The following is a 52,196-nucleotide window of genomic DNA, read 5'->3' as shown; positions in this document are numbered from 1 at the left end:
GTCGTTGTACCAAGTACCGGAGACCTCTTCAGTTATCGATCACCGCCACGCCGTGACTTCAACCGGCCAACCCCGAGTTACGAAACACGCCTTAGTGCGCCTCCGGCGGGGGTGCTCCGGCCCCAGGATGGCTGGGGCTTCGCCGGCGGGTCGTTGTCCGTGGGGGTTAGGCCATCCCGCCTGCCATCGACCCGGGGAAGCCGAGCGGGCCACCGGCCCGGCCCGCCAGCGTCCGTACGGGCGCCAAGGTCCGCTTGACGTGGCGGGCCGGGCGGCGGCCCGCTCCCCGGAGGGCGGGTCGATGGCCGACAGGATGGCGAGAAAGCAGCTTTCAGGCGCTGCTCCGGCCGCCTATCAAGGCGTCAGTGGTTACGGGCAGAAGTTTCGGGGACGCGATGTTAGAGTTCCCCATCCGTCCAATATCGACTGAAGGAGAACAATGCGTAAGGCTCTCAAAGGAGTGCTGGTCGGAGGGGCCGTAGTAACCTTGGCTCTCGTCGGTATGGAAATGCCGGCGTCCGCCAGCAGCCACACCATCAGTAGGTCGTGGGGCTACGCCACCGTCAACTCCAACCACAGTAACGCCACCGCTTGTGACACCGCGTCCAACAACCGGGGCGTCCGGGTCGAGTACGTCTACCCCCCGGGTTCTACGGGTGTGCGCGGCGACACCAACGGCGCCAGCAGCGGCTGTGGGTCCGCGCTGGCTCCTGACACGATCTACAAGTTCCGCCTCTGCGAGAGCAACACCGGGGGTGGCGGCGACGACTGCACCGACTGGTTGTGGATCGGTGATCACTAGGGTCGGTCGACACTGATCCGCGCGGTAACGACACGGGGGATGTGAATTGGTTCGGCGAATGCCGTGAGACGATCCGTAACTCGGCGCAAGAATTTCTGAGCCGAGGAGCGAGTCCCTCGTTTCGCGGGCGGTGGGCCCAGCGGCCTACCGCCCGTTTGCGCGGTCGTTGGACAATCGACGCGCACACCCTTATGGGCAGGAAGATCCGGCGAGATTATCCGGGGCAGCCATCGCACGATTCAGGTATGCGCCAAACTGGCGGTGTGGATTACCGCAGCGCGCTGAAGAAGGCGCGCAGGTCGGCAGCGAGCAGGTCGGGCTCTTCCTGGGCGAGGAAGTGACCGCCGACGGTGGGCTCGCGCCAGTGGGTGAGGTTGGCGTAGGTGCGTTCGGCGAACGACCGGGGCAGGCCGGCGTCCTCCACGCTGACCGTGATGCCGGCCGGCACGGCGACCATCGGCAGATGCGGGGCCAGGTGGTCGTCACGGTAGGGCCGGAAGGACGTGCCGATGCAGTTGGTGACCCAGTACAGCATCACGGTGGTCAGCAGCTCGTCGAAGTCGAACCGGCGGGAGATGTCGCCCCCGCAGTCGCTCCAGCGCTGGTACTTCTCGATGATCCATGCGGCCAGTCCGGACGGCGAGTCGCTCAGCGCGGCCGCAAGGGTGTCGGGCCGCGTCTCCTGGAGGAATCCGTAGCCCCAGTCGTCTTGGGCCTTCGCGTCGAGCATGGCGATGAACGCCTCCTCGGCCGGGCTGAGGTCGTCCCTGCGGTCCGCCGGCGGGAACTTGATGTGCTGCGAGAAGACCCCGATGACCCGATCTGCGTGGCGGGCGCCGAGCCACGTCGTCACGCCGGACCCGATGTCGCCGCCGTAGGCGCCGAAGCGGGCGTAGCCCAGACGGGTCATCAGCTCAGCCCAGACGTCCGCGACGGCCGCCTCGGTCGTCGGGCCCTCGGCGAGTGGTCCGGAGAAGGCGAAGCCCGGGAGGCTCGGTATGACGAGGTCGAAGTCTGCGAGCCGGGACACCAGGGGCAGCATCTCCGTGTACGTGCCGGGCCAGCCATGGGTCAGGATCAGCGCCGTGGCGTCGGGCGATGCCGAGCGGACATGAACGAAGTGGACCGGCGTGCCCCGGACCGTGGTGACGAACTGGGGGTACCGATTGAGGGCACGTTCGACCGCACGCCAGTCGAATCCGTCGAGCCAGTACCGCACCAGATCTGCCAGGTACCCAGGGTCGGTGCCGGCGGCCCACGGCTCTCCTGGTGCGGCCGGCGCGAGCCTCGTCCGCGAAAGCCGAGCGCGCAGGTCGTCCAGGACGGCTTCGGGCACATCGATGCGGAAGGGCGTCATCCGATCATGCTCCCATCGCCAGGAGTCACTGGGCAGCCGCCCGAACGGGCAGGCTGCCGCCGCGGTGTGGCCGCACTCGGTCGGCAGCCACGATCCGGGAGACTCGATCACCGCTCTCCGGAGGAGCGTGATTCAGGCCGGAACCGCTGCCAGGTGGCACTATCGTGACCCTCAGGTCCGGCAGGCCGCGCCGTGCGAACCGGTCCTCCAGGGAGGGAAGTTCACGTGCCTTCAGACGTACATCCGGGCTCGGAGGTCTTGATGCCCGCGGCGTTCCTGGGCCACGGCAACCCCATGAACGCCCTCGAGGTCAACCGGTACACCTCGGCGTGGAAAGCGTTCGGCGCCGCGGTGCCGCGTCCCCGCGCGATCCTGGTGGTCAGCGCCCATTGGTACATCAACGCCACGGCCGTCACCGCGATGCCCCGGCCGAGGACCATTCACGACTTCTACGGGTTCCCCCAGGAGTTGTTCGAGGTGCAGTACCCGGCGCCGGGGCTGCCCGAGCTGGCTGAGGAGGTCAGTGACGTCGTCCATCCGACCTGGGTCGGGGCGGACGTCGACAGCTGGGGCATCGACCACGGCACCTGGTCGGTGCTGATGCACGCCTTTCCGGACGCGTCGATTCCCGTCGTCCAGCTCAGCATCAACGCCGACAAGCCGATGGACTACGTACGCGGCGACCGAACCGAGATCACGTAGGTCGTACATGGCTTGGACCGTGGGAACGGGGACGAACTGGCCCACCGTCGCCACCACGTGGACGATCTCCTCCAGAGTGGCCGGCCGGTCCGGCAGATCCCGCACCGGCACCACCTCGTCGGTGATCTCCAGGGGTACGTCGTCGAAGTGTGTGGCCACCCGCTCCCGGTAGCGGACGATTCCCTTGATGGTGCTCACCCCGGCGGCGCCGACCGAGTCGTCGAGGAACACCCGCACCCCGGCGGTACGGATCACGGTCAGCTGCCACACCGGTCCGTCGGGCGTCGTGGTGGCCGGGCCGGCGACCGGCTCGCCGTCGGAGTCCAGCAGATCCAGCCGGTAGGCGAAGCGGTCCTCGGCGCCGGCCGGGTCGACCCGGATGTGGATCGGCAGCGGCGCGCTGTCGGGTGTCCCGCCCAGCCAGTCGATGTAGGTGTCGTACACGTCCCTTGCCAGCGTGAAGGCGACGTCGTCGAGGACCGAGGCGGCGGCGACGAACCAGTCGGGCTGCCAGGACCATGGCTGGCCGCGAGGCGGGCGGCCCTGCTCGGGGCGGATCAGCACCAGGTCGAGTCCGTCCGCCCGGGCCTGCTGGACGGCCGTCGGCAGCAGCCCGCCGCCGATCCCCTCGACCGCCGCGTCCAGCGCCACGGTCCCGGCCACCAGGTCGGGCTCGGTGAGCGGGACCGCCCGCAGCGGACCGCCGAGCAGTGGCCGCGCCGAGAACGACACACCCGGCGCCATGGCCAGCAGCAGCCGCATCGCGCTCCAGTGCACCAGCGGGGTGGCCTTCGGGTCCGCCTCCTCGATCTCGAAGGCGCGCGCGGGCGTGAACGCGTACCCCATCGGCAGCGGCGCGTACGCGATCGACTCTGCGCCGACCACGACGCTCCGCTCGGCACCGGCGATCCGGTGCTCGACCTTCAGGTCGAAGACCAGCGGTTGGGCGGCGTCGACGTCGGTCACCACGACGGCGGACGCCTCCGGCCGCCGGTCGGCGTGCGCCGCGGTGGCGGCCTCGTAGCACCAGCCGGGCAGATAGCTGACGGTCAGTGAATCGGCGCCGTCGAAGCGGACGTGCAGGACGTTGCTCATCGCGTCGAGGCACACGAACACCGGATCTGCCGGTACACCGCCGTAGAGTTCCAACCAGCGGCCCTCGCCCTCGACCGCGGTGTCGAGGGTCAGCCAGACGTCCTCCAACACGGCGCGCAGCGGCCGGGCCGCCTCGTCGGCAGCCTCCAGAAGGGTCGGTGGACCCGGGGCCTGGTTGGCAGCGTATACACGGCGTGTCACGCCGCAGTCACCTGCCGGTCACTCCTGCACTGGAAAGCGGACACCGCGGAATCTGACAGGCCCGATCTCTGGCCGGCCGGACGAGTGCTCGGGCACGATGCCGCCGGAGAGGTGCTGCGTGCCGCCGAGAGTGGCCCTGGTCCCCGTGTGGGAGACCGGGTGCTCGCCTTCGGGCCGGGCGCGTGGGCCCAACGCGCGGTGTTCGACCTGGACAGCGTCGCGGTGGTGCCCCCCGAGGTCGACCTGTCCGAGGTTGCCGCGCTGCCGATGGTCGGCCTCACCGCGCTGCGGACGCTGCGTGAGTCCGGTCCGCTGCCCGGGCGTCCGCGAGCCGGCCACGCAGGCCTGGCCGGCGTTGCCGAGGAAGCCGGCCGCGGCACCGCGGGCCGCGTGCTGCAGGTCGGCGTCGGCGAAGACCACGGGGGTAGCGCCTGCTGTACCCGGACCGGGCAGCCCGCTGGATGGTCGCCGTTCCCCCAGCTCAATAGCGTTTCTGGTGCGCGCAGTTCGTGCGAAGACACGAGGAGAGGCCACCAGAATGGGACAGACCATCGAGCCGGCGGTACGCGTCGAACAACTCACCCGCGTGTACGGCGCCGGCCGCAACCAGGTGACCGCGCTCGCGGGCGTCGAGGTCGGCTTCGACAGGGGAACCTTCACCGCGGTGATGGGGCCTTCGGGCTCCGGCAAGAGCACGCTGCTGCAGATCGCGGCCGGGCTCGACCGCCCCACGAAGGGCCGGGTGGTCATCGGCGGCACCGACCTGTCCGGGCTGTCCGAGACGCGCCTGACCGAGCTGCGTCGTACCCGGATCGGCTTCGTCTTCCAGGCGTTCAACCTGATCGGCGCGCTCACCGTCGAGGAGAACATCGTGCTGCCCCTGCGTCTGGCCGGCGTCCGTCCGGACCGGGCCTGGCTGACCCACGTGGTCGAGCGGGTCGGCCTCGCCGACCGGCTGCACCACCGGCCGGCGGCGCTGTCCGGCGGTCAGCAGCAGCGGGTGGCGATCGCCCGGGCGCTGGCCACCCGTCCCGAGGTGATCTTCTCGGACGAGCCCACCGGGGCCCTCGACTCGCGGACCGCGGGGGAGGTGCTGACGCTGCTGCGCGCGGTCGTGGACGAACACGGGCAGACGGTGGTGATGGTGACCCACGACCCGATCGCCGCGTCGTACGCGGATCGGGTGCTCGTGCTGGCCGACGGCGCGATGGTCGCCGACCTCCCGCAGATCGGCGCCGTTCGTATCGCCGAGCACCTGGCATCGCTGGACGGGCGGGTCCTCCGATGACCGGCCTCGCCGCCCGCCTGCTGCGGCACCGCGCCGGACCCGCCGCCGCGACCCTGGTTGCCCTGATCGTCGGCGTGCTGATCCTGGTGGCGATGGGCACGCTGGTCGAGTCCGGGCTGCGGTTCCGACCGGAGCCGCAGCTCTGGGCGACCGCCGACGCGGTCGTCGCCAACCGCACGATCAGCCACACGTTCCGGGAGTTCGACGGCGACACCACCACGAGCACCGTGACGCTTCCCGAGGGTGGCACGGTGGACGCCGGCCTGGTGGACCGGATCCGCCGGGTGCCGGGCGTCACGGCCGTCACCGGCGACGACGCGGTGCTGATCGGCTCGCCCGCCGCCGTGGGCCACGGCTGGAGGACGTACGCCTTCACCGGTCGTCCGATCGCCGCGGGTGCCCTGCCACGAAACGACGACGAGGTGGTGGTCGACGCCCGGCTCGGCGTGGCGCCCGGCGACCGCATCGACCTGGTCGTCGGTGGGATCAGCCGGTCGTACCGGGTGAGCGGAACCGCGGAGACCGGTTCGGCGGCGGTGTACTTCACCGACGCGCAGGCCGCCCGGTTGTCCGCCCACCCGGGCCGGGTGGACGCGATCGGCGTGCGGATGGCGCCCGGCGCCGACCTCGCCGCGGTGCGCGAGATCGCGTCGGCGGCCGGCGCCATGACGTACGCCGGCAAGGACCGCGGGACCGCCGAGCAGTCGGAGAACCTGGCCGCCCAGAGCTTGCTGGTCAGTGCCGGGTCGGCCTTCGGCGGGTACGTCGTCCTGCTGATCGTGTTCGTGGTGGCCGGCACCATCGGACTGTCCGTCCGGCACCGCCGGCGTGACCTGGCGTTGCTGCGCGCGGTCGCCGCCACCCCTGGACAGGTGCGCCGCATGCTGGTCGCCGAGGCCGCGTTGCTCGCCTTGGCCGGCTCCGCGATCGGCGGCCCGGCCGGCCTGCTGGCGGCCGGCTGGGTGCACGGCGAACTGGTCGGGCGGGGGTTCCTGCCGACCGGCTTCCCGATGGCGGCCGGTCTGTTCGCGGTGCCGGCCGCGATCGGTACGGCGATCCTCGTGGCGGTCCTCGCCGCGCTGCTCGCCGCGCGCCGGGTAACCGCCATCAAGCCGGTCGAGGCGCTCGGCGAGATCGCTGTCGAACCTCGACGCGGCGGCCCGGTACGGCCGATCGCCGGCGTGCTGACGCTGATGGCGGCCGGCAGCTCCGGGGCGTTCGCGCTCGGCGCCGCCGGGTCGGCCGGGGCACTGGCCGGCGCGGTCGGCATGCTCTACCTGTTCGTCATCGCGGTGGCGCTGCTCGCACCGAACATCAACGCGTACGCGGCACGCCTGCTCACCCCCGTGCTGCCGCGGATCTGGCGGGCCGGCGGTTACCTGGCCGCCGCAAATCTGCGGGCCAACGCGCAGGGCATGGCGACCGTGCTGACCGCCCTCGTGCTGTCCGTGGGATTCGGCGGCTCGGTGTGGTTCCTGCAGAACAACCTGGAACGGCAGACCACCATGCAGAGCAGCGCCGGAACCCTCGCCGAGCGGGCGCTCACCGCTCCCGGCGGACTGCCCGCGAACGCGGCGCGGGACATCCGCGAGCTGACCGGGGTGCAGGCGGCCACCGGGGTACGCCGTACCCAGGTCATGGTGCGGGCGCTCGACGGCATCGAGCCGATCACCGCGCAGTCCGTCGACCCGGCGGGCGTCACGTCGACAGTGGATCTCGGCGTACGCAAGGGCAACCTGGCCGACCTGCGCGCCGGCACCGTCGCCCTGTCCGCGACGCAGGCGTCCTCGTCCGGCTTGGACGTCGGCGACAAGGCGGATCTCTGGCTGGGCGACGGCACCCCGGTCACGTTGGACGTCGTCGCCGTCTACGACCGTGGCCTCGGTTTCGGCGACGTCACCCTGGCTGCCGAGACGGTCGCCGGGCACACGGCGGGAAGCACTGTCGACGAGGTCCTGGTCCGGGGCGGGCCGGACGCCGACGCCGCGTTGACCGCGTGGGCAGCCGGGCGGCCCGGCGCCGAGGTTCTCGACGCCGCCACCCGTACGCGCCTGCTCAGCGCCGATCTGGCGCTCGGCGCCTGGTTGAACCGGCTGCTGATCGGCGTGATGGTCGGGTACGCGGCGCTGGCGGCGTCGACGACGATGGTGATGGCGGCGCTGGCCCGCCGCCGGGAACTGGCGTTGCTGCAACTCGTCGGGGTCACCCGCCGTCAGATTCGCGGCATGGTCCAGGCCGAACAGGCCGGGCTGCTCGGCACCGCGGTGCTGATCGGCGCGACGATCGCCGCGCTGACCCTGAGCGCGATCGTCAGGGGTCTGACCGGCAGCCCGATCCCGTACGTCCCGCCGCTCGGGTGGGCGGCGGTGCTCGGCGGTACGGCGCTGCTGGCGTTGGTGAGCACCGTGTGGCCCGTCCGGCGCCTGCTCAGCGCTCGTCCGATCGACAACATCGGTCTGAAGGAGTAGGTGTGGCACCCCGCCCGTCGGCCAGCGCACAGCGCCGGACTCACCAGGCCACCCTTGGCCGGCTGCGGAGCGGATGTGCGACTCGGGGTGGGGGGGGGGGGGGCCCCCCCCCCCCCCCCCCCCCCCCGGCCCGCCGGCCCCCCCCCCCCGCCCCCCCCCCCCGCCGGGGGGGGGCCCCCCCCCCCCCCCCCCCCCCCCCCCCCGCGGCGCCTGGGGCCCGGGGGGGGGGGGCGGGCGGCGCCCCCCGCCCCCCCCCCCCCCCCCCCCCCCACCCGGGTTCAGCTCTGCGTGACCGCCTTGCCGCTGACCTTCAGCTGGTCGATCACCGCGGCGACCTCGGGCAGCCGCTCGCGGTAGACGTTCGCGGCGAGACGCTGGGAGTAGGTCTCGTAGATCGCCCCCAGCTCACCGGCCCGTTCGATGGCGACCGCGTGGATACAGTTGCCCAGGTACTCGTTGGGGGAGCCGGGGCTGTCCGCGCCCGAGCACGACGGTCCGAAGACGGACGCCTGCCCGACGCGGGGGTCGATCTCCGACATGGCGTCGGGGCAGGGGTCGCCGGGGGCCGCCTGCGTGCAGGGGGCGTAGTCGGCCTCGGCGATGGTGTACGCCCGGCTGATGTGGGTGTCCGGCAGCTCCCGTCCCACCGGCGCGCCGGGGTGGCGGTAGTCGCTCGGCAGCAGGTTGCCGCCGAGCAGGTAGGCGCTGAGCGACGCGTCGGAGTCCAGCGCCACCGGGAAACCGAGCTTGGTGTACGCCTGCAACAGCCGGAACGCCTTCGTGACGTCCTTCGCGGCCGAGCGGAGATCCGAGGTCGGATCCGCGAACTTCCGGTTGACCACCTGGTAGTACTCCTTCTGCTTCCCCCACAGCATCCGGTCGGCCAGGTGGCGGGCGATGGTCAGCCGCTCGGGATTGTCCGCCGAGCGGGCGCCCGTCTCGAACGCCGGCAGGTGCACCGACTCGTCGTCGTAGGTCATGTAGTAGACCTCGTCGTAGCAGTATCCGGTGGGCGGGTCGTCCCGGGTGCTCCACGAGCAGACGATGCCGGCGCTCTTCGTGTTGCGCCACGTCCGTACGTCCATCCAGAAGTTGCCCTTGTCGACGCTCATCTGGGCGTGCACTGTCAACTGGAGGTCCGCCCTGGTGGTCTCGAGGCGTGGACCGGTGGTGGTCCGGTGGTTGACGAGTTCCGCGTCGTAGCAGATCCGGAAGTGCGGCTCGAACTGCTCCTTCGTGCCGTGGGCGAGCAGCTGGAACGCGCTCGGCAGGTCGGCGAGCCGCACGTTGGCGGGGATGCGTACGGCCGGCAGCGGGCTGAACGGCGCACACCCGGCCATCGTGCCGTTCCCGTTGTAGGCACGCGGCTGCTGTCCGGTCCAGTACGAGCGGGTGTTGCTCAACCGGGTCGGCGGCATCTGGTCCGGCCCGTACCACGGGTTGTAGCCACCCTTGGTGACCGAGTCGCGCAGCTTGCGCAGCTCGGCGGACTGGGCGTTGACCGCCGTCTTGTAGTTGTCGACAAGGCCGGTGAACAGCGCGTTGCGGTGCCCGTCCGGGGTGGGCCGGCTGAACCGGCTGCCGGCGTCCAGGATCTGCTGGCCGGAGCGGCCGATCCGGGCGGCGAAGGAGTCGTCGCCGGTCATGTCCCCGGCCAGCGCCGGGTTCTCCAGCGCCAGGGCGGTGAAGGGCCGGGTCGACATCGTCCAGACCCCGGCGTGCGGGGTCCTCGTGGTGGCCGGATACGACTGGTCCCAGGTGCGGGCCAGGTAGGACAGGTAGTCGATCGCGCCGTAGGGGGTCTTCTCGTCGAGCACCCGTACCGGATCGACCGTCGACTGCGACCATTCGGCCGGCGTGAGGACGAAGGGCGCCCCCGCGGCCGTGGAGGTCGCGGTGGTGAACAGCCGGCCCTCCGTCTCGTCGTACTGGGCCACGGAGAGGGGACGCCCGGTGCGCGCCTTGTAGCCGACGTAGGTGTTGATGACGAACTCGGTGTCGTTGAGCGCGCTCTTCTTCAGCGCCTCCTGCATGGAGAGGCTGAGCTGGTCGACCTTGGTCTCCAGGCCGTAGATCTGCTGCTTGATCGCGTCGATGTCGCGGATCACGCCGCTCAGGTCGTCCCGCATCCGCAGCAGGACCGACATGATGTCGTCGTAGATCGCCGAGAGCATCGCCTCGACCCGGTCGAACCGCTCGTGCATCTCGGTACGCAGCTCGCCGACCTGCTCGCGCAGCTTGCCGATCTCCTGCATCACAGCTCGTGCTCGCTCGGGCCGGAGCCCATGAACATCGGCAGCAGGGTCATCACGGCGCCGAGCACGTTTCCGGTCAGCACCACTGTGCTCAGCGACCCGATCGCGTCGCTGAGGCTGAGACCGGCCACCGTGGGCAGGTACTTGTTGATGGCGGTGGCGATGCCGACCGCAGCCTTGCCGATCGCCAGCACCTCCTTGCCGGCCTTCTCGTCGGCGAACCCGGCGAGCGTGGCCAGGATGGTCACCGCCGACTCGGCGGCGTCGATCGCCACCTGCCGGCCGGCGGCCTCGGCCAGCGCGGCCGTGTAGTCCTGCGGCGTCGGCTTCGGGCCGGGCCCGATCGGATACTTCAGGTCCGCGGCGACCAGCTTCTTGATGATCTCCGCGTTCTGGTCGGCGACCTTCTCCAGCGCGCCGCGCAGCTCGGTGCGCAGCTCCGCGAGGTATGCCTGCTCGTTGCCCAGGTGCTCCAGGATCGCCTCGGTGTTGACGTAGGAGGCGAGCAGCGGATCGGCGAGCAGCTGTTCGGTGGTCGCGGTGGAGCGCAGGTTGAGCTGCGCGCCGATCTCTCCGTCCCAGGCCGCCGCGAGGTCGGCGTCCTGCGCCGCCGCCCGGGTGAGCTGGCCCCATGCGCGTTCCTGCTGCGCGTAGAGCGCATCCATCCACCGGTAGTTCTGGTACGCGCTGGTCACCGCGTCCTCGACCTCGGCCGAGGCGGTGATGGTGCCGCCGACTGTGGCGTCCAGCAGCCCTTTGACCATCGGCGCTCCGATGCTGACACCGGGCACGCCGGAGAGCGCATCGATCAGTTTGATCATCGCGGCGTACGTGGTGCGGGCGGTGGTGTCGGAGATGCCCGCCGCGTTCACCGCCTGCCGCGTGGCGACCAGATGCCGCACCACGTCGTCGCGGGACGCGCCGGGGTTACGTCCCCGCCAGTCGAGCAGCTCCGCGGTGACCACCAGGTTCTTCAGGCCCGCCACGCCGCCGTTGTGCGCCCGCAGGTATGCGGCGAACACCCCGTCGTGGAACTTCGCCGCCTCGTAGTCCACCGTCTCCGCCGCCACCGCCGGCGTCGGGGACACGACCACCACCGCCGCCACGACCGCGGCGATCAACGCTCTCCATCGCCCTCGACGGCGGGGAGTCCACACCATCACACCCACTGGGATTCCTCCGGATCACTCCACGCCACCGGGCGGTGGACGCACAGCGCAGCCTGTGGCCGCGTGCGTCCCGCCGGCCAGGGGTGGATGTCCCGCGCCTGCCGGACGCCGCCCGTCCGCCGTCCGGTGGGTGCCGCCGTCCCGCCTCGCCCGGGACCGGCGCCCCTGGTGGACCGGGACGGCGTGCCGGTTGACTGCCCGGACGCCGTGGCCGGTTCGGCGAGGTCCGGGGACCCCCGCGTCCGGTGCGTCAACTCGGTTGTGCGCCGCGGCCCGGCCTGGCAGCCTGGCCGCCTCGGTCTGACGAGAGGCGGCCATGACGCGCACATTCCTGCAGCCGGATGACGTGCACTGCCTGGTGTCGGAACAGTTCGGCTCCGATCGGCGGCTCGCTGCCCTGGACCGCCTCACAGGCGGCACCAAGAAGGGCGTCTACCGGCTCCGGCTGGACGACCGGACAACCGTGATGCTGTACGTGTGGTCCACGGACGAGAACTACTGGCCACCGTCACCGGCCGTCCCGGACGACCCGTTCACCGATGCGTCGGGCGCGGATCTCTTCGCCGTCGGTCACGCGGCGCTCACCGCAGCAGGAGTGCGCGTCCCGCATCTGCTGATGATCGACCGGAACGGCCGTCACCTCGACGCCGACATCGCGCTCGTCGAGGACGCCGGCACGCTGCGGCTGGAGGCGTTGCTGGAGCACGACCCGGCCGCCGCCGCCACGCCGCTGTCCGCGCTCGGTGACGCCCTGCGCCGCATGCACACCGCCTTCGGTCCGCGCTACGGCAAGGTCGCGGCCGTCGCCCGAGGTGAGGCGGCCCCGGCTCGACGCGCGGAGGACGTGATCGTCGACCGCGCGCTCGGCCACCTCGACGCGGCCGCGGCCCGCGACGCCCGGCTGGCCGATGCCCATCACCGGGTCGCCGCCCACGTACGCCACCTCAGGAGCGTGGTCACCGCACGCAAGGAGTACGGGCTGGTGCACGGTGAACTCGGCCCGGATCACGTGCTCGTCACACCGGCTGGTGAGGCCGTCATGATCGATTTCGAGGGACTGGCGTATTTCGATGTCGAATGGGATCATGCCTGGCCGCAGATGCGCTTCGGCGAGACATATTCGGCGCTGCGGCCGGTCGATCTCGATCCCCACCGGCTGGAGCTGTACCGGTACGCGCAGACGTTGTCCTTGATCGAAGGGCCACTGCGGGTCGCGGACACCGACTTTCCGGACCGGAAGTGGATGCTGGACCTGGCCGAGTGGAACATCGCCAAGGCGCTCGCCGCGATCTGACGGCGGCCCGGCACCACGGGACCCGGGACGCACCGCCCGGTCATCGGTGCGCGAGGGCGGCTCAGTCGGCCGGACCGACGTGTGCCGCGAGCAGGCGCCACCCCTCGTCCTCGTCGAGGATCCATGTGCGCGTGTAGCGGACCCGGGCGAGGAACGGCTCGCCGGCAAGGGTGCCTTCCAGCGTGCCGAGGAACCATGTCACCCCGGTGCCGCCGACCACGAGCGCCGCCAGATTCTCCTCGTGCACTCGGACCATCGTCTGCTGGCCGGACCGGTGCGCGTGCAGGTCGTCCTGCTTGGAGTAGAGACGGCCGTCAGGCCCGGTGAACACGAGGCGGTCGTCGATCAACCGATCCAACGCCGCGACGTCGGAGGACAGCTGGGCGCGTTGAAGACGCCGTTCAGCGGCGCGTAACGCCTCGACCCTGGTGCTGTCCGCGTCGCCGTTCCCAACGGGAAAACCATCGTCCTTCACTGTAAGTAAGTTAACAGCGATCTCCGGGAATCGGTATCGGGCAGATGACCGGCTGTGCAGGTCATCGGGGATGGCTAGTTTCGCCCAGTGCCCAACATGATTACTGCGGCGTCCGCAGGGACCTGGACGCTCGGCGACCTGACCGTCAATCGGATCGGATTCGGCGCGATGCGCCTGACCGGCAAGGGCGGTGCGGCGAGCGACCGCGAACGTGTCATCGGCGTGCTGCGCCGGGCGGTCGAACTCGGGGTCAACCACATCGACACGGCGGCGTTCTATTTCTCGCCGCTGCGATCGGCCAACGAGATCATCAACACGGCGCTCTCGCCGTACGCCGAAGAACTGGTCATCACCACGAAGGTCGGGCCGGGCCGCGACCCCTCCGGGGAGTGGCTGCCGCTGGCCCGGCCCGACCAACTGCGCGGACAGGTCGAGGAGAACCTGCGCCAGCTCGGCCGTGACCACCTCGATGTCGTCAACCTGCGCCAGCACGGGTTGGAGTCGGTCGCGGAGCACTTCGGCGCGCTGGCCGACCTGCGCGACGCCGGCCTCATCCGGCATCTCGGCCTGTCGAACATCCGCCCGCAGCACCTCGCGCAGGCACAGGCGATCGCCCCGGTGGTCTGCGTGCAGAACCCGTACGGCGTCGACACCCGGCGCGTGCACGACCAGTTCGTGCGCACCTGCGGGGAGCAGGGCGTCGCCTTCGTGCCGTTCTTCGCGATCGCCGGCGACGGACGGGAGGCCGGCGGCGTGGCCACAAACGAGGCGGTGGTGGCCGTCGCCCGGGCCCACGGGGCGACGCCGGCGCAGGTGCGGATCGCCTGGACCCTCAGCCGCGGGCCCCACATGCTGGCCATCCCCGGCACGGGCGACCCCGACCATCTGGTCGAGAACCTGGCCGCCGGGGCGCTGCGCCTGTCGCCGGGGGAACTGGCCGGCCTCGACTAGCGGCACCCGGCCAGGAGTCCACGCCCTTCGACGGAAGGTCTCACCCTGTGCGGGCAGCGGTCACGTCCCACTCCACTCCTCCGCCGCGCGGCTCCTGGCTGGTGGCCCGAGGTCTCGTCCCCGAGCGCGGCCCTCGGCGCGTCCTGGCCGTCGCGACCTTCGTCAACATGGTCGGAATCGGCGTCTTCATGACGAGCGCCGTGCTCTTCTTCACCCGCGCCGTCGGGCTTCCCCTCGCGCAGGTGGCCCTGGGGATGGGCATCGCGGCGCTCGTCGGGATGCTCGCCGGGATCCCGACGGGGCATCTCGCCGATCGGCGGGGCCCGCGCGAGATCTACCTGCTGACGCTTGTCGTCCGGGCCGCCACCACGGCCGCCCTCGTCTTCGTCCACACGTTCTGGCCGTTCGTCGTCCTGGTCTGCCTCAACCAGCTCGCCCAGTCAGCCGGCGGGGCGTCACGCGGCCCGCTGGTGCGCGGCTTCGGCGGCGCGAACCTGACCCAGTTCCGCGCCTACCTCCGTTCGGTCGCCAACCTCGCCGGAGCCTGCGGTGCCCTCGTCGCCGGCGCCGCGGTGCAACTGGACACCCGCGCCGCCTACCTGACCCTGGTCGTCGGCAACGCCGTCAGCTTCGTGGCGTGCGCCGCCGTCATCACCCGGCTGCCCTCACTGCCGCCCATCGCGGTACCCCACATGACCGGACGCTGGATCGCACTGAAGGACAAGCCGTACATGGCCGTCACCGTGCTCGACGCGGTCATGGGAATTCAGGGCCAGGTGCTGGTCTTCGCGCTGCCGGTGTGGATCATCTCGCGTACCGACGCGCCGCGCTGGTTCGTCGGGGCGGCCGTGCTCGTCAACACCGCTCTCGTGGCGGCGCTCCAGGTCAGGGCGAGCAGGGGGATCGACACCGGTCCGGCGGCCGGGCGGGCCATCCGTCGCTCCGGGTTGGCGTTCCTGGTGGGGATGGCCCTGATCGCCGCCACGTCGACGATGCCCGGATGGCTCGCCGTGGCATTGATGACGCTGGGAGTCGCCGCGCACACGGTGGGCGAGCTGTGGCACACGGCGGGCTCGCTCGAGTTGCAGTTCCTCCTCGCGCCCGCACACGCGCAGGGGCAGTACACGGGAGTCGCCGGGCTCGGCGCGGGGCTGGCCAACGTCGCTGCCCCATCCGTCCTGGGCCTGCTCTGCATCGCCTGGGGCGCCCCCGGTTGGCTGCTGATGGGCGCCGTCTTCGTCGCGGTCGGTCTGGTCGCCCCGGCGGTCGTCCGATGGGGTGAACGGACGCGTCCGGACCCGGTCGTGGCCGGCTAGCCCGGCGGCTTCGGCGCTGCGTCGCGGTCCGTCTCGCGCCACTGCCCACCATCGGTCGGGGCCAGGATGGCGGCGCTGACCTCGTGCACGAAGTCCCGGACGTCGTCGGCCCGGCCGGGGTCGGTGTCCTGGCCGGAGTCGTACCACCAGTCGCGGGCCCAGACGGCGAGGTCGGCCCAGCGGGGGCAGGCGGTGGCGGTCTGGTCGGCGGCCTGCCGTTTGGACAGTTGCCGGCCGTTGCGCAGACGTTGGTAGGCGCGGCAGAGGGTGAGTACCGCGTACGCCTGGGCTCCGGGCGTGGTCATCTGGGTCACCCAGGTGGGCCAGTCGCGGACGTGGTCCAGCAGGGCGGAGCGGACGCGGTCGGGTTCGACGGCGGGCAGCAGTTCGTCGGCAGGGGGTCCCAGCAGCGTACGGCCGTAGTCGTGTACGGCGGCCCAGGTCACGACGCGGTGGGTGGTGGCGGGTAGCAGGTGCAGCGACTCCCCGGGGCTGATCCGGGCGATCAGGTGGTCCCGGCCGCCGACGTCGCGGACCGCGTTCAGTGACACGTACTCCACCTCGATCCGGCCCGCCCACTGCGGGTGCCGCCGGTCGAGATCGGCGTGCAGCCCGGCGAGTACGCCGAGGAGCTTCTCGTCCGGGTCGCTCGCGAGTACCGCGAGCAGGTCGAGGTCGCTGCGGTCGGCGGCGAAGTCCCCTGCCACGAGCGAGCCGTGCAGGTAGAGGCCGCGCAGCCGGTCGGCAAGCGCACGGCACCACGCCTGGCGGAGGTCGGCCAGAACCATGTCGGGTGGGACCACCAGGCGATCCTGTGCCACGGGCCGCCGGCGCCGCCACCGAGTAAACCGATCCGGCACGCTTTGCCGCGCGGATCATCCGCGGGCCGCGCCTACACGCTCGGCGAATTGCGGTGCCGCTCCGCGATGCCCGCCCCGGCCTGACGCTGTGCATCGTGCCGGTGCTGGTCGGCGCCGGCCCGGCGGACCGCAGCCGAATCCTCGTCCGACGGGCGCCTCGTCCGGTCGCGCCGGGCGACGAAGACGACGAGTGCCAGCATTGCCACCACGACGACCGCGAGCGACACCAGCATCGTTCTCATGCCGTCGACGCTACGGCATACGCGCCGGCTTCGGCGTGCTGGCGGTCGGGGGGCTGCCCCCTCCGCCGCCGGATGGCAAGCTCAGGTGTCGTGATCGATGATGTCACGAAGAGCCGCCCGCGCCGGCGGCTCAGGTCGGCACGTCACGCGCCGGTCGGAAAGGGTGGTGGGGACGCGGTGCGGAACCCGGATCTCGCGGAGGCCCGCCGGTGAGGGCGGTCATCGTCGCGGCCGCTGTCGCCTTCGTCATCTCCCTTTTCGGCACGCCGGTGGCGGTGCGCGTCTTCAGCGCGCTGAGGGCAGGTCAGCCGATCCGGTCCATCGGGCTGGCCAGCAACCAGAACAAGGTGGGCACGCCCACGATGGGCGGCGTCGTCTTCATCGTGGCGACGGTCCTCGCGTACGTCGCCGGGCATCTCGCCCTGACCACCCTGCCCGAACGGCAGATCGCGCAGGAGGGGCCGACCATGACGGCCCTGGTGCTGCTCGGGTTGTTCGTCTTCTGCGGCGCGGTCGGCTTCTTCGACGACTTCCTCAAGGTGCGCCGGCGCAACTCCGACGGGCTGTCCGCAAAGGGCAAGCTGCTCGGGCAGGCCCTCATCGGCGGCGGGTTCGGGGTGGCCGCGCTGTACGTGCCGAGCACGAACGGCCAGACCGTGGCCAGTGAGCACATCTCGCTCATCCGCGACATCAGCTGGCTGGACGTCGGCAAGGTCGGCGCGGTCCTGGTCTTCGTCTTCGTGATCACGGCGATGTCCAACGGTGTGAACCTCACCGACGGCCTCGACGGCCTGGCCACCGGCGCGTCGATCCTGGTGCTCGGCGCGTACTCGCTGGTCGGCTTCTGGCAGTACCGGCACTGGTGCGCCGACGACGGGTACGCCCGCGTGAACGAGTACTGCTACCAGGTCCGCGATCCCCTGGAGATCGCCATGATCGCGGCGGCGGCGGCCGGTGCCTGCGTGGGCTTCCTGTGGTGGAACACGTCCCCGGCGCGGATCTTCATGGGGGACGTGGGCGCGCTCGGGCTGGGTGGCCTGATCGGCGGGCTCGCGGTGGTGACCCGCACCACGCTGCTCTCCATCCTGATCGGCGGGCTCTTCGTCCTCATCACCACGACTTGGGTGATCCAGATCGTCTCGTACCGGACCACCGGCCGACGTGTCTTCCGGATGGTGCCGTTGCACCACCACTTCGAGCTGGCCGGATGGAGCGAGTCCACCATCGTGGTGCGGTTCTGGATCGTGGCCGGCGTCTGCGTCGCGGCCGGCCTGGGCCTGTTCTACTCGGACTTCCTGGCGGCCGTGGGATAGCGGCGGAGCGACAGGAGACGCCGGCTCAGGCGGACCACTGCGCGGTGTCGCCGTCGCGGAGGTGGTCCAACTCCGCGAGGTACATCGCCTGGAGGCGGTCGTGGTGCCGGACCAGCAACCTGACCTCCTCGGCGCTGTAGCCCTCGACGAGCCGTTCCGCCCGCTCGGCGAAACGCTCGTACGGCCGCTCCAGGTCGGCGACTCGCTCCGGGCGCACCGTGACGACGACTCGCCGCCGGTCCGCCGGGTCGCGCTCGGCGGTCACGTAGCCGGCCCGCTGGAGCCGGCGGAGCATGCTGGTGACCGCCCCGGTGGTGAGGTTGGTCCGTTCGGCGATCTGCCCCGCCGTGGCGGATGCGACGTCGGCCAGGTAGTCGAGGCATTCCAGGTCGCTCACGGTGAGGCCCAACCGCTCCGCGACGGCGTACCGGAACACCATGGACAGCCGCGACGTCTCCCGCCCGGCGCGCATCAGGTCGGCGATCGCGGAGGCGCGGGCCGGATCGTGGGACATGCGGGCAATCATGCCTCCGGCACGGTGACCCGGTGCAGCCGAGGTAACACGCGGGTCAGCACCCAGTGCGGTGCGGCAGCGCCGCCGGTGAGGCGGTGCATCAGCTTGCCGGCGGTGTCGACGGCGCGGAAGGCGTACGGCACCATCTCGTCCTGGTATCCGGCGATCGCCTCCTCCACGGGTGTGCCGTTGGTCCGGGCGTCCACCAGCCGCCGTCCGAGCAGGGCGGCGTCGCGGAGCGCGGTGTTGCCGCCGTGCGCGCCGAACGGCGGCATGACGTGCACGGCGTCGCCCGTCATCGTCGCCCGGGGGACCGCCCACCGGACCGGTCGCCGGCCGGTGGCGAAGAGGTTGAGCACCGTGGCGTCCAGTTCGGCCGTGTCGACCAGCCTCCGGGCGAGCGGGTGGAAGTCCGCGCTCATCCGGGCCGCCAGCTCCCACAGCGCCCGCAGATCCCCGCGTACGCCGGCGGGCAGTTGCTCCCGCCGGAGCAGCAGCGCCCACATGACGTAGTCGTCGCCGGTGGGGGCGTAGCTGCCCGGTGCCAGGCGCGCGAACGCCTCCCGTGGGCTCTCGCCGAACCGCATGGAGGTGAAGAAGAAGGCGTTGCCCGGCCGGTCGGCGATGGCCAGGACGCCGCTGGTGCGCAGCGCGTCCGGGATGACGCTCGCGCCGTCGCGCCACAGCGGTGACCGGCCGTAGATGCCCGCCATCGGGGTCTCCGCCGGGTCGGCGTCCGGCATGAGCTGCGCGCGTAGCGCCGAGCCGACGCCGTCCGCGCCCACCACGACCGTCGCCGCGACGGCGCTGCCGTCGGAGAACCGCAGCCGCGGCGCGGCCGGGTCGCCGCTGTCCACCGCGACGGCTGCCTTGCCGTAGTGGATGCGGCCGTCCAGCCCGGACTGCAGGATCGACCGCAGGGTGAGCCGGTCCACCTGACGGGTCTCGTGCGGGTCGTCCTTGAAGGTGACGGTGAAGGCGTCCCGCAGCCGTCTGTCGGTGAAGCGCAGCTGCCCGCCGGGCTCGTCGCCGGTGGTCAGCGCCAGCCGGTACAGCGGGCGGGGCAGGCTTTCGCGCAGCGCCGCCAGCCCGTACCGGTCGAGGATGATCCGGTAGCCCTGCCGCCGGACGAAGGGGCCCGGGTCGCGCTCGTAGACGTGCACGTCGATGCCGGCACGCGTCAGGTACTGGGCGAGGCACAGGCCGGAGAGGCCGGCTCCGGCGATCGCCACGGAGAAGTCGGTCGATCTGCTCATCCAATTACCTTAATCATTAAGATAATTTGGGCAAGCTTTCCGGCAGCCACTGTGCACAGTCACCCTGGCTAGATACTCGTCCTAGTTGTATATTCAGTTCATGGGATCGGCTTCGCGCCCCGCACTGCGGGAACCCTCGTACTTCGTCCTTGCTGCTCTGCTCGGTGGCCCGCTCCACGGATACGCCGTGATCAAGCGGGTGACCGAGTTGTCCGACGGTCGGGTGATCCTCGCCGCCGGCTCGCTGTACTCGGTGATCGACCGGCTGCTCGGCGAAGGACTCGTCGCCGCCGACGGTGAGGAGATCGTCAACGGGCGTGCCCGCCGCTACTACCGGCTCACCGACGAGGGCCACCGCGTGCTCGCCGAGGAAGCCGACCGGCTCGCCCGGGCCGCCCGGGTGGTCATGGACCGCCTGCCGCGCGGGATCTCGCCGCACGCAGGCGCCCGTCAACCTTCTACCGCGAGGATCAGACCAGCATGAGTGTTCTGGAGAAGCGTTACCGCATGCTGCTGCGGGCCTATCCGGCCGGCTACCGCCGCGAACGCGCCGACGAACTGATCGACACGTTGATCGGCGACGAGCCGACCACCCGTCGCTGGCCCAGCATCAGGCAGGCGGCCTCGCTGATTCGGGGCGGGCTGCGGGTGCACGGTGGCAGCACCGCGGCCCGGCCCACCGCCGTGCTGTTCTGGCAGGGCATCCACCTGGGAGCCATGGCGGTGCTGGCGCTGGGTGTGCTCATCGGCCTGGACGACATCGTCGAGGCGTTCCAGTACGGCGGACTGTCCGACCCCCTGAACGTCCTGCGGAACCATGGCGTGCACGCGCTCATGGTGAGCGCGGCGCTGGTGGCGCTCGCCGCGGGCCGCACCCGTACCGCCGCCGTCCTTTCGGTGGCCGCCGTGGTGGTGCCGACCGTGATCTCCCCGAATCTGTTCCTCAACGGCCTGCCGCAGTGGTGGGCGCCGGTTGTCGCCGCGCCCCTGATCATTCTGGGCCTGCGGCGTCCGGCGGACGTGCCGGCGGCGCCCCGGGGTAACGCCGTGCTGGTCACCGCCGGCATCCTGGCCCTGCACCTGATCCCGGCGGAGGGCTTGCGCCTGGTCGACCCGGTCGCGCGGCTCGTCGCCGCCGGCATGGTGGTCGCCGGGGTGGCCGCCTTCCTGTGGGTGGGGACGGCCGACCAGCGGCTGCTGCTCGCCGTCGTCCCCACGCTCCTGCTGGGCACGCTCCACCAGCTCGACAACTCCGGGCTGACGGAGGAACTGCTGCGCCGGCCCGACGCCCTGCCGTCCCTGGTCGTCGCGGTCCTCATGGCGGTCGTCGCGGTCGTCTCGACCCGACTGCGGCAGCGCACCCGCGCCTGACCGGCGGACGGGCGGTCCGGTCCCCGGCCGGACCGCCCGCGCGGGAGACGACGGAACAGCTCGCCACCCCTCCTCCTGCCAGGGGAGAAGTCCCTCGGCGTCGACGTAGCCGCCGGTCGGTCCGTCGGGCAGGGCGGTCAGCCAGTCGCCGACCCGCGTACGGCCCGGCGGTCAGGTCGCTCCATGCGCATTGTCGCTGGCGGCGGGGGCAGTCGGCGGGGAATGATTCGGAGTACCCGCGGGCTGTCCGGCTGCAGCCCACGGCGCAGCAGAAGGGCGGTCGACGTCGATGACTCCGACGCAGCTACGGGCCTACGTCGCTGTCGTCCGGCTGGGATCGGTCAAGCAGGCCGCCGCGCAACTGGAGGTCTCCGAGCCGGCGGTCTCGCTGCTGATCGGCCAGCTACGCAGGGAGTTCGGAGATCAGCTGTTCACGCGGACGGCGGCGGGGCTGGCCTTCACCCCCGGCGGGCTGCGGCTCGCCAGCCGCGCGGCCGAGATGCTGGGCCTGCAGGACCGCACGGTCCTGGAGGTCAGTTCGGCGGCGCACGGCCGCCGGATGCTGCGGGTTGCCGCGTCCAGCGAGTTCGCCGAGTTCGCCGCGCCGAGACTGATCGAGCTGTTCGCCAGACGCGCCGCCGACCTCGACATCGAGCTGAGCGTCTGTGACCCCGGCTCCTTCGAGTCGCTGCTGCTGACCCGGGCCGCGGACATCGCGATGGGGCCGCTGCCGCCGGTGGCCGATCCGGCGGTCTCCTGCCGTCCCATGATGAACTACCGGCTCGTGACGGTCGTCGGCCCGGATCATCCGCTGGCCGGTGTGTCGGCGTCACCGGGGCAGTTGCGTGACCAGACGTGGCTGCTCGGGCCGTCGGCCACCAACGCCCTGGGCGCTGTCCCGGCGATGCTGCGCCGGCTCGGTGTGCCCGAGGAGCGGCAGCAGATCTTCCAGAGCCACGCGGCAGCGCTGGGTGAGGCCCAGCGTGGCCGGGGGATCGCACCTGCGCTGTCGTTCACCGTCGCGCCGGACGTCCGCGGCGGCCAGCTCGTGGCGTTGTCCGGGCCGCACGCCACGGCCGAGGCGACGTGGCATTCGCTGGTACTCGTCACCCCCGGCACGCCGTCCGCGGCAGCCGAGCTGTGCCGCTTCGCGTCGACGTCCCGGGCGATTCAGGCGATGATGCGCGGCGTGGGCGTCGCGGTGAACCGTTTCCGGCCCTCGGTGCACGTGACGCTCTGGAGCTGATCGGCGGCGTCCAGCAGGTCCCGGAACGTCGCGGCCGGCAGGAGCCGGTCACAGTACGGCAGGGCCGCGGCCATGCCCGCCACCAGGGGAGCGAAGCCGGGGGCGCCAGCCCGCGGGTTCAGCCAGACGATCCGGTGGGCGCGGCGGCTCAGCCGTGCCATCACGGCGGCGAGCTCGGCCGGCGGGTCGCTGTCCCAGCCGTCCGAGCCGATCAGCACCACCGCACCGCGAACCGCCTCGCCGTGCGGGGACGCGAGCAGCGCCCGCAGGTTCGCCGCGATCCGCGTACCCCCGAACCGGTCGGTCACGGCGGCGCTGGCGTGCGTGATCGCCGCGGACGCCGACGTGTGCCGCAGCGCGACGGTGAGCCGGGTGAGCGTCGTGGCGAAGGCGAACACCTCCGCGTCGGCGACCACCGCGAAGGCCCGCAGCAGGTGCAGGTACGCGTGGGCCTGGGCCCGCATCGACTCGCTGACGTCGCACAGCAGCACGACCCGGCGCGGTCGGCGTACCGGTCGCTCGCGGACGACCTCGACGGGCTCCCACGCGGTGCGACGGGCGCGGGCGATCGTCGGACGCAGCGCGACCCGCCGTCCGGCCGGGCCGACGGCGTGCCGTCTGGTGCGCCGGGACGGCCAGCGGGCGACGGCCTCGCGCAGGGCGTCGCCGAGCAGTTCGACCTGGGTGCTGTCGAGGTCCTCGAACGGCCGGTCGGCGAGCCCGGCGACGGCGCTGGGACGTCGCTCGGGTAGCCGCAGCCCGGCATCGGAGGGCTCCTCCGCGGCGACGGGCGCCGGCAACGTCGCCCACGGCAGCCCACCACCCTCGGCGGTGTCGGCGGTGTCGGCGGGCACCGGCAGGTGCACGTCGTCACCGGCGCCCGGCGGGGCCGCGAACCGGGTGAGCGGTAGCGGCGGCGCGTCGACGAAGACAGCGGCGAAGACACGGTCGAAGGCGGCGAGGTCGGCGTGCCGCCGCACGAAGCTGATCCGGGCGGCCCAGTAGAGCGCGGTCGTCTCCCCGGGTGTACACACGCCGAGCGCACGGACGAAGTCACCGGCCTCGGTGAGCCCGGCGGATACGCCGGCCCGCCGCAACCGGCCGGCGAACGCCGTCGCGAACGCCGCGCGGTCGACGCCGCGCAGCAGACCGGCGCTCACCGGCGTGCGACCCGCCAGGCGATCACCGCGCCGACGACGACGATCCCGACGAGCACCGGCACGAGGCGCTTGACGACGGCGCCACCGGCGATGTCGAGCAGGTCCAGCGTCTGCGCCTCGGCGGCCGGTTCGGCGCGTGCGCCGGCGGCCGGTCGACCGGTGGACGCCGACGCGACCACGGGGGCGCCGGCCAGGATGGTCCCAGGCGGTATGGCGGACGAGGGCCCGGCGGGCGCGGCGGAGGGCGCGGCGGCGACGGCCGTCGCGGGCTCGGATGCATCAGGCGCGGTGGCCGGGGGCGGGGTGCTGTCGCCGGTCTCCTCGGCCGCCAGCTTCGCCTCGAGGTTGGCGACGAACTGGGCGAGCAGCTTGCCGGACACCTCCTTGATCATGCCGCTGCCGAACTGGGCCAAGCGCCCCGAGATCTTCAGATCGGTGTCCACGCTGACGACGGTGCGCTGATCGTCCGGCCGCAGTTGGGCGGTGACCAGAGCGGACGCGTTGGCCGCCGACCGCCGGTCGCGGCCCTTCGCGTCGATCACCCCCCGATAGCGACTGTCGTCCTTCTCGACGAAACGTGCGGTCCCGGCGAACTCGGAGACGACCGGACCGACCTTGACCTTCACCGTGCCCTGGTGGACGTCGCCGTCGACGCCGGTCAGCTGGGCGCCCGGCAGGCACGGTGCGATGCCCTCCAGGTCCGTGAGGATCGCCCACGCCCGCGCGATCGGGATGTCGACGGTGAACTCGTTGGTGATCTTCATGCCGGCCTCTCCTGGTGTGCGCCGAGCGCGGCGGCGACGGCGGCGCGGTCGTCGGGGGTCTTGGCGATGGTGCCGATGGTCTGGACGACGTCGTCGGCGGCGAGGTCGGCGGCGCCGAGCACGGACAGTGCGGCGACCCAGTCGATGGCCTCGGCCATGCCGGGTGCCTTGTCCAGGCCGAGGGCGCGTACGTCGCCGACGAAGGCGGTCGCCGTGCGGACCAGCCCCTCGGTCGCGCCCGGCACGGCCCGTCGGACGATCTCGGTGGCGCGGCCCGTCTCCGGGAAGTCGATCCAGTGGTACAGGCAGCGGCGGCGCAGTGCGTCGTGCAGATCCCGGCTGCGGTTGGAGGTGAGCACCACGACCGGCGGCGTGGTCGCGGTGAACGTGCCCAGCTCGGGGATGGTGATCCCGGACTCGCCGAGGAACTCGAACAGCAGCGCCTCGAACTCGTCGTCAGCCCGGTCGATCTCGTCGATCAGCAGCACCGGCGGGACCGGTCCCGGGTGGCGTACCGCCCGCAGGATCGGCCGTTCCTGCAGGAACTCCGCGGCGAACAGGTCGGCGTCGGTCAGTGAGGTGTGCCGGGCCTCGGCCAGCCGGATGGCGAGCAACTGCCGCTGGTAGTTCCACTCGTACAGCGCCTCGCCGGGGGTCAGGCCCTCGTAGCACTGCAACCGGATCAGCGTCGTGTCCAGCGCCCGCGCCAGCGCCTTCGCCGCCGCGGTCTTACCGACGCCGGGCTCGCCCTCGAGCAGCAGCGGCTTGCCCAGCTTCAGCGCGAGGAAGACGGCCATCGCCATGCCGTCGTCGGCCAGGTAGTCGACGGCATCGAGCCGGCGCCGAACGGCCAGGGGGTCCTTCACCGCGCCTCGCCCGAGAGCAGCCGCTGGTAGTCCGCGCGGGTGTCCACATCGATCGGCACCGGCCCGTCCACGGGAATCTCCGTGACGGGGTGCCGGCCGGAGTGCAGCAGCTTCCACACCGCCTTGTCGCCGTGCAGGACACGCAGCTGCGGAAGGACGTCACTGGCGAACCAGAACGGGTGACCCAGGCCGTCGGCGTACCGGCACACCGCGAGCGGGGTGGTCGCCGCCGCGACCCGGCGTACGTCGGCGGCCCGCACGCCGGGCTGGTCGCCGAGCAGGAGCACGAGCCCGTCGGCGCGCGGGTCCACCGCCCGCGTCGCGGCGCGGATCGACGACCCGCAGCCCGTGCTGAACTCGGCGTTCTCGACGACCTGGACCCCGGTCAGGTCCACCCGCTCGCGGACCAGGTCGGCGGCGCCGCCGAGGGTCACCAGCACCTGGTCGAAGGCGCACGAGCGGGCCAGGTCGAGGGTGGCGTCGAGCAGCGTCCGGCCGCGGTACGGCAGCAGTTGTTTGGCCTCGCCGAGGCGCACCGAGGCCCCGGCGGCCAGAACCAGGCCGGTCACGAACACGGCTACGCCGCCACGTGCCGGTCGAGGCAGCCGGGGCAGCAGAACCAGTGATCAGTGCCGTCGATCCGCACGTGCGGGGTGTCCGGCCCGACCAGGACCGTCATCCCGCACACCGGGTCGACGGCCTGCTGGGGGAGCGCGACGGGTGGCGTGGGGGAGGAGGCGAGGCCGTCCAGCCGGAGCGCCCGCACCACCTCGGCCATGATCGACAGCGCGATCTCCTGCGGCGAACGCGCCCCGATCTCCAACCCGGCCGGGGTCCGGACGCGGGCGCGCTCGGCGTCGGTCAGCGCCAGCTCGTCGAGCACGGCCGCGCCGCGGGTACGGCTGGCCACCAGCGCGATGTGGCCCACTCCGGCATCCAGCGCGGCGCGGATGGCGTCCTGTTCGCCCTTGCCGAGGCCGGCCACCACCACCGCTGCCGCGCCGGAGTGGTCACCGGACGTGGACACCTCGAAGTCGAGGAAGGCGGCCAGGGTGGCCACCGCCGCGCTGATCGGCGTGTCGCCCACCAGACCCAGCACGGGTACGGGCAGCACCGGGCGCAGGAAGATCTCCAGCGCCCCGCCCGAGTGGCACGGGTTGACCACGACCTTCGCCCCCGGGGTGTCGGGGAAGGCGGGCGCGCCGTCCGGCAGGACCCGCAGCAGCAGCGCGTTGCCGTCCCGGAGGGCGTCCAGGGCGGCGGCCCGCACCGAGTTCTCGGCGCACACCCCGCCGACGAACCCCTCGATGGTGCCGTCCGGCAGGATCACCGCGTCGTCGCCGGGCCGGGCCGACGTCGGGTCCTGGGCCCGGACCACAGTGGCGTGCACGAACGGCGCGCGCGCGACGGTCAGATCACGCGTACGGCGGGCGGTCGTCGTCATGGCCACCTCCCTAGACCGGCGGGCGGGCGTTGCCGCGCATCGCGTCCCAGACGCGCGACGGCGTCAACGGCATGTCGGCATGCCGTACGCCGAACGGTTCGAGGGCGTCGACGATCGCGTTGACGATCGCTGGCGGGGAGCCGACGGTGGCCGACTCGCCCACGCCCTTCGCGCCGATCGGGTGGTGCGGGGACGGGGTGACGGTGAAGCCGGTCTCCCAGTCGGGCACCTCGAGCGCGGTCGGCAGCAGGTAATCCATGAGCGACGCGCCGAGACAGTTGCCGTCCTCGTCGAACGCGATCATCTCCATGAGGGCCATGCCGACCCCGTCGGCCAGCCCGCCGTGTACCTGCCCCTCGATGATCATCGGGTTGATCCGGGTGCCGCAGTCGTCGACGGCGATGAACCGCCGCACCGTGACCTGCGCGGTGCCGGGATCGATGTCCACCACGCAGATGTACGCCCCGTGCGGATACGTCAGGTTCGACGGGTTGTAGCAAATCTGCGCCTCCAACCCGCCCTCGATGCCCTCGGGCAGGTCGCCTGCGCCGTGTGCCCGCATGGCGATGTCCTGGATGGTCACGCTCTTTCCCGGGTCACCCTTGACCCGGAAGGAGCCCTTGTCCCACTCCAGGTCGGCGACCGAGACCTCCAGCATGCCGGACGCGATGATCTTGGCCTTGTCGCGGACCTTGCGGGCGACCAGGGCCGCCGCGGCACCAGAGACGGGGGTGGACCGGCTGCCGTACGTGCCGAGACCGAACGGCGTGTTGTCGGTGTCGCCGTGCACCACGTCGATGTCGTCCGGCGGGATGCCGATCTCCTCGGCGACGATCTGTGCGAACGTCGTCTCGTGCCCCTGCCCCTGGGACTGCACGCTGAGCCGGACCACGGCCTTGCCGGTCGGGTGCACGCGCAGCTCACAGCCGTCGGCCATGCCCAGGCCGAGGATGTCCATGTTCTTGCGCGGGCCGGCGCCGACGGCCTCGGTGAAGAACGCGATGCCGATGCCCATCAACTCGCCCCGGGCCCGCTTCTCCTGCTGCTCGCGCCGCAGGTCGGCGTAGCCGGCCATCTCCATCGCGAGCCGCATGGTCGGCTCGTAGTCGCCGGAGTCGTACACCCAGCCGGTCTTCGTCGTGTACGGGAACTGCTCCGGCCGGATGAAGTTCTTCAGCCGCAGCTCGGCCGGGTCCATGCCCAACTCGTCGGCGAGGCAGTCGACGATCCGCTCGACGAGGTAGACGGCCTCGGTGATGCGGAACGAACAGGCGTACGCCACACCGCCCGGCGCCTTGTTGGTGAAGACCGCCGTCATCTTGCAGTACGCGGCCTCGATGTCGTAGCTGCCGGTGAAGACCCCGAAGAAGCCGGCCGGGTACTTCACCGGCGCGGCGGTGCCGTTGAAGGCGCCGTGGTCGGCGAGGACGTTGGTGCGGATGGCCAGGATCCGGCCGTCGCGGGTCGCCGCGATCTCACCACGCATGATGTAGTCGCGGGCGAAGCCGGTGCTGATCAGGTTCTCGAAGCGGTCCTCCATCCACTTCACCGGCTTCCCGGTGACGATCGACGCGACGATCGCGCAGACGTACCCCGGATAGATCGGCACCTTGTTGCCGAAGCCACCGCCGATGTCCGGCGAGATCACCTGGATCTTGTGCTCGGGGATGCCCGCCACCAGGGCGTAGAGGGTGCGGTGCGCGTGCGGCGCCTGCGTGGTGGACCAGAGGCGCAGCTTGCCGTCGACGGCGTCGAAGTCGGCGAGCGCCCCACAGGTCTCCATCGGCGCCGGGTGCACCCGCGGATAGACCAGGTCCTGGCTGACCACGACGTCCGCCCGGGCGAACACCGCGGCGGTGGCCGCCTCGTCACCGGTCTCCCAGTCGAAGCAGTGGTTGTCGGTCTTGCCGTCGAGGTCGTCGCGGATCACCGGGGCGCCCGGTTCGAGCGCGCGGCGGGCGTCGACGACCGGATCGAGGACGTCGTACTCGACGTCGATCAGCTCCAGCGCGTCCCGCGCCGCGTACTTGTCCTCGGCGACGACGAACGCCACCTCCTGGCCCTGGAAGCGCACCTTGTCGGTGGCGAGCACGGCCTGCACGTCGTTGGAGAGCGTCGGCATCCAGGCCAGACCCTGCTCGGCCAGCATGGCCCCGGTCACGACCGCCTTGACGCCGGGTGAGGCCTCGGCGGCGCTCGTGTCGATGCTCAGGATCCGCGCGTGGGCCACCGGCGAGCGGAGGATGGCCAGGTGCAGCATGCCGGGCAGCCGGACGTCGTCGACGAACCGGCCCCGGCCGCGGACGAATCGCGGATCCTCCTTCCGCAGCATGCGGCCGTATCCCACCGGCTTCTGGTCGTTGTCGTGGAAGGTGTCCACGCGCTCGTGCACAGTCGTCATACGACGCTCCCGGCGGGCTGGCCGGCGTTGTCGATCTCGCCGGCTTCGCGTGATTCGGTGGTCTCGGTGACCGCGGCGGCGGCGTTCGCCTCGTGTACGGCGGCCCAGCGCACCGAGCGCACGATGGTGGCGTAGCCCGTACAACGGCAGATCTGACCGGAGATCGCCTCCCGGATCTCCGTCTCGGTCGGGTCCGGGTTGCGGTTGAGCAGTGCGCGGGCCGTCATCATCATGCCGGGGGTGCAGAAGCCGCACTGCAGGCCGTGGCACTGGATGAAGCCCTGCTGGACCGGGTCGAGCTCCGCGCCCTTCGCCAAGCCCTCGACGGTACGGACCTGGTGGCCGCCGGCCATCGCGGCCAGCACGGTGCACGACTTCACCGGTTCGCCGTCGAGCCAGACGACGCAGGTGCCGCAGTTGCTGGTGTCGCAGCCCGCGTGCGTGCCGGTCAGGTCCAGCACGTCGCGCAGGAAGTGCACCAGCAGCAGGCGACCTTCGATCTCCCGGGTGACCTCGACGTCGTTGACGGTCATGGTGACCTGCATGCTCAGCTCCTCGCCCGTTCCACGGCCCGGCGCAGGGTCCGTCTGGTCAGCTCGTCGGCCAGGTGCCGCTTGTAGTCCGCGCTGCCCCGCTGGTCGGTGGTCGGATCGCAGCTACGCGCGGCGATCGCGCCGGCCTGCTCGAAGAGGCTCTCGCTGGGCTCCTGCCCGCGCAGCGCCGCGGAGATCTCCGGGATGCCCGTGGTGTTGGGGCCCACCGCGGCCAGCCCGACCCGGGCGTCGGAGATCACGTCGCCGTCGAGCCAGACCGCCGCACCGGCCGAGACCACCGCCCAGTCGCCGGCCCGGCGTTCGACCTTCTGGTAGGCGCTGCCGCAGCCGGGCCGCACCGGCAGCCGGATCTCGACCAGGATCTCCCCGTCGCCGACGGCCGTCTCGTACGGCCCGACGTGGAACTCCTCCATGGACACCACCCGTTCGGCGCCGCCCGGCCCCCGGATCACGCAGCTCGCGTCCAGGGCGGTGCAGACCGCTGACAGGTCCTCCGACGGGTCCGCCTGGCACAGGGAGCCGCCCAGTGTGCCCCGGTTGCGCACCACCGGATCGGCGATCACCCGTTCGGCGTCGGCGAAGATCGGGAAGGTCGCCGTCAGGGTGGCGGACTCGAGCAGTTCCCGATGCCGGGTCAACGCACCGATGCGCATCTCGCCGGGGCCCGCCTCGATGTAGCCGAGCTCGTCGTGGAGATCGTTGATGTCGATGAGGTAGTCGAAACTGGCCAGCCGCAGCTTCATCATCGGCAACAGGCTGTGCCCGCCGGCGATCAGCCGTGACGTGCTGCCCAGCCGTTCCATCAGGCTGATGGCATGGTCCACACTGGTGGCTCGCTCGTACTCGAACGGGGCCGGCACCTGCATATCGCACCTCCGGAAGTCGTCAATGTGGTGCCGGCGCCTGCGGAAGTCAACGCCGACCTAAGCAAGTCCTTAGGTCGGCGTTGACGGTGCCGCGGCTGCTCACGGATCGTGCGGCCATGCGAGACATCGTCGACGGGTTGACCGCGTGGCGTGCCGCCGGCGTCCGGTTCGCCGTCGCGACAGTCGTGCGGACCTGGAGGTCGGCGCCCAGACCGCCGGGCGCGGCCATGGCGGTCTGCGCCGACGGCGAGGTCGTCGGCAGCATCTCGGGAGGATGCGTAGAGGGCGCGGTGTACGAGCTCTGCCGGGAGGCGATACGGACCGGCCAGGCGCGCACCGAGACCTACGGTGTCGGCGACGACGACGCCTTCGAGGTGGGCCTGACCTGCGGTGGCACGATCGAGGTCCTGGTCCAGCCGGACGTCGTGCTGACCGAGCCCGACGCGGTGCTCGCCGCGATCCGGGCAGGTGCGCCGGTGGCGACGGCGTCGGCGGGGAAGGCTCAGATGGTGGTCTGGCCAGACCGGGTGGCCGGTACCCTCGGCGACGCCGACCTGGACCGCGCGGTGACGCAGCAGGCCGAGGGCATGCTCGCCCTCGGCACCACCGGAATCATCCAGCTCGGTACGCACGGCCAGCAGCGGCACGACGAGGTGTCCGTTTTCGTCCAGTCGTACCTGCCGCCACCACGGATGATCGTGTTCGGCGCGATCGACTTCGCCGTCGCGGTGGCCCGGATCGGGCGCTTCCTCGGCTATCACGTCACGGTGTGCGACGCCCGTCCGGTGTTCGCCACCCGCAAGCGCTTTCCCGAGGCCGACGACCTCGTCGTCCAGTGGCCGCACACGTACCTGGCGTCGACGGCAGTCGACGAGCGCACGGTGCTCTGCGTCCTCACCCACGACCCGAAGTTCGACGTCCCGCTGCTCCAGGTCGCTCTGCGCACCCCGGCCCGCTACATCGGCGCGATGGGCAGCCGCCGCACCCACGCCGACCGGCTGCGCCGCCTGCGCGAGGCGGGTGTGGACGAGGCTGCCCTCGCCCGGCTCTCCTCGCCGATCGGGCTCGACCTGGGGGCACGGACGCCGGAGGAGACCGCCGTCGCGATCGCCGCAGAGTTCGTCGCCCTGGCCGCGGGAGGCTCCGGCCGCCGGCTGCGAGATCTGGACACCCCGATCCACCGCAGCTGACAGCACGGCGGCGTGCCTCGGTCGCGTCGGATCAGTGGTTCCGCCTGTGTCAAGGTCGGGATAACCGGTTGGCGCTCGTCCGGTGGTCGGGCAGCATCTCCGGGGTGATGCTCCTGGTTCCCGGCGATCCCCTGCGCCCGCGTCAGCCGGACGACCACTTCGCGGCCGAGGCGCGAGCGGCACGCGAAGCCGGCATGACGGTCGCCGTGGTGGACCACGACGCCCTGGCCCGGGGTGATGACGTCGAGCGGGCCGTGTCCCGGGTGCCGGCCGGTGGCGGTGTGGCCGTGTACCGGGGCTGGATGCTGAGCAGCCGGCGCTACGCCGGCTTCGCCGACGTGCTCGCGACCCGGGACGTGGCGCTACGGACGACGGCTGAGCAGTATCGGCGAGCGCACGAGTTGCCCGGCTGGTATCCGGCGTTGGCGGCGGTGACCCCCCGGTCGGTGTGGACGGTCGGAACGGACCGCGCGGACTTCGACAGCGCCCGGTCCGCCTTCGGCCGGGGGCCGGCAGTGCTGCGGGACCACGTCAAGTCGATGAAGCACTACTGGGCCGAGGCGGCGTTCGTCCCGGACGTGGCCGACGGTGACGCGGCGTGGAAGGTCGCCAGCCGGCTGCGGGAACTCCGGGACGACGACTTCGCCGGTGGATTCGTGCTGCGCGAGTTCGAGTCGTTCACCGGGAGCGAGGTGCGAAGCTGGTGGCGGGACGGCCGGTGCGTGCTGGTCGGACCACACCCGGACACCCCGTACGACCGGCCGTCGACGCAGGTCGACCCGGACACGATCGCCCCGATGGTGGCGGCGCTGGCCCTGCCGTTCGTGACAGTGGACCTCGTTGCCCGCGCCGACGGTGTCTGGCGGGTGGTCGAGGTCGGCGACGGGCAGGTCAGCGACCGGCCCACGAGCATCGCCGCCACGGAGTTCGTGGCGGCGCTGTGACAGGTCCGCCTCGGGGCCCGGTCTCCCAGTGATCGCGTGGTTGGGGTGGCGACATGGCGGAATACGAATACGCCCGGCTCTGCACCTGCTCGCGGGGTGGATCGTTCACCGCGACATTCATCGGTCCTTCCTGTGGGAGCGCCCCCGAACACGCATGATCAGACGGTGAGCGGACCCTGTGCTGCCGTCCTGCTGCCCGATTCGTGGACCCCGTCGCACGGCGAACTGTTCCGGGTCTGGTTGGCGCAGGCGCTCACCAAGGAGACCGGTGACTGGTGGCTGCTGCGAGAGCCGTACCGGTTGGGCTGGCAGGTCGTGTCGCCGACTACCGGACCGATGCTGGTCGAGCCCGGTGACTGGGCCTCCGAGGACCAGGACGAGGAAGCGTGCCTGGTGCGCGCTGTCGGGTTCCGACCCGCGACCGAGGTCCTCCTGGCCGCGGCGACGAACGGCCTGGACGACCACCGGTTCCTGGCTCACCTCGCGGTCGCGACCGCCCGTCGCTACGGCGGACTCATCGACCTGACCGGGCAACTACCGGTGCCACCTCCGCTCGGCGTCCGCGCCCTCGACGCCGTCGAGTCCGGGGTCGGGATGGCACAGTGGCAGGCCAGGGTCCGGGAGACCCTCAGGATGCTTGGCGGGACATGGCAGGAGATCCCCTACCTCACCGATCGCGGCACCACGGCCATCTACCACGTCGTCGACCCCGACCTCCTTGCCGCCTGGTTGACGCATCCGGACTTTCGCATGGTGAAGTAACGGGCTCCCGGCTCAGCCGGCGATCGATGCCGCCATCCGGCGCAGGGCCCCGACGAGGTCGGCGGCGGAGGGCGCGTGGGCCGGGTCGATCAGCCACTGGGTGATGACGCCGGTGAGCAGAGCCTGATGGAAGGCGCCGAACGATGCCGCCTCGGCCGGCGTGGCGGTGGTGGGCGAGGCGTCGAAGAGTTCGGCCAGGCCGAGCCGGGCCGCGGGCAGTCCGGCGGCGAGCTGCTCACGGACCTCGGGCTGGTGCTGGCTCTGGGTGACCATCTCAAGCTGCATCGCCCACAGCCCGGGGTTCGCCCGGAACGATTCGAGGATCCGCACCCAGACGGCCTCGAAACGCTCCAGCGGACCCGCGTCGGCCAGGTCGTCGGCGGCGAGCGCCCTGGACATCTCATCACCCCACTCCCGCATGACCTGAATCATGGCGGCGTTGAGCAGGGCCTCGGTGGAGCGGTAGTGATAGCCGATCGCGGCCAGGCTGGTGCCGGCGGCGGTGGCGATGTCGCGGGCGGTGGTGCGGGCGTAGCCCTTCTCGTAGAGACAGCGCTTCGCGCCTTCGAGGAGAGCCTCACGATTTCCCATGGGGCGATCCTAACCGTCTGAGACATCGTACTAATACATATGTCTTGAACAAATGTCTTACACAAGCGTATCGTCGAAGCATGACTAAGACGGTCCTGATCTCCGGCGCCGGCATCGCCGGCCTCACGCTGGCGCACTGGCTGCGCCGCCACGGCTTCACCCCCACTGTCGTCGAGCGGAGCGCGGAGCTGCGCGACGGGGGGTACAAGGTGGACATCCGCGGCGCCGCCCTCGAGGTCGTGCGCCGCACCGGGATCCTGGAGCAGGCCCGACAGCTCCGCACCGACGTGCGCGGCGGCACCGTGGTCGACCGCACCGGCAAGCGTGTCGCCAGCATGAACGGGGACACCTTCGGCGGCCGCGAGGAGCACGACGCGGAGATCTTGCGTGGCGACCTCACCCGGCTGCTGTTCGACCTCACCCGAGACGAGGTGGACCATCGCTTCGGTGACGCGATCGCCGCGCTGGACGGCACGTCGGTCACCTTCGAGAGCGGCCGCACCGAGACGTTCGACCTGATCGTCGGCGCCGACGGGGTGCACTCGCGCACCCGGGAGCTGGGCTTCGGCCCGGAGTCCGGCTTCGTCCACGACATGGGCTACCGCGTCGCCATCTGCACCGTGCCAAACCATCTGGGCCTCGACCGCGAGGAGCTGACCTATGTCAGCCCCGGCCGCACCACGCTGGTCTACAGCACCGCCGGCCAGACCAGCGCCAAGGCGATGTTCCTGTTCACCGCGCCGGACGGGGCCGACGAGAGCGATCCGCGCCGGGCGCTGCGGGAGGCCTTCGCGGGGCAGGGCTGGGAGGTGCCCCGGCTGCTCGACGCTGTGGCCGACGCGCCCGACCTCTATTACGACCGGCTCGCCCAGGTGCGGATGGACAGCTGGTCGGCCGGCCCGGTCGTGCTGCTCGGCGACGCGGCGCACTGCGCGTCCCCGGCTTCCGGGCAGGGCACCAGCCTGGCTCTGGTCGGGGCCTACCTGCTGGCCGGCGAGCTGGCCGCATCCGGCGCCGACCACCGGGCCGCGTTCGCGGCCTACGAGAGCCGGATGCGTCCGTTCGCCGAACGTAACCAGAAGCTCGGCCCGGCCAACGTCAAGCGGATGGTGCTGAGCAGCTCCAACCAGGTCAAGATGTCGATGGTGATGCTCGGGGTGATGTCCAGGCTGCCCGGCCGCGACCGGATGATGGTTGCCGTGATGGCGCCCCTGCGCAGAGCCGCCAACGCCATCGAGATCCCTACCTACCCGACGGCCCGGTTGGACGAGCCGCCGGCGAGGAGCGACCGGTCGCGCTGAACGGTGTCGAACAGCGCACAACGGGAACGGGTGTGCCGCGTCGATCGACCAGGGGTCAGGCCTGGCTCAGGCCGAGGGCCTCGTCCACCCGGTCCAGCACCGTCACGTCGTCGTGGCCGACGCCGCGCAGCAGGTCGATAGCGGTCGCCCGGATCTGCCCGACGATCATGGTGACCGGCAGCGGCGGGTCGGTCCGCAGCAGGCCCGCGGCGATCCGGACCGCCTCCAGGGCCGCCGCGTCCGCTCGCTGCGCGTGCCGGTCGGCGTCGGCGCCGGTGAGGTCGTGGGCCATGGCCTCACCAGCCGACCGTACGGCAGAGGTCAGCGCGCCGATCGCGGCGGCCAGCTCCGGCGGGGTGGCGGTGTGCCGGCGGGTCAGGGTCACGCCGGCGCGGGCCAGCACGCGGATGTTGCGGGCGGCGTAGTCGAGCTGCCGCAGTGTGGCCTCCACCTCGACGAGCTTGCCCAGATGCCGGCGGCGCAGCCCCAGCCGCAGCGTCTCACCGGTGGCGAGCACCGCGGCCTGCATCTCGGCGACGCAGTCGTCCACCTGCCGTGCCCGGTCCAGCGCTGCGCGGGCGGCGTCCTCGTCGCAGCCGCGCAGCGCCGCGTTGATCTGGTCGAGCAGGTCGGCCAGGTCGGTGTAGCTGCGCCGGGCCTGCGCCACCAGTGGCGCCAGCGGGTCACGGGCGGCCATCAGCTGGCTGGCGCCCAGTGCCACCACGCCGCCGATGAGCGCGTCGACGAAGCGGAACGGCATCAGCGTCCCGTTCGGCGCGGACACCACCACCAGGGCCACCGCGAGCGACACCACAACCGTCCTCATGCCGTCGGCGCTACGGCGTGCGCACCAGCCTCGGCGGGCGGCGAAGTACGGCGCGGTGAGGTTCAGGGGCTGCTCCGTGCGCCGCCGGATGGCAAGCTCACGTGTCGTGATCGATGACTTCGCGACGGGCCTCCCGCCCGGCGGGCCCGGGTCGGTACGTCAGGCGCAGGTCCGGAAGCCCGGGGTCCGCCGATGAGGGCGGTCATCGTCGCGGCCGCTGTCGCCTTCGTCATCTCCCTTTCGGCACGCCGGTGGCGGTGCGCGTCTTCAGCGCGCTGAAGGTCATCATCACCACGACCTGGGTGATCCAGATCGTCTCGTACCGGGCCACCGGCCGGCGTGTCTTCCGGATGGTGCCGTTGCGCCACCCCTTCGAGCTGGCCGGTTGGAGCGAGTCCACCATCGTGGTGCGGTTCTGGATCGTGGCCGGCGTCTGCGTCGCGGCCGGCCTGGGCCTGTTCTACTCGGACTTCCTGGCGGCCGTCGGATGAGGGTCCCGGGAGCCGGGGTCGTCAGCGCTTGACGACGGTGAGCAGCACGGCGGAGTCTGCGAGCGCCTCCAGCGTGTGCCGGCGGTCCGGCACGATCAGCAGATCGCCGGGTGCGCCGTCCCAGGACGTCTCGCCGGCGCCGAGCCGGACCCGGCCGTGCAGGACGTGGACGGTGGCCTCGCCGGGGTTCTCGTGTTCGCTGAGCATCTGGCCGGCGGTCAGCGCGATCACCGTCTGGCGGAGCTTGTGCTCGTGACCGCCGTAGACGGTGGAGCTGCTGCGGCCGCTGGAGGAGGTGTGTGCGCGCTCCAGCTGCTCGCGGGCCAGCGCGGTCAGGGATGACTTCTGCATCAGGTGTCCCGTCCTCTCGTCGTAACGGTTCTCCCGAGCCGCCCAACCGGCTCAGGTCGACTCTGGCATACCGACGAGGGCTTCCTGCTACACGGTCGGCACCACCATCGGGGTGCCGGTGACCGGGTTCGGCATCACCACGCTGGGCAGGCCGAAGACCTCCCGCATGAGGTCGGCGTCCACCACGTCGGCCGGCGGGCCCTGCGCGACGACCCGGCCGGCCTTCATCGCCACGATGTGATCGGCGAACCGGCAGGCCTGGTTGATGTCGTGCAGCACGGCCACGACGGTGCGTCCCTCGTCGCGCAGCCGCGCGAACAGTGCCAGCAGCTCGTACTGGTGCGTGATGTCGAGGAACGTGGTGGGCTCGTCGAGCAGCAGGTACGGCGTCTCCTGCGCCAGCACCATGGCGATCCAGACCCGTTGCCGCTGCCCGCCGGAGAGTTCCTCCACGGGCCGCTCGGCCAGGTCGGTGACGCCGGCAACCGCCATGGCCGACCGGACGGCCTCCTCGTCGGCGGCCCCGCCTGCGCCGAGCAGGGACTGGTGCGGGTAGCGGCCCCGGGCGACGAGCCGCCGCACGATGATGTTCTCCGGCGCGACGAGGCCCTGGGGCAGGAAGCCGACCTGGCGGGCGAACGGCTTCGGCCGGTGCTCGGCGACGTCCCGGCCGTCGAGGCGTACCGCGCCCGAGGCCGGTGTGAGCAGCCGGACGAACGCCTTCAGCAGCGTCGACTTCCCGCAGGCGTTGGGGCCGACGATCGCCGTGAACGCGCCGTCCGGCACGGCCAGGCTCACCCGCGTCGACACCACCCGGTCGCTGTAGCCGAGCGTGACGTCCTCCGCGGTCAGGCGGCTGGTCACCGTCGTTTCACCTCCATGCCGAGCAGCCAGATGAGATAGCAGCCGCCGATCGCCGTGGTAACCACGCCGACCGGCAGCGCGACCGGCGCGAGCAGCAGTTGCGCGACGAGATCCGCGGCGAGCAGCAGCACCGCGCCGGTCAGCGCCGCCGGCACCAGGGGTACGCCGGCGGCCCGCGCGAGCCGCCGGCCGATCTGGGGCGCGGCGAGCGCGATGAACACGACCGGCCCGGCCACCGCTGTCACTGTCGCGGTGCAGCCCACGCCGGCCAGGACCAGCAGCAGGCGGAGCCGGCCCAGGCGTACGCCAGTGGTGCGCGCGATCTCGTCGCCCAGTGCAGCCTGGTGCATGGCGTGCGAGATAACGACGAGCAGCAGGACGAACAGGCCGATGACGGCGAACGGGAGCCGCACCTCGGCCCAGTCGACGCCGTTGAGCGAGCCGGCGTTCCAGCCGGTCGCGGCGAGCGCCACGTCGATCTCGGCCCGCAGCACGATCCAGGAGTTGAGCGCGGTCAGCATCGCGTTGACGGCGATGCCGATGACGACCAGCCGGACGCCGCTGAGCCCGGAGTCCAGCGACAGCAGGTAGATGAGCGCGGCGGCGAGCAGCCCGCCCGCCACCGACCCGGCCGCGAGCTGCCCGGCGGTTCCGTTCAGCACGGTGATCGCGACAAGCGCGCCGGTGTACGCGCCCGCGTCGAGGCCGATCACGTCGGGGCTGCCCAGCGCGTTGCGGGTCAGGTTCTGGAAGACCGCCCCGGCCAGACCCAGCGCGGCGCCGAAGACCAGCGCGGCGGCCACCCGGGGGAGTCGCCACTCCCGGATCACGAAGGCCGCGTCGCCGCCCCGGAACAGGGCGTCGAACACCTCGGCCGGTGTCGCCCACTCCGGCCCGTGGCTCAGCGTCAGCAGCGCGAGGGTCGCCGCGGCCGCGACGAGCCCGGCCGCGGCGACGGCCGAGCGCCGTTCGACCTCGATCGCGAGCCGTCCCGCCCGCAGCCTCACAGTGCTCACAGCGCCGCCGCCCCGTAGCGGCGGACCGCCCAGATCAGCACCGGAGCGCCCAGGAACGCGGTGACGATCGACACCGGGACCTCGCCAGTGGGCAGCAGGACCCGCGAGCCGACATCCGCGACGAGCAGCAGGATCGGCCCGAGCAGCATCGAGTACGCCATGATCCACGGGATCGAGTCGACTGCGAGCCGCCGCGCCAGGTGCGGAACCATCAGCCCGACGAACGCGATCGGGCCGGCGACCGCGGTGGCGACGCCGGTGAGCAGCGTGACGAGCACCAGGACGGTGACCCGGGTCCGGGTCACGTGGGCGCCGAGCGAGTGGGCGACGTCCTCGCCGAGGGCGAGCGCGTTCAACGGCCGGGTCGCGGCCATCGCGGCGGCCAGGGCGGCGACTGTCACCAGCACCGGCAGCACCAGCGGCGTCTGCTCGGCGCCGGCCAGCGCCCCGACTGACCAGAACCGGTACCTGTCGAAGACGTCCGGGAAGCCCAGCCGCAGCCCGAGCGAGACGCCCATCAGCACCCAGCTCAGCGCGACTCCGGCGAGGACCAGCCGCAGCGGTGAGGTCCGCCCGACGGCGTAGACGGCGACGGCGGCGAGCGCGGAGCCGGCCACCGCGAGCACGAGCTGCCCGGCCTGCGACCCGGCGACGCCCGCCAGCACGCCCAGGTTGATGGCGAAGCCGGCCCCGGCTGTCACGCCGAGGATGCCGGGCTCGGCCAGCGGGTTGCGGGTGAGCGTCTGGATCAGCACCCCGGCCGCGCCGAGGGCGGCGCCGACGCAGACGCCGAGGATCGTGCGGGGCAGCCGGATGTCGCGTACGACGAGGTGGTCGGTCGTGGCCGCGAAGTCGGTGAGCGCGCGCCACACCTCGACCGGCGCGACCGGTCGCGCGCCCACGGCCATGCTCGCGCCCGCCGCGACGACGAGCAGCGCGGCGGACACGAGCAGGAACGCCGCCCGGCGGGACAGGTCAGTCTTCAAGCCCGGCGACTCCGCGCTTCCAGTACCCGGTGATCAGTGAGTCGAGGCGGCCGGCGCTCCAGGCGCGTAGCGGCCTGATGTCGTTCGCCTCGCCGGCCGCGAAGAGGAACGCCCGCCCGGCCGGCAGGCGCAGCGACCCCACCTGCTGCGCGAGCGTGGACCCGGTGGCCGCGCGCACCAGCCACGTCACCGCCACCCCGTCGCGGTGCGTGAGCGGGTAGTCCTGTTCGGCCGGGTCGTCGACCTCGGCGACCACGTGCGCCGACACGTCGGCCGGGGACTCCTGCAGCCACCTGGCGACGGCCGGCAGGGCGGTGGCGTCGACGGCGAAGACGTAGTGGTCGTAGCTGTGCGGGAACGCCTTCGCGCCGGGCGGGCCCGCGATCGTCACCCCGTCGCCCACCGCCGCCGCGTCCGCCCACGCCGACGCGACACCGCCGTCGTGCAGCACGAAGTCCAGGTCGATTTCGCAGGCGGCGGGATCGTAGCGGCGCACCGTGTACTTGCGGGTGGTCGGCAGCGGGCGGGGCCAGTCGAGCATGCCCCGCCCGTCCGGGACGGGATCGCGCCGGGTGCCGTCCGGATCCGGGAAGACGAGCTTGACGTGGTCGTCCGCCTGGTAGGTGTGGAAGTCGGCGAGGGCCGGGCCGCCGAGGGTCAGCCGCACCATGCGCGGGGTCAGCCGCCGCCGGGCGACGACCCGGACCTCGCGTACGCCGATCGGGTAGCCGATCCGGACCGTGCCACTGCCCGCGCGGTGGTGGGCGGCGACCCGGCCGGCCGGGTCGTGACGGTCGACTGTCATCGGGCCAGCAGCGGCGCGAATGCCTTGTCGACGGAGTCGAGCGTCCGGAGGGCCGACTCGTACGTCGCCGCCTCCGTGTACTGCAACGGGAACACCCGGCCGGCCTTGACCGCGGGCAGGTTCTTCCACAGCGCGGAGTCGAGCACCTGCTTCACCGCCTCGGCGGGGGTGCCGTCGGGCTGCACCGTGTACGTGATGGCGTCGGCCTCGCCGAGGCTCGTCGGCAGTTCCTCGATCGCTGGGTACTCGGTGACGTCGAGCCCGCCGCCACCCTTCTCCTTGACCTCGCCGTAGTAGGTCACGCCCGCGTCCTGGGCGATGTTGGTGCCCCACGAGCCGGCGAACTCCCGGTGGAAGGTGCCCTTGGCGATCTCGCCGTAGCTCCCCACGTGCCCGAACTTCAGGCCCGCGAGGGCGGCGCCGTACTTGTCCTTCAGTTCCGCGGCCCTCTTCTCGTACGCCTCCTTGGCCGCCTGGAAGTTCGTGCCGCGACCGGCGGCGTCGGACTGCCGGCGGGACAGCTCGCGCCAGGCGGCGGGCGTGGTGGGGCCGATCGCGACGACCGGCGCGATGCTCTCCAGCCGCTTCATGTCGATGCTGCCGAGAGCCGGCTTCGGCACCCCGATCACGATGAGGTCCGGCTTGGCGGCGGCGACGGCCTCGTAGTTGGTCTCGGCAGCCGCCTCGCCGGCGACCTTCGGCAGCCGTTCGTAGGTGGCCCGGTCCTGCTCGGCCATCAGCGCCAGGCCGCGCTTCCAGCTCGAGATCCCCACCAGTGCGGCGTCCGCCTCGATCAGGACCGGCACCGCATAGCCGGTGGCGACGACCCGCTGGGGGTCGGCCGGGATCGTGATCTCGCCGTTGTCGGCGGCGAAGACGCGCGTCGCGGCGTCGCCGGACTTCGCGGCGGAGTCGCCGCCGTCGGATCCGCAACCGGTGACCACGGTGAGCGTCACCGCGGCGGCGGCGATCACGCGCCAGTGCTGTCGTACGGACATCTGCCAGTTCCTTCGGGGTCTCAACACAGAGGTGCAGCCCTACTGGGCTGCAGAGCTTAGGCTAGCCTTACTTCTGTGGGCAGAATGTCGCCGAGAGGTCAACCGATGTCGGGGAGAGGTCAGAGCGTGATGGTCACCGGCCCGATCACGGCGGATCCGGTCAGCTGCGAGGAGTTCGGCTACGGCCTCGGCCGCCCCGACGGCATCCTCCTCCTGCGCTACCGGTCGGTGACCCGGCTGGCGTTCGCCGAGAACCGGGAGGATTTCCTGCACCAGTTCTACTGGTCACCCGACGGTCTGCTCTCCGCCCGCCACGGTCGGCACACCACCTTCCTCGGGCCGGACGAGGTCTTCTGGGTGCACCGGGCCGTGACCCACGAGGTGCACGCGGCGGACCGGCAGACGGTCTACCGGATCTGCCTGCGCGAGGTGCCTGGTGCCCTCGACGGGCTGGGGGCCGGCGTCGCCACCATCGACGCCGAGGCCGCTCGGCTCGTCCTCGCGCTCACCACCGCCGGCTACGACGAACGCGACGCCCTCGCCGCCCGCAGCCGCATCATGGCCGGGCTCGCCCCCCGATCCGACCCCGACGACCGGCAGGCCGGCGGTACGGGCGTCGCGCTGGCGGTCGCCACGGCCCTGGCCCGAGACCCGGGTGACACGACAGGGCTCGCCGAGTGGGCGGACCGCCTGCACGTCAGCGTCAAGACGCTGCAACGTGACTTCGACCGCGAGTTCGGCATGTCGTACTCGCAGTGGCGCACGAAGCTGCGCCTGCGTGCGTCGCTGGCGCTGCTGGAGACCCGGCCGGTCGGCGAGGTCGCCCGCCGCGTCGGGTACGCCAGCCCGTCCGCGTTCATCTCCGCCTTCGTCCGGGAGTACGGCTACACGCCGGGTCGCGCCGCCGCGATGCGGCGTACTGCCGACATCCCCGCGCCCCGCGCGGCGAGGAGCCTCCGGCACCCACCCGTCCCGTGATCAGCTTGGTCCTGCCGAAACGGTGGCGCGGTCACCTGCTCAGCTCATGGTGGCCTTCGGGGCGCCCTTGCCCGGGTCGATCCGGGTCGGACCGGCGGCCGAGGGGCGGATGTCGAAGTCGAAGATCTCGGTGGGCAGGTAGACCGTCGCGCAGGAGTTGGGGATGTCGACCACGCCGGAGAGCCGTCCCTCGATGGGTGCGGCACCGAGCAATAGGTACGCCTGTTCCGGCTGGTAGCCGAAGCGGGTCAGGTAGTCGATGGCGTGCAGGCAGGCGCGCTGGTAGGCGAGCTGTGAGTCGAGGTACCGCTGTTCGCCGTCGAGGGTGACCGAGAGCCCGGAGAAGGCCAGCCACTGGCTGAACTGCGGCGGGGTGTCACCCGGAATGAAGATCGTGTTCTCGGCGACGCCGTACGTCTGCATGCCGTTCTTGATCAGGTCTACGTGCAGGTCGGCGAAGCCGCCCATCTCGATGGCGCCGCAGAAGGTGATCTCCCCGTCGCCCTGGGAGAAGTGCAGGTCGCCGAGGGACAGGTTGGCGCCCGGCACGAACACCGGGTAGAAGACCCGGCTGCCGACGGTGAAGTTCTTGATGTCCTGGTTCCCGCCGTTCTCCCGGGGCGGAGCGGTCCGCGCCGCCTCCGCGGCCACCCGGTCGAAGTCGGCGCCGGTGAGGCGGCCGAGGATCGCGTCCTGCGGCTCGGGGGGCAGGGCCAGGGGCGGCACCCGGTCGGGCGCGGTGGCGATCAGCGCCCCCTCCCGCTGGTTCCAGGTGGCCAGCAGCGACGCGGACGGGGCGGTGCCCATCAGCCCCGGGTGGGCGATCCCGGTGAACGAGACCCCGGGGATGTGCCGGGAGGTCGCCTTGCGGCCGGTGAAGTCCCAGACCGCCTTGTAGGCGTCGGGGAACTGCTCGGTCAGGAAGCCGCCGCCGTTGCCGGTGGGGAAGATGCCCGTGTAGCCCCAGCCCTGACCGGCCAGCGGACCGGACTCCTGCGGGATGGGACCCATGTCGAGGATGTCGACAATGAGCAGGTCGCCCGGCTCGGCGCCCTCGACGGCGAAGGGGCCGCTGAGAGCGTGGACCCGGGTCAGCGGAGCGTCCCGGATGTCCTCGGCGGAGTCGTCGTTGTGGATCGCGCCGTCGAACCACTCACGGCAGTGGACGCGGAACGACTGTCCGGGCCGTACCGTCGCCACCGGCGGGATGTCGGGATGCCAGCGGTTGTGCCCGACCTTCTCCTGGTCGGTGAACCTCTTCGTGGAGTCGAGGGGAAACAGCAGTTCAGGCACGGTGTTGAGCCCTTCTCGTGCGTCCCGCCGCGGCGGGTCAGGTGGACTGCCCGAGCTCGGTCACCAGCGGGGCAGACGGGCGTGGGCCGGGTTCGTCGAGTGGCGCGCCGGGCGGCCGCCGGGCACGCGCCCGACCACCTCCGGCTGTTCCGCGCTGCGCTCGGTCCGGTCCATGGCGTCGCGCAGCGCCGCCGGCATGCGGGCGAGCCGGGGCGCGGAGAACACCCGTGTCGCCGGCGACCCGCACCGGGGGCAGCTCGTCGACGGGCTCGCGGTGCCGACCGGCATCACGACGTCGAACCTGCCGTCCTGCGGGCAGCGGTACTCGAAGGTGGCCATCGCCGCTTCCCGTCCAGCCTTTCGTGCGTGCGGTGGCCGTTCCGCAGCGGCTCACCCTGTCTCCCCGATTGTGGCTGATTTCTGACACAAACGGCGCAAAACGACGAATGAGGCGGAGTTGCTGCGGCGGCCGAGGTGTGGGACACGTTGGCGATCATCGATGCCTGGCGAGCATTGTCTACCCATGGCCGTCTCCCCGTCCTCGCTTCTGCGCCGCCTGCGGCCGGGTCTGCCGGCCGCCGTCGCGCTGTCCACCGCGTTGCTCGCCACCACCCTGAGCGCCGCCCCGTCGGCCGGCGCCGGCACCGCGTACCCCGCTGCCGCTCCGGCGCCCGGCGTCGCCGCGGCGCCCGTCGCGGACCCGACCGGGACCGCGACGCCGACGTCGACGCCCAGGACGCCCGACCCACCCAGCACCACGCCGTTCCCGCCGAGCGCGCCCACGAACCTGACCGCCACCCAGGTACGGACCACGTCCGTCACCCTCACCTGGACGGCCGCCACGCCCGGCTGCTGCGCCGTCGCCGGGTACGACATCGTCTACTTCAATCCGTTCGACGACGTGGTCTACAGCCTCAGCCTCGGCGACGTCACCACCGCGACTGTCACCAGCTACATCCAGCCGGGCCGGCAGTACACGTTCCGGGTGTCGGCCCGGGACTCGGACAACCGTCGTTCACCGGCCAGTGACCCGGCGACTGTCGTCACTCCGGTGACGGACACCGGACCGGACACCACCCCGCCGAGCGCGCCGGGGAACCTCACTGTCGGCGAGGTGACCGACTCGACCGCCCGGCTGTCGTGGTCGCCGTCGACCGACGACGTTGGCGTGCTCGCCTACGACGTCTACCGGTTCGACGGCTGGTACACCTCCACGCGCGTCGCCACCGTGCCGGGTACCACGTACACGATGTCGCTCCCCGCGCCGGCGCCGGCGCCACTGCGCACGCTGTACTACGTGCGGGCCCGGGACGCGGTCGGCAACGTGTCGATCGCCTCCAACACGGTCACCGTGCCCACGACGTCCACGCCGCCGTCGACCTGCCGGGTGACCTACCGGAACCAGTCGGAGTGGCCAGGTGGTTTCGTGGCGGCGGTGACGGTCCAGAACACCGGGACGGCGCCTGTCGACGGCTGGATCCTCACCTTCGGCTTCCCCGGTGACCAGCAGGTCACCACCGCGTGGAACGCCACAGTCGCCCAGACCGGCGCCACGGTGACCGCCCGCAACGCCGACTGGAACCGCCACATCGCGCCGAACGGCTCCGCGACCTTCGGCTTCCAGGGACGGTGGAGCGCCAGCGACGCGCCGCCGACCGTCTTCTCGCTGAACGGCGCCCCCTGCGCGGTGGGCTGAGCGCCGCCCGCGACCGACCTGAGAGGGAGTCCCGTGCCCACACCCCACCACCGCCGACGCACCCTGGCCGGGGCCGTCACGGCCGTCGCCCTCGCCGTCACCACCACGTTCGGGGGTACGCCCGCGCCCGTCGCCGCCGCGAACACGCTCAGCATGCGGGGCGCCGACGTCTCCTCGTTGCAGCGCAGCCTGGACCTGGGCGCGAAGTACTACGACGCGGGCGGGGTCGCCCGCGACCCGCTGGACATCCTCAAGTCCGTCGGCGTCAACTACGTCCGGTTGCGCGTCTGGAACAACCCGCCCAGCGGCTACAACAACAAGAGCAGGGTGCTGGCCCAGGCGCGTACGGCCAAGGCCAAGGGCCTCAAGGTGCTGATCGACTTCCACTACTCCGACACCTGGGCCGACCCGGGCAAGCAGTACAAGCCGGCCGCCTGGGCCGGGCACAGCCTCAGCCAGTTGCGCAGCGACGTGTACGCCTTCACGTACGACGTCTGCGCCGCCCTGCGGGGGCAGGGCACCCTGCCGGACAGCGTGCAGATCGGCAACGAGATCAACGTCGGGATGCTGTGGAACGAGGGCAAGGTCGTCAACAACGACTTCGCCCCGCTGGCCGGGCTGCTGAAGCAGGGCTACAACGCGGTGAAAGCATGCGGCGGCGGCATCCCGGTGATGATCCACACCGCGAACGCCGACAGCAACGCCAACGCCCGGTGGTTCTACGACGGCATCCGGGCGCAGGGCGTGCAGTGGGACATGACGGCCCTGTCGTACTACTGCATGTGGCACGGCAGCCTGGCCAACCTCTACAACAACATCGTCGACCTGCGCGGCCGCTACGGGAAGCCGGTGGTGATCGCGGAGACCGCGTACCCCTTCACCCGGGACAACGCCGACGGCGAGCCGAACGCGATCGGCGACGCGACCTGCGACGGCATCGGCGCGACCTGGGCCGGGCAGGCCCAGGAGTTCGACTGGGTGCAGAACACCGCCCGCAACGCCGGCGCCGTCGGTGTCTTCTACTGGGAACCGACCTGGTACGCCGTCAGCGGCAACGGCTGGGACCCGGCGAACATCAACGGCACCGGAAACCAGTGGGACAACATGGCCGTCTTCGACTGGTTCGGGCGGGTGAACCCGGGGGTGCGCTGGACGCCCTGACGGGCCGGCCGGCGCACCCCCGGGCTCAGCGCCGGCCGATCGAGTGGCGACGGCCCCACGCGATGAACACGAACAGCGCGAACAGCACCACGGGGGTGAGTACCAGTGCGCCGCCGTCCAGGATGAACGCCTGGGTGACGGCGGCGCCGACCATGAGCAGCGCGAGCCCGACGGCGGCCAGGCCGGCGAGCCGCGGCACGAGCAACCCGATGCCACCGGCCAGCTCCAGCAGGCCGACGAAGTAGCGGAACCAGGGCGCGGCGCCCATGTCCTCGAAGGTCTGGACCGCGTTCGTCTCGCCGAACAGCTTGGGGGCGGCCGAGGCGACGATGAAGAAGACGCCGAGGAAGATCTGGAGCACCCACAGCGTCCGGTGCAGCCCTCGGGCGACGGGTGTGGGAGTGGTGTCGGCAACGGTCATGGTTCTCGTCCTCCTGGCGGTCGGCCGGTGTTCCGCATCCGATCGGATGCACCAGCTCAGACCGGCGAACGCGCGTGAACTCATCGGACCGATCGCCAGTCGACGCGTTCCTGGCCGCGGCGGAGCCTGCGTACCATCTCCCGGTGAAGCTCCGCCGTCGGCTGGTCGCCGTGTCACTCCTCCTGGCGGTGGAGGCGACCGCGTTCGCGCTGCTCGTGACCGAGTCAGTGACGGGTGCGATCGCCGCCGCCGGCCTCACCTGCGTGTCGTTGTGGCTGCACCTCGTCCTGCACGAATGCGGGCACCTCGTCGTGGCGAAGCTGCTGCGCCTGCCGGTCATCGCGGTCCGTGTCGCGCCCTTCAACGGCTGGCGCAACGAGGTGGTGGTCCGGCCCTCGCCGTCGACGACGGCATTGCCGCTGCGGATGGTGCTGTTCTATCTCGGTGGCCCGTCGGCCAACCTGTGCGCGGCGGCGCTCCTCGTCGCGTCGGCGTCCACCGGCACGGCGATGACGCGGATGACGTTGCTCGGCGCCGCGTTCGTCGGGGCGCTGCTCGGCCTGACCAACCTCGTTCCCGGGCGGTCGACCCGCAGTGACGGTCAGAACCTGCTCCGCTGGCTGCGGGCTCCGGCAGCCGCCCGTGAAGGGCTGCGGGCGGGCTACTACCAGGAGGAGGTGGTCAGGGCGCTGCGGGCGGTCGCCCGAGCCGGTGGCGACGTCGACCGGATCGGAATTCAGCCTCCCGGCGGCAACGATCCGCTCCGGGCTCTCGCTGCCTACCAGCAGAGACTGGGCACGGGACACACGCAGTCCGCGGAGCTGGTCAAGGAAGCCGAGCGGCTCGCGGCGCTGGCTCGCGCCGGCGGTATCGACCGCGCGGCCGCCGCGGCGATCGGCCAGACGCTGAGCGTCCAGTTCGGGTTGTGGTACCTGTACGCCGCGGTGGTGACCCGCGCGCCGGTGCAGCGCCGGGAGGTGCGGGAGATCTCGGAACTCGCGCGGATCGCCCTCCGGGCGCAGCCGCGCGTGCTGTCCGCCCGGATCGGGATGAGCCTGACTCACCTGCTCGACCAGCGGCCCGAGGATGCGCGATCGCTGCTTCTCGACGTTCGTCCCGGTGCCGAGCCGCGCGACCTCTGCGCCGTCGCGCTTCTTCTGCGGGCGGCCGCCGAGTCGTATCTCGGCAACCACGCCGACGCGGACCACCTTCTCGGTGCGGCCCGTGGCGACTACCCGCAGCTGGCGCAGCTCGTGGCCGACATCCGGGCAGCCGATCCGGCGCCGCCCCTGTTCGCGCCGGTGCCGGTGGCGCGCGCCTGACCGGTCCGCCCGGCGGCCTGCCGCGGGCATCAGCGGCGCGAGCCGGCGGCTGCGGGAAGCGGCGGTCAGTCCTCGAAACCGCTCGGGTGGGCGTCTCCGACCACGTTCAGCAGCACTCCCTGCTCCAGCAGCGCCTTGCAGGCGCAGAGGACCATGGTGAACCCGCCCATCGAGTCGATCGCCTTGCTCACGGCCTGGTCGGCGGTACCGGTGAAGCCGGTCTCGGTGATCCGGACCAACGTGGTGCCGCCCTCGCCCGGCAGGAACCGCCACTCGACCTGGGTGGGGGACTCCGGATCCCACTCGGCCAGGATGCGGCGGTTCTCCTCCACGTCCTTCACGGTGACGACGGTGGAGACGCCGTACATCTCCCACTCCCAGGTGACGACGGCGCCCGGCGCCAGCCGGCCGCTGCTCCTGGTGAACCAGAACCTCGTGGTCACCGCCGGGTCGGCGAACGCCTCGAAGACCTCGGCGGCGGGCCGGTGGATGAGCATCTGGGCGGTGATGACGGGGGGTCGGGTCAAGCGGTCACTGTCCACGGTCAGCGGTGTTCCCTTCTCTTGCTGGGGCACGGTGAGCGCGGTCGCCGTATGGCCGGAATTCACTTGAGCGATGCCGCGCCGTGAGTCAGAGTGGTTCCATGATCTCCTATCGGAAGGGCGGCGACGCCCCGGCGCGATGAGCGCCCCCACGCGGCGCGACGGCGCCGCGAAGACCCCACAGGCCGTTCGCAGCGGTGACCCCTCCGGCCTGTGGCACCAGGCAGTCCAGATCCGCCAGGAATGGCTCGACCACGCCCTGTCCACGCAGCCGGCCGACCGGCCGGCCGCCGAGCGCTGCCTGACCGCCGTTTACGCGAGGGCGTCGCGGCCGCGACCCCGGTTCGAGTGGGTCGACTCGCCGGCCAAGGCGATGCCCCTGGTCAGCGGCTGGCCCACACTCGACTCGCTCCACGACCGCATCCGCGCGGCACGGCCGCCCAGGACGCCGCTGGTGGCGAGCGACATCGCCATGATCGTGTCCCAGCTTCGGGGCACCCTCAGCGCGGGCGTGGCGCACACCGATCCCGAGCTGTCACCCGCCCGCACCGGCAAGACCAAGCAGCCGTGGCCCGAGCTGGCGCCGCTGCGGGCCCTCGACAGCGGCGTACCCCTCGCCGTCGTGCTGCACCAGGGGGTACGCACGGCGCTGCACCGCAGCCTCGCTCACGGGTTCTACCTGCCGGTGCGTGCGGCGCTGGCGGGCGACGGCCCGGTGCCCGTGTGCTGGTACGGGCAGCAGGACGCGTCGTGGATCGCGTACTACGACGTGCTGCGCCGGCTCGGCCTCGCCCGGTACGGGCCGGCCGAGGACGGACACCTCGACACCTGGGCCGACCTGGCCCGATCCTGCGGCTGGTGGTGGCCGGGGGAGGAGGTCTGCGTCGTCGTGGACCGGCCGGCGGTGATCCGGATCGAGCCCGTCGCGGGAACCGCGCACGACCGGATCCGGCTGCGACCCGGCGGCGTGCGTTACCGGGACGGCTGGCAACCATCGCTGAGCGGCGCGGGCGCCGATCCAGGATGACGGGCCACCCGCCCGCAGGCCTTGATTGAATAGGCGGCGATAAATAGATTGGACTCGGGCGTCGCCGAGGTCCGCAGACCGGACCTCGGCGGCTGACCGGGCCGCCTTCGAGCCGGGCACATCGGTCGTACGCATCGACCATCCACCCTGGCGCATCGCCGCGCCGCGTCCTCGCGCGCCGCCGCGTCCGACCCCGGACGCGTGCCGCCGCGCCCTGCCCGACGTCGAAGGACTCTCCATGACGATTCTCCGTGCCCGCCCCGCCCCGCTCGTGGCGGCCGTCGCCGCGCTGGCCGCCGTCACAGCGGCCGGTACGGCCCTGCTCACCGGCCCGGCCGCAGCCGCGCAGGGCTGCCGGGTCGACTACACACCCAACCAGTGGCCCGGCGGGTTCACCGCGAACATCAAGGTGTCACCGGGTGACACCGCCGTGTCCGGCTGGACCGTCACCTGGACGTACGCCGGGGACGAGCGCGTCACGAACGGCTGGAACGCCACCGTGAGCCAGTCCGGGCCGACGGTGACCGCCCGCAACGCGTCGTACAACGGCAGCATCCCGGCCGGCGGCTCGACCGAGTTCGGCGTGCAGGGCACGTTCGGCACCGCCGGCGGCGCGCCGACCGGGTTCAGCCTGAACGGCGTACCGTGCAACGGCGCCGGCCCGACCACACCGCCGCCCACCACGACGGTGCCGACCACCGCGCCCCCGACCACGGCACCACCGACGACCGCGCCGCCCACGACGGCGCCGCCGACCACGGCCCCGCCGACGACCGCGCCACCGACGACCGCGCCGCCCACGACGGCGCCGCCGACCACCCCGCCGCCGAGCGGGTGCGCGGGAGCGGTGCTCTGCGACGGCTTCGAGAACCAGACCGGGCCGACCCCGTCGGGAGACTGGAGCGTGGTGAGCCCGGACTGCTCCGGCGCCGGCACGGCCACCATCGACACGACCACCACGCACAGCGGCAGCCGCGCGGTCCGGATCAACGGCGCGGCCGGGTACTGCAACCACGTGTTCGTCCGGACCACGAAGAACCTCAGCGGCCTGGGCAGCGTCCGGTACGCCCGGATCTGGGTCCGGCACACCACCGCCCAGCCCACCGACCACACCACGATGATCACCATGGCGGATGCCGCCGACGGCAACCGGGACCTGCGGCTGGGCGGCCAGAACGGCGCCCTCCAGTGGAACCGCGCCTCCGACGACGCCACGCTGCCCGAGCAGAGCCCGGCCGGCGTGGCGCAGAGCGTGCCGCTGCCCACCAACCGCTGGGCCTGCCTGGAGTTCATGGTGGACGGTTCCGCCGGCCAACTGCGTACCTGGCTGGACGGCGTCGCGGTGGCCGGGCTGACCGCCGACGGCGTACCGACGCACGACATCGACGGGCAGTGGTACAGCCGCACCTGGCGACCGCAGCTCACCGACCTGAAGCTGGGCTGGGAGAGCTACGGCGGCGGTGCCGACACCCTCTGGTACGACGACGTCGCCGTCGGGTCCAGCCGGATCGGCTGCTGACGTGCCGGGTGGCTCAGTGCTCCACCGTCATGCGCTGGGTGCCGATGACGGAGAGCAGCCGCAGCGCCTCCTCCGACGGTGAGCCGGGAGTGGCGGTGTAGATGACCACCTGCTGGTCGCGGTCGGTGATGTCGAGGACGTCGCAGTTGACTGTCACCGGCCCGACCAGCGGGTGGCGGAACGTCTTGCACAGCGTCCGTGCGCCACCCACCTCGTGCGAGGCCCACAGGCGGGTGAACTCCTCGCTTCCGGCGAGCAGGTCCGCGATCAGCGCGGCCATCTCCGGGTCGTCCGGATAGCGGGCCGCGGCGGCGCGCAGCCGCCCGACCGAGTGGCGGGCGAACTCGCCCGCGTCCGACACGTCGTACAGCCGCGCGCCGTGCAGGTGCGGGCCGAGGAAGGTCCGGCGGACCAGGTTGCGGTCCCGCCGGGGCAGAGTGGAGAAGTCCTCCATGAGGGCCGCCGCGAGGTCGTTCCAGGCGATCACCTCGAACGCCGCCGAGGTCACGAACGCCGCCGCCTGCGGCAGCCGGTGCAGCAGGTCCAGCACGCTCTGCCGTACCTCCCGGGGTGGCCCGGACGGCGGCGCGGGCGGCTCCCCGGCCAGGTGGTGGAGGTGGTCGCGTTCGGCGTCGGACAGCCGCAGCGCGCGGGCCAGCCCGGCCAGCACCTCCCGCGACGGACGCGGACCCCGGCCCTGCTCCAGCCGCGTGTAGTACTCGGTCGAGATGAACGCCAGCCGCGCCACCTCCTCGCGACGCAACCCGGGGGTGCGCCGCCGCCGTCCGGCGGGCAGGCCCACGTCGGCCGGGGTGATCCGCTCCCGCCTGCTGCGCAGGAACACTGCCAGCTCACGTCGGTCCACGGCCCCAGTGTGCCCGC

53 protein-coding genes and 1 pseudogene are annotated in these 52,196 nt (G+C 72.0%); 24 read left to right on the top strand and 30 right to left on the bottom strand.

Annotation, left to right across the window (positions count from 1 at the left end; genetic code table 11):
* Positions 1-439 precede the first annotated feature (439 nt).
* On the top strand, positions 440-802 hold the full coding sequence (locus tag ACFYON_RS22050) for a hypothetical protein (RefSeq protein ID WP_357707042.1): 363 nt from the start codon (positions 440-442) through the stop codon (positions 800-802).
* Positions 803-1,070: 268 nt separating this feature from the next.
* Here ACFYON_RS22050 and ACFYON_RS22045 read toward each other — a convergent pair whose 3' ends face one another.
* A complete protein-coding gene (locus ACFYON_RS22045; RefSeq protein ID WP_355095185.1) occupies positions 1,071-2,159 on the bottom strand; it encodes an epoxide hydrolase family protein in 1,089 nt (362 codons plus the stop codon).
* 261 nt (positions 2,160-2,420) lie between these two features.
* On the opposite strand from ACFYON_RS22045, the gene ACFYON_RS22040 reads away from it, so the two are divergent.
* From ACFYON_RS22040 to ACFYON_RS22030, 3 genes are all read left to right on the top strand, one after another.
* Positions 2,421-2,861, top strand: a complete 441-nt coding sequence (locus ACFYON_RS22040) for a class III extradiol ring-cleavage dioxygenase (RefSeq protein WP_355095183.1) — start codon at positions 2,421-2,423, stop codon at positions 2,859-2,861.
* Between the two features lie 187 nt (positions 2,862-3,048).
* Entirely contained in the window at positions 3,049-3,204 is a 156-nt protein-coding gene (locus ACFYON_RS22035; RefSeq protein WP_355095181.1) for a hypothetical protein, read from the top strand.
* 333 nt (positions 3,205-3,537) lie between these two features.
* Positions 3,538-3,885, top strand: a complete 348-nt coding sequence (locus ACFYON_RS22030) for a hypothetical protein (protein WP_355095178.1) — start codon at positions 3,538-3,540, stop codon at positions 3,883-3,885.
* A 290-nt stretch (positions 3,886-4,175) separates the two neighbouring features.
* Here the strand turns inward: ACFYON_RS22030 and ACFYON_RS22025 are convergent, their stop codons facing one another.
* Positions 4,176-4,577: an aldehyde dehydrogenase family protein gene (locus ACFYON_RS22025; protein WP_354874882.1), complete on the bottom strand. Its 402-nt coding sequence runs from the start codon at positions 4,575-4,577 to the stop codon at positions 4,176-4,178.
* A 118-nt stretch (positions 4,578-4,695) separates the two neighbouring features.
* Here ACFYON_RS22025 and ACFYON_RS22020 point away from each other — a divergent pair, with 118 nt between their 5' ends.
* Both ACFYON_RS22020 and ACFYON_RS22015 read left to right on the top strand, forming a co-directional pair.
* Positions 4,696-5,445: an ABC transporter ATP-binding protein gene (locus ACFYON_RS22020; RefSeq protein WP_354874884.1), complete on the top strand. Its 750-nt coding sequence runs from the start codon at positions 4,696-4,698 to the stop codon at positions 5,443-5,445.
* Positions 5,442-7,913, top strand: coding sequence for an FtsX-like permease family protein (locus tag ACFYON_RS22015; protein ID WP_355095176.1), 2,472 nt, complete (start codon positions 5,442-5,444; stop codon positions 7,911-7,913). Before ACFYON_RS22020 ends, ACFYON_RS22015 begins: the two co-directional genes overlap by 4 nt.
* Before the next feature lie 278 nt (positions 7,914-8,191).
* On the opposite strand, the gene ACFYON_RS22010 is transcribed toward ACFYON_RS22015, so the two are convergent.
* A complete protein-coding gene (locus ACFYON_RS22010) occupies positions 8,192-10,168 on the bottom strand; it encodes a hypothetical protein (RefSeq protein WP_387321016.1) in 1,977 nt (658 codons plus the stop codon).
* Complete coding sequence (locus ACFYON_RS22005) at positions 10,168-11,289, bottom strand: hypothetical protein (protein ID WP_387321014.1); 1,122 nt, start codon at positions 11,287-11,289, stop codon at positions 10,168-10,170. Before ACFYON_RS22005 ends, ACFYON_RS22010 begins: the two co-directional genes overlap by 1 nt.
* Positions 11,290-11,653: 364 nt before the next feature.
* Between ACFYON_RS22005 and ACFYON_RS22000 the strand changes: the two genes are divergently transcribed.
* Positions 11,654-12,631 (top strand): aminoglycoside phosphotransferase, encoded by a 978-nt coding sequence (locus ACFYON_RS22000; RefSeq protein ID WP_355096253.1) that lies wholly within the window; start codon positions 11,654-11,656, stop codon positions 12,629-12,631.
* 61 nt (positions 12,632-12,692) lie between these two features.
* On the opposite strand, the gene ACFYON_RS21995 is transcribed toward ACFYON_RS22000, so the two are convergent.
* The gene (locus ACFYON_RS21995; RefSeq protein ID WP_354874892.1) at positions 12,693-13,106 is read right to left on the bottom strand and encodes a nuclear transport factor 2 family protein; all 414 of its coding nucleotides are present in this window, start codon (positions 13,104-13,106) and stop codon (positions 12,693-12,695) included.
* A gap of 96 nt (positions 13,107-13,202) precedes the next feature.
* On the opposite strand from ACFYON_RS21995, the gene ACFYON_RS21990 reads away from it, so the two are divergent.
* Complete coding sequence (locus tag ACFYON_RS21990) at positions 13,203-14,057, top strand: aldo/keto reductase (RefSeq protein WP_354874894.1); 855 nt, start codon at positions 13,203-13,205, stop codon at positions 14,055-14,057.
* Between the two features lie 47 nt (positions 14,058-14,104).
* A complete protein-coding gene (locus ACFYON_RS21985; RefSeq protein WP_354873943.1) occupies positions 14,105-15,373 on the top strand; it encodes an MFS transporter in 1,269 nt (422 codons plus the stop codon).
* On the opposite strand, the gene ACFYON_RS21980 is transcribed toward ACFYON_RS21985, so the two are convergent.
* Both ACFYON_RS21980 and ACFYON_RS21975 read right to left on the bottom strand, forming a co-directional pair.
* Positions 15,370-16,176, bottom strand: coding sequence for an aminoglycoside adenylyltransferase domain-containing protein (locus tag ACFYON_RS21980; protein WP_387190155.1), 807 nt, complete (start codon positions 16,174-16,176; stop codon positions 15,370-15,372). The genes ACFYON_RS21985 and ACFYON_RS21980 overlap by 4 nt on opposite strands.
* Before the next feature lie 89 nt (positions 16,177-16,265).
* Positions 16,266-16,475: a hypothetical protein gene (locus ACFYON_RS21975; protein ID WP_354873945.1), complete on the bottom strand. Its 210-nt coding sequence runs from the start codon at positions 16,473-16,475 to the stop codon at positions 16,266-16,268.
* 209 nt (positions 16,476-16,684) lie between these two features.
* Here ACFYON_RS21975 and mraY point away from each other — a divergent pair, with 209 nt between their 5' ends.
* Complete coding sequence (mraY, locus tag ACFYON_RS21970; protein ID WP_387190159.1) at positions 16,685-17,788, top strand: phospho-N-acetylmuramoyl-pentapeptide-transferase; 1,104 nt, start codon at positions 16,685-16,687, stop codon at positions 17,786-17,788.
* 25 nt (positions 17,789-17,813) lie between these two features.
* Here mraY and ACFYON_RS21965 read toward each other — a convergent pair whose 3' ends face one another.
* Both ACFYON_RS21965 and ACFYON_RS21960 read right to left on the bottom strand, forming a co-directional pair.
* Positions 17,814-18,302 carry a MarR family transcriptional regulator gene (locus ACFYON_RS21965; protein WP_354873949.1) on the bottom strand — a complete coding sequence of 163 codons (489 nt, stop codon included), beginning with the start codon at positions 18,300-18,302 and terminating at the stop codon, positions 17,814-17,816.
* Positions 18,303-18,310: 8 nt separating this feature from the next.
* Complete coding sequence (locus ACFYON_RS21960; protein WP_354873951.1) at positions 18,311-19,558, bottom strand: NAD(P)/FAD-dependent oxidoreductase; 1,248 nt, start codon at positions 19,556-19,558, stop codon at positions 18,311-18,313.
* Positions 19,559-19,658: 100 nt separating this feature from the next.
* On the opposite strand from ACFYON_RS21960, the gene ACFYON_RS21955 reads away from it, so the two are divergent.
* The 3 genes from ACFYON_RS21955 to ACFYON_RS21945 all read left to right on the top strand — a co-directional run bounded on the left by ACFYON_RS21955 (position 19,659) and on the right by ACFYON_RS21945 (position 22,175).
* A complete protein-coding gene (locus tag ACFYON_RS21955) occupies positions 19,659-20,042 on the top strand; it encodes a helix-turn-helix transcriptional regulator (protein ID WP_354873953.1) in 384 nt (127 codons plus the stop codon).
* Positions 20,039-20,929 carry a hypothetical protein gene (locus ACFYON_RS21950; RefSeq protein WP_354873955.1) on the top strand — a complete coding sequence of 297 codons (891 nt, stop codon included), beginning with the start codon at positions 20,039-20,041 and terminating at the stop codon, positions 20,927-20,929. The genes ACFYON_RS21955 and ACFYON_RS21950 overlap by 4 nt, the downstream gene beginning before the upstream one ends.
* A gap of 289 nt (positions 20,930-21,218) precedes the next feature.
* The gene (locus tag ACFYON_RS21945; protein ID WP_354873957.1) at positions 21,219-22,175 is read left to right on the top strand and encodes a LysR family transcriptional regulator; all 957 of its coding nucleotides are present in this window, start codon (positions 21,219-21,221) and stop codon (positions 22,173-22,175) included.
* Here ACFYON_RS21945 and ACFYON_RS21940 read toward each other — a convergent pair.
* From ACFYON_RS21940 to ACFYON_RS21905, 8 genes are read right to left on the bottom strand one after another with little or no spacing between them, the layout of a single operon-like run.
* The gene (locus ACFYON_RS21940; RefSeq protein ID WP_354873958.1) at positions 22,100-23,335 is read right to left on the bottom strand and encodes a VWA domain-containing protein; all 1,236 of its coding nucleotides are present in this window, start codon (positions 23,333-23,335) and stop codon (positions 22,100-22,102) included. The genes ACFYON_RS21945 and ACFYON_RS21940 overlap by 76 nt on opposite strands.
* Entirely contained in the window at positions 23,332-24,099 is a 768-nt protein-coding gene (locus ACFYON_RS21935; RefSeq protein WP_354873960.1) for an SRPBCC family protein, read from the bottom strand. Before ACFYON_RS21935 ends, ACFYON_RS21940 begins: the two co-directional genes overlap by 4 nt.
* Positions 24,096-24,965, bottom strand: coding sequence for a MoxR family ATPase (locus ACFYON_RS21930; protein WP_354873962.1), 870 nt, complete (start codon positions 24,963-24,965; stop codon positions 24,096-24,098). The genes ACFYON_RS21935 and ACFYON_RS21930 overlap by 4 nt, the downstream gene beginning before the upstream one ends.
* Positions 24,962-25,534, bottom strand: coding sequence for a nucleotidyltransferase family protein (locus tag ACFYON_RS21925; protein WP_354873964.1), 573 nt, complete (start codon positions 25,532-25,534; stop codon positions 24,962-24,964). Before ACFYON_RS21925 ends, ACFYON_RS21930 begins: the two co-directional genes overlap by 4 nt.
* A gap of 8 nt (positions 25,535-25,542) precedes the next feature.
* On the bottom strand, positions 25,543-26,409 hold the full coding sequence (locus ACFYON_RS21920) for an XdhC family protein (RefSeq protein WP_354873966.1): 867 nt from the start codon (positions 26,407-26,409) through the stop codon (positions 25,543-25,545).
* Between the two features lie 10 nt (positions 26,410-26,419).
* Complete coding sequence (locus tag ACFYON_RS21915; protein WP_354873968.1) at positions 26,420-28,810, bottom strand: aerobic carbon-monoxide dehydrogenase large subunit; 2,391 nt, start codon at positions 28,808-28,810, stop codon at positions 26,420-26,422.
* Positions 28,807-29,355 (bottom strand): (2Fe-2S)-binding protein, encoded by a 549-nt coding sequence (locus ACFYON_RS21910; protein ID WP_354873970.1) that lies wholly within the window; start codon positions 29,353-29,355, stop codon positions 28,807-28,809. Before ACFYON_RS21910 ends, ACFYON_RS21915 begins: the two co-directional genes overlap by 4 nt.
* 2 nt (positions 29,356-29,357) lie before the next feature.
* A complete protein-coding gene (locus ACFYON_RS21905) occupies positions 29,358-30,230 on the bottom strand; it encodes a xanthine dehydrogenase family protein subunit M (protein WP_354873972.1) in 873 nt (290 codons plus the stop codon).
* 116 nt (positions 30,231-30,346) lie between these two features.
* Here ACFYON_RS21905 and ACFYON_RS21900 point away from each other — a divergent pair, with 116 nt between their 5' ends.
* From ACFYON_RS21900 to ACFYON_RS21890, 3 genes are all read left to right on the top strand, one after another.
* A complete protein-coding gene (locus tag ACFYON_RS21900) occupies positions 30,347-31,420 on the top strand; it encodes an XdhC family protein (protein ID WP_354873974.1) in 1,074 nt (357 codons plus the stop codon).
* Between the two features lie 68 nt (positions 31,421-31,488).
* Complete coding sequence (locus ACFYON_RS21895; protein ID WP_354873976.1) at positions 31,489-32,364, top strand: ATP-grasp domain-containing protein; 876 nt, start codon at positions 31,489-31,491, stop codon at positions 32,362-32,364.
* 165 nt (positions 32,365-32,529) lie between these two features.
* Positions 32,530-33,126, top strand: a complete 597-nt coding sequence (locus ACFYON_RS21890) for a DUF6368 family protein (protein WP_354873978.1) — start codon at positions 32,530-32,532, stop codon at positions 33,124-33,126.
* Between the two features lie 12 nt (positions 33,127-33,138).
* Here ACFYON_RS21890 and ACFYON_RS21885 read toward each other — a convergent pair whose 3' ends face one another.
* The gene (locus tag ACFYON_RS21885) at positions 33,139-33,717 is read right to left on the bottom strand and encodes a helix-turn-helix domain-containing protein (protein ID WP_354873979.1); all 579 of its coding nucleotides are present in this window, start codon (positions 33,715-33,717) and stop codon (positions 33,139-33,141) included.
* A gap of 80 nt (positions 33,718-33,797) precedes the next feature.
* On the opposite strand from ACFYON_RS21885, the gene ACFYON_RS21880 reads away from it, so the two are divergent.
* Entirely contained in the window at positions 33,798-35,018 is a 1,221-nt protein-coding gene (locus ACFYON_RS21880) for an FAD-dependent monooxygenase (protein ID WP_354873981.1), read from the top strand.
* Between the two features lie 55 nt (positions 35,019-35,073).
* Here the strand turns inward: ACFYON_RS21880 and ACFYON_RS21875 are convergent, their stop codons facing one another.
* On the bottom strand, positions 35,074-35,844 hold the full coding sequence (locus tag ACFYON_RS21875) for a hypothetical protein (protein WP_357707024.1): 771 nt from the start codon (positions 35,842-35,844) through the stop codon (positions 35,074-35,076).
* A gap of 275 nt (positions 35,845-36,119) precedes the next feature.
* Here ACFYON_RS21875 and ACFYON_RS21870 point away from each other — a divergent pair.
* Positions 36,120-36,335, top strand: a pseudogene (locus ACFYON_RS21870) (phospho-N-acetylmuramoyl-pentapeptide-transferase); the annotation flags it as partial.
* A 21-nt stretch (positions 36,336-36,356) separates the two neighbouring features.
* Here the strand turns inward: ACFYON_RS21870 and ACFYON_RS21865 are convergent.
* The 6 genes from ACFYON_RS21865 to ACFYON_RS21840 form a co-directional block, all read right to left on the bottom strand.
* The gene (locus tag ACFYON_RS21865; protein ID WP_354873985.1) at positions 36,357-36,686 is read right to left on the bottom strand and encodes a cupin domain-containing protein; all 330 of its coding nucleotides are present in this window, start codon (positions 36,684-36,686) and stop codon (positions 36,357-36,359) included.
* A gap of 87 nt (positions 36,687-36,773) precedes the next feature.
* Positions 36,774-37,550, bottom strand: coding sequence for an ABC transporter ATP-binding protein (locus ACFYON_RS21860; protein WP_354873987.1), 777 nt, complete (start codon positions 37,548-37,550; stop codon positions 36,774-36,776).
* The gene (locus tag ACFYON_RS21855; protein WP_355015238.1) at positions 37,547-38,566 is read right to left on the bottom strand and encodes an iron chelate uptake ABC transporter family permease subunit; all 1,020 of its coding nucleotides are present in this window, start codon (positions 38,564-38,566) and stop codon (positions 37,547-37,549) included. The genes ACFYON_RS21860 and ACFYON_RS21855 overlap by 4 nt, the downstream gene beginning before the upstream one ends.
* Positions 38,563-39,552 carry an iron chelate uptake ABC transporter family permease subunit gene (locus ACFYON_RS21850; protein ID WP_354873991.1) on the bottom strand — a complete coding sequence of 330 codons (990 nt, stop codon included), beginning with the start codon at positions 39,550-39,552 and terminating at the stop codon, positions 38,563-38,565. Before ACFYON_RS21850 ends, ACFYON_RS21855 begins: the two co-directional genes overlap by 4 nt.
* On the bottom strand, positions 39,542-40,357 hold the full coding sequence (locus tag ACFYON_RS21845; RefSeq protein ID WP_354873993.1) for a siderophore-interacting protein: 816 nt from the start codon (positions 40,355-40,357) through the stop codon (positions 39,542-39,544). The genes ACFYON_RS21850 and ACFYON_RS21845 overlap by 11 nt, the downstream gene beginning before the upstream one ends.
* Positions 40,354-41,355 carry an ABC transporter substrate-binding protein gene (locus tag ACFYON_RS21840; protein ID WP_354873994.1) on the bottom strand — a complete coding sequence of 334 codons (1,002 nt, stop codon included), beginning with the start codon at positions 41,353-41,355 and terminating at the stop codon, positions 40,354-40,356. The genes ACFYON_RS21845 and ACFYON_RS21840 overlap by 4 nt, the downstream gene beginning before the upstream one ends.
* Positions 41,356-41,460: 105 nt before the next feature.
* Between ACFYON_RS21840 and ACFYON_RS21835 the strand changes: the two genes are divergently transcribed.
* Positions 41,461-42,333: an AraC family transcriptional regulator gene (locus ACFYON_RS21835; RefSeq protein ID WP_354873996.1), complete on the top strand. Its 873-nt coding sequence runs from the start codon at positions 41,461-41,463 to the stop codon at positions 42,331-42,333.
* A gap of 39 nt (positions 42,334-42,372) precedes the next feature.
* On the opposite strand, the gene fmdA is transcribed toward ACFYON_RS21835, so the two are convergent.
* The gene (gene fmdA, locus ACFYON_RS21830; RefSeq protein ID WP_354873998.1) at positions 42,373-43,626 is read right to left on the bottom strand and encodes a formamidase; all 1,254 of its coding nucleotides are present in this window, start codon (positions 43,624-43,626) and stop codon (positions 42,373-42,375) included.
* A 60-nt stretch (positions 43,627-43,686) separates the two neighbouring features.
* The gene (locus ACFYON_RS21825) at positions 43,687-43,965 is read right to left on the bottom strand and encodes an FmdB family zinc ribbon protein (RefSeq protein ID WP_354874000.1); all 279 of its coding nucleotides are present in this window, start codon (positions 43,963-43,965) and stop codon (positions 43,687-43,689) included.
* Positions 43,966-44,149: 184 nt separating this feature from the next.
* On the opposite strand from ACFYON_RS21825, the gene ACFYON_RS21820 reads away from it, so the two are divergent.
* A complete protein-coding gene (locus ACFYON_RS21820) occupies positions 44,150-45,322 on the top strand; it encodes a cellulose binding domain-containing protein (RefSeq protein ID WP_354874002.1) in 1,173 nt (390 codons plus the stop codon).
* Positions 45,323-45,355: 33 nt separating this feature from the next.
* A complete protein-coding gene (locus tag ACFYON_RS21815) occupies positions 45,356-46,483 on the top strand; it encodes a glycosyl hydrolase 53 family protein (RefSeq protein ID WP_354874004.1) in 1,128 nt (375 codons plus the stop codon).
* 25 nt (positions 46,484-46,508) lie between these two features.
* Here ACFYON_RS21815 and ACFYON_RS21810 read toward each other — a convergent pair whose 3' ends face one another.
* Positions 46,509-46,904, bottom strand: a complete 396-nt coding sequence (locus ACFYON_RS21810; RefSeq protein ID WP_354874006.1) for a DoxX family protein — start codon at positions 46,902-46,904, stop codon at positions 46,509-46,511.
* Positions 46,905-47,047: 143 nt separating this feature from the next.
* Between ACFYON_RS21810 and ACFYON_RS21805 the strand changes: the two genes are divergently transcribed.
* On the top strand, positions 47,048-48,226 hold the full coding sequence (locus tag ACFYON_RS21805; RefSeq protein ID WP_354874008.1) for a hypothetical protein: 1,179 nt from the start codon (positions 47,048-47,050) through the stop codon (positions 48,224-48,226).
* A 65-nt stretch (positions 48,227-48,291) separates the two neighbouring features.
* Here ACFYON_RS21805 and ACFYON_RS21800 read toward each other — a convergent pair whose 3' ends face one another.
* A complete protein-coding gene (locus ACFYON_RS21800; protein WP_354874010.1) occupies positions 48,292-48,753 on the bottom strand; it encodes an SRPBCC family protein in 462 nt (153 codons plus the stop codon).
* A 154-nt stretch (positions 48,754-48,907) separates the two neighbouring features.
* Here ACFYON_RS21800 and ACFYON_RS21795 point away from each other — a divergent pair, with 154 nt between their 5' ends.
* Positions 48,908-49,795, top strand: a complete 888-nt coding sequence (locus ACFYON_RS21795) for a DUF6745 domain-containing protein (protein WP_354874012.1) — start codon at positions 48,908-48,910, stop codon at positions 49,793-49,795.
* A gap of 238 nt (positions 49,796-50,033) precedes the next feature.
* Positions 50,034-51,314 carry a cellulose-binding domain-containing protein gene (locus ACFYON_RS21790; RefSeq protein ID WP_354874014.1) on the top strand — a complete coding sequence of 427 codons (1,281 nt, stop codon included), beginning with the start codon at positions 50,034-50,036 and terminating at the stop codon, positions 51,312-51,314.
* Between the two features lie 13 nt (positions 51,315-51,327).
* Here ACFYON_RS21790 and ACFYON_RS21785 read toward each other — a convergent pair whose 3' ends face one another.
* The gene (locus ACFYON_RS21785; RefSeq protein WP_354874016.1) at positions 51,328-52,179 is read right to left on the bottom strand and encodes a helix-turn-helix transcriptional regulator; all 852 of its coding nucleotides are present in this window, start codon (positions 52,177-52,179) and stop codon (positions 51,328-51,330) included.
* Between the last annotated feature and the right edge of the window lie 17 nt (positions 52,180-52,196).

Origin of the sequence: Micromonospora sp. NPDC005686, from assembly GCF_042871665.1 — a bacterium.
Taxonomy (GTDB): domain Bacteria; phylum Actinomycetota; class Actinomycetes; order Mycobacteriales; family Micromonosporaceae; genus Micromonospora.
This window is presented reverse-complemented; position numbering and strand designations above follow the sequence as displayed.

Bases quoted from the DNA above. Each gene is read 5' to 3' on its own strand.
- ACFYON_RS22050 (WP_357707042.1), top strand. From the start codon at position 440: ATGCGTAAGGCTCTCAAAGGAGTGCTGGTCGGAGGGGCCGTAGTAACC.
- ACFYON_RS22045 (WP_355095185.1), bottom strand. From the start codon at position 2,159: ATGACGCCCTTCCGCATCGATGTGCCCGAAGCCGTCCTGGACGACCTG.
- ACFYON_RS22040 (WP_355095183.1), top strand. From the start codon at position 2,421: ATGCCCGCGGCGTTCCTGGGCCACGGCAACCCCATGAACGCCCTCGAG.
- ACFYON_RS22035 (WP_355095181.1), top strand. From the start codon at position 3,049: ATGGTGCTCACCCCGGCGGCGCCGACCGAGTCGTCGAGGAACACCCGC.
- ACFYON_RS22020 (WP_354874884.1), top strand. From the start codon at position 4,696: ATGGGACAGACCATCGAGCCGGCGGTACGCGTCGAACAACTCACCCGC.
- ACFYON_RS22015 (WP_355095176.1), top strand. From the start codon at position 5,442: ATGACCGGCCTCGCCGCCCGCCTGCTGCGGCACCGCGCCGGACCCGCC.
- ACFYON_RS22010 (WP_387321016.1), bottom strand. From the start codon at position 10,168: ATGCAGGAGATCGGCAAGCTGCGCGAGCAGGTCGGCGAGCTGCGTACC.
- ACFYON_RS22000 (WP_355096253.1), top strand. From the start codon at position 11,654: ATGACGCGCACATTCCTGCAGCCGGATGACGTGCACTGCCTGGTGTCG.
- ACFYON_RS21990 (WP_354874894.1), top strand. From the start codon at position 13,203: ATGATTACTGCGGCGTCCGCAGGGACCTGGACGCTCGGCGACCTGACC.
- ACFYON_RS21975 (WP_354873945.1), bottom strand. From the start codon at position 16,475: ATGAGAACGATGCTGGTGTCGCTCGCGGTCGTCGTGGTGGCAATGCTG.
- ACFYON_RS21965 (WP_354873949.1), bottom strand. From the start codon at position 18,302: ATGTCCCACGATCCGGCCCGCGCCTCCGCGATCGCCGACCTGATGCGC.
- ACFYON_RS21960 (WP_354873951.1), bottom strand. From the start codon at position 19,558: ATGAGCAGATCGACCGACTTCTCCGTGGCGATCGCCGGAGCCGGCCTC.
- ACFYON_RS21955 (WP_354873953.1), top strand. From the start codon at position 19,659: ATGGGATCGGCTTCGCGCCCCGCACTGCGGGAACCCTCGTACTTCGTC.
- ACFYON_RS21950 (WP_354873955.1), top strand. From the start codon at position 20,039: ATGAGTGTTCTGGAGAAGCGTTACCGCATGCTGCTGCGGGCCTATCCG.
- ACFYON_RS21945 (WP_354873957.1), top strand. From the start codon at position 21,219: ATGACTCCGACGCAGCTACGGGCCTACGTCGCTGTCGTCCGGCTGGGA.
- ACFYON_RS21935 (WP_354873960.1), bottom strand. From the start codon at position 24,099: ATGAAGATCACCAACGAGTTCACCGTCGACATCCCGATCGCGCGGGCG.
- ACFYON_RS21920 (WP_354873966.1), bottom strand. From the start codon at position 26,409: ATGACGACGACCGCCCGCCGTACGCGTGATCTGACCGTCGCGCGCGCG.
- ACFYON_RS21915 (WP_354873968.1), bottom strand. From the start codon at position 28,810: ATGACGACTGTGCACGAGCGCGTGGACACCTTCCACGACAACGACCAG.
- ACFYON_RS21910 (WP_354873970.1), bottom strand. From the start codon at position 29,355: ATGCAGGTCACCATGACCGTCAACGACGTCGAGGTCACCCGGGAGATC.
- ACFYON_RS21905 (WP_354873972.1), bottom strand. From the start codon at position 30,230: ATGCAGGTGCCGGCCCCGTTCGAGTACGAGCGAGCCACCAGTGTGGAC.
- ACFYON_RS21900 (WP_354873974.1), top strand. From the start codon at position 30,347: ATGCGAGACATCGTCGACGGGTTGACCGCGTGGCGTGCCGCCGGCGTC.
- ACFYON_RS21885 (WP_354873979.1), bottom strand. From the start codon at position 33,717: ATGGGAAATCGTGAGGCTCTCCTCGAAGGCGCGAAGCGCTGTCTCTAC.
- ACFYON_RS21880 (WP_354873981.1), top strand. From the start codon at position 33,798: ATGACTAAGACGGTCCTGATCTCCGGCGCCGGCATCGCCGGCCTCACG.
- ACFYON_RS21875 (WP_357707024.1), bottom strand. From the start codon at position 35,844: ATGAGGACGGTTGTGGTGTCGCTCGCGGTGGCCCTGGTGGTGGTGTCC.
- ACFYON_RS21865 (WP_354873985.1), bottom strand. From the start codon at position 36,686: ATGCAGAAGTCATCCCTGACCGCGCTGGCCCGCGAGCAGCTGGAGCGC.
- ACFYON_RS21845 (WP_354873993.1), bottom strand. From the start codon at position 40,357: ATGACAGTCGACCGTCACGACCCGGCCGGCCGGGTCGCCGCCCACCAC.
- ACFYON_RS21840 (WP_354873994.1), bottom strand. From the start codon at position 41,355: ATGTCCGTACGACAGCACTGGCGCGTGATCGCCGCCGCCGCGGTGACG.
- ACFYON_RS21835 (WP_354873996.1), top strand. From the start codon at position 41,461: ATGTCGGGGAGAGGTCAGAGCGTGATGGTCACCGGCCCGATCACGGCG.
- ACFYON_RS21825 (WP_354874000.1), bottom strand. From the start codon at position 43,965: ATGGCCACCTTCGAGTACCGCTGCCCGCAGGACGGCAGGTTCGACGTC.
- ACFYON_RS21820 (WP_354874002.1), top strand. From the start codon at position 44,150: ATGGCCGTCTCCCCGTCCTCGCTTCTGCGCCGCCTGCGGCCGGGTCTG.
- ACFYON_RS21810 (WP_354874006.1), bottom strand. From the start codon at position 46,904: ATGACCGTTGCCGACACCACTCCCACACCCGTCGCCCGAGGGCTGCAC.
- ACFYON_RS21795 (WP_354874012.1), top strand. From the start codon at position 48,908: ATGAGCGCCCCCACGCGGCGCGACGGCGCCGCGAAGACCCCACAGGCC.
- ACFYON_RS21790 (WP_354874014.1), top strand. From the start codon at position 50,034: ATGACGATTCTCCGTGCCCGCCCCGCCCCGCTCGTGGCGGCCGTCGCC.